The sequence below is a fragment of the Natrinema sp. 1APR25-10V2 genome (assembly GCF_031626495.1).
Classification (GTDB): Archaea; Halobacteriota; Halobacteria; order Halobacteriales; family Natrialbaceae; genus Natrinema.
Map to the genome: position 1 here is coordinate 221,213 of NZ_JAMQOJ010000005.1, position 56,284 is coordinate 277,496.

Annotated in this window: 56 protein-coding genes (2 of these 56 cut by a window edge); 29 read left to right on the top strand and 27 right to left on the bottom strand. The window is 64.9% G+C overall.

The features are described from left to right. Window positions 1-769: the 5' end (the start) of a response regulator gene (locus NDO75_RS16945; RefSeq protein ID WP_310907794.1), read on the bottom strand. It extends 773 nt beyond the left edge of the window; 769 of the gene's 1,542 nt are visible here — the first part of the coding sequence; it begins with the start codon at window positions 767-769; its stop codon lies off the left edge, out of view. A gap of 125 nt (window positions 770-894) precedes the next feature. On the opposite strand from NDO75_RS16945, the gene NDO75_RS16950 reads away from it, so the two are divergent. Next, a complete protein-coding gene (locus NDO75_RS16950) occupies window positions 895-1,890 on the top strand; it encodes a radical SAM protein (protein WP_310908077.1) in 996 nt (331 codons plus the stop codon). A 191-nt stretch (window positions 1,891-2,081) separates the two neighbouring features. After that, on the top strand, window positions 2,082-2,801 hold the full coding sequence (locus NDO75_RS16955; protein WP_310907795.1) for a hypothetical protein: 720 nt from the start codon (window positions 2,082-2,084) through the stop codon (window positions 2,799-2,801). A gap of 34 nt (window positions 2,802-2,835) precedes the next feature. On the opposite strand, the gene NDO75_RS16960 is transcribed toward NDO75_RS16955, so the two are convergent. Then, window positions 2,836-4,161: a hypothetical protein gene (locus tag NDO75_RS16960; protein ID WP_310907796.1), complete on the bottom strand. Its 1,326-nt coding sequence runs from the start codon at window positions 4,159-4,161 to the stop codon at window positions 2,836-2,838. Between the two features lie 400 nt (window positions 4,162-4,561). Here NDO75_RS16960 and NDO75_RS16965 point away from each other — a divergent pair, with 400 nt between their 5' ends. The 3 genes from NDO75_RS16965 (at window position 4,562) to NDO75_RS16975 (ending at window position 6,126) form a co-directional block, all read left to right on the top strand. Further along, window positions 4,562-4,984 (top strand): hypothetical protein, encoded by a 423-nt coding sequence (locus tag NDO75_RS16965; RefSeq protein ID WP_310907797.1) that lies wholly within the window; start codon window positions 4,562-4,564, stop codon window positions 4,982-4,984. 355 nt (window positions 4,985-5,339) lie between these two features. Further along, window positions 5,340-5,555: a hypothetical protein gene (locus tag NDO75_RS16970; protein WP_310907798.1), complete on the top strand. Its 216-nt coding sequence runs from the start codon at window positions 5,340-5,342 to the stop codon at window positions 5,553-5,555. A gap of 76 nt (window positions 5,556-5,631) precedes the next feature. Continuing rightward, window positions 5,632-6,126, top strand: a complete 495-nt coding sequence (locus tag NDO75_RS16975) for a type IV pilin N-terminal domain-containing protein (protein WP_310907799.1) — start codon at window positions 5,632-5,634, stop codon at window positions 6,124-6,126. Window positions 6,127-6,158: 32 nt separating this feature from the next. On the opposite strand, the gene NDO75_RS16980 is transcribed toward NDO75_RS16975, so the two are convergent. Beyond that, entirely contained in the window at window positions 6,159-6,782 is a 624-nt protein-coding gene (locus NDO75_RS16980; RefSeq protein ID WP_310907800.1) for a methyltransferase domain-containing protein, read from the bottom strand. A gap of 157 nt (window positions 6,783-6,939) precedes the next feature. Between NDO75_RS16980 and ahaH the strand changes: the two genes are divergently transcribed. From ahaH to NDO75_RS17025, 9 genes are all read left to right on the top strand, one after another. Then, a complete protein-coding gene (ahaH, locus tag NDO75_RS16985; protein WP_310907801.1) occupies window positions 6,940-7,272 on the top strand; it encodes an ATP synthase archaeal subunit H in 333 nt (110 codons plus the stop codon). Then, window positions 7,259-9,523, top strand: a complete 2,265-nt coding sequence (locus NDO75_RS16990) for a V-type ATP synthase subunit I (RefSeq protein ID WP_310907802.1) — start codon at window positions 7,259-7,261, stop codon at window positions 9,521-9,523. Before ahaH ends, NDO75_RS16990 begins: the two co-directional genes overlap by 14 nt. Window positions 9,524-9,727: 204 nt before the next feature. Beyond that, window positions 9,728-10,000, top strand: coding sequence for a hypothetical protein (locus NDO75_RS16995; protein WP_310907803.1), 273 nt, complete (start codon window positions 9,728-9,730; stop codon window positions 9,998-10,000). Window positions 10,001-10,024: 24 nt separating this feature from the next. Next, a complete protein-coding gene (locus tag NDO75_RS17000) occupies window positions 10,025-10,606 on the top strand; it encodes a V-type ATP synthase subunit E (RefSeq protein ID WP_310907804.1) in 582 nt (193 codons plus the stop codon). Then, window positions 10,603-11,655 carry a V-type ATP synthase subunit C gene (locus NDO75_RS17005; protein WP_310907805.1) on the top strand — a complete coding sequence of 351 codons (1,053 nt, stop codon included), beginning with the start codon at window positions 10,603-10,605 and terminating at the stop codon, window positions 11,653-11,655. The genes NDO75_RS17000 and NDO75_RS17005 overlap by 4 nt, the downstream gene beginning before the upstream one ends. Beyond that, complete coding sequence (locus NDO75_RS17010) at window positions 11,652-11,981, top strand: V-type ATP synthase subunit F (protein ID WP_310907806.1); 330 nt, start codon at window positions 11,652-11,654, stop codon at window positions 11,979-11,981. The genes NDO75_RS17005 and NDO75_RS17010 overlap by 4 nt, the downstream gene beginning before the upstream one ends. A 4-nt stretch (window positions 11,982-11,985) precedes the next feature. Next, complete coding sequence (locus NDO75_RS17015; protein ID WP_310907807.1) at window positions 11,986-13,749, top strand: ATP synthase subunit A; 1,764 nt, start codon at window positions 11,986-11,988, stop codon at window positions 13,747-13,749. A 2-nt stretch (window positions 13,750-13,751) separates the two neighbouring features. After that, complete coding sequence (locus NDO75_RS17020) at window positions 13,752-15,167, top strand: ATP synthase subunit B (protein ID WP_310907808.1); 1,416 nt, start codon at window positions 13,752-13,754, stop codon at window positions 15,165-15,167. 159 nt (window positions 15,168-15,326) lie between these two features. Beyond that, the gene (locus NDO75_RS17025) at window positions 15,327-16,940 is read left to right on the top strand and encodes a long-chain-fatty-acid--CoA ligase (RefSeq protein WP_310907809.1); all 1,614 of its coding nucleotides are present in this window, start codon (window positions 15,327-15,329) and stop codon (window positions 16,938-16,940) included. A 32-nt stretch (window positions 16,941-16,972) separates the two neighbouring features. On the opposite strand, the gene NDO75_RS17030 is transcribed toward NDO75_RS17025, so the two are convergent. Beyond that, window positions 16,973-17,182: a hypothetical protein gene (locus NDO75_RS17030; protein ID WP_310907810.1), complete on the bottom strand. Its 210-nt coding sequence runs from the start codon at window positions 17,180-17,182 to the stop codon at window positions 16,973-16,975. A 59-nt stretch (window positions 17,183-17,241) separates the two neighbouring features. On the opposite strand from NDO75_RS17030, the gene NDO75_RS17035 reads away from it, so the two are divergent. From NDO75_RS17035 to NDO75_RS17045, 3 genes are all read left to right on the top strand, one after another. Next, on the top strand, window positions 17,242-17,445 hold the full coding sequence (locus NDO75_RS17035) for a zinc ribbon domain-containing protein (protein WP_310907811.1): 204 nt from the start codon (window positions 17,242-17,244) through the stop codon (window positions 17,443-17,445). Between the two features lie 97 nt (window positions 17,446-17,542). Beyond that, window positions 17,543-18,259: a V-type ATP synthase subunit D gene (locus tag NDO75_RS17040; protein ID WP_310907812.1), complete on the top strand. Its 717-nt coding sequence runs from the start codon at window positions 17,543-17,545 to the stop codon at window positions 18,257-18,259. Between the two features lie 39 nt (window positions 18,260-18,298). Continuing rightward, on the top strand, window positions 18,299-18,703 hold the full coding sequence (locus NDO75_RS17045; protein ID WP_310907813.1) for a DUF6276 family protein: 405 nt from the start codon (window positions 18,299-18,301) through the stop codon (window positions 18,701-18,703). A 47-nt stretch (window positions 18,704-18,750) separates the two neighbouring features. Here NDO75_RS17045 and NDO75_RS17050 read toward each other — a convergent pair whose 3' ends face one another. The 4 genes from NDO75_RS17050 to pepF form a co-directional block, all read right to left on the bottom strand. Beyond that, on the bottom strand, window positions 18,751-19,149 hold the full coding sequence (locus NDO75_RS17050; protein WP_310907814.1) for a DUF5811 family protein: 399 nt from the start codon (window positions 19,147-19,149) through the stop codon (window positions 18,751-18,753). Window positions 19,150-19,209: 60 nt separating this feature from the next. Further along, the gene (locus NDO75_RS17055; protein WP_310907815.1) at window positions 19,210-19,689 is read right to left on the bottom strand and encodes a pyruvoyl-dependent arginine decarboxylase; all 480 of its coding nucleotides are present in this window, start codon (window positions 19,687-19,689) and stop codon (window positions 19,210-19,212) included. 340 nt (window positions 19,690-20,029) lie between these two features. Continuing rightward, the gene (locus tag NDO75_RS17060) at window positions 20,030-21,262 is read right to left on the bottom strand and encodes a proteasome-activating nucleotidase (RefSeq protein ID WP_310907816.1); all 1,233 of its coding nucleotides are present in this window, start codon (window positions 21,260-21,262) and stop codon (window positions 20,030-20,032) included. Between the two features lie 194 nt (window positions 21,263-21,456). After that, on the bottom strand, window positions 21,457-23,250 hold the full coding sequence (pepF, locus tag NDO75_RS17065) for an oligoendopeptidase F (RefSeq protein WP_310907817.1): 1,794 nt from the start codon (window positions 23,248-23,250) through the stop codon (window positions 21,457-21,459). Between the two features lie 155 nt (window positions 23,251-23,405). Between pepF and hpt the strand changes: the two genes are divergently transcribed. The 3 genes from hpt to NDO75_RS17080 all read left to right on the top strand — a co-directional run bounded on the left by hpt (window position 23,406) and on the right by NDO75_RS17080 (window position 26,976). Continuing rightward, the gene (hpt, locus tag NDO75_RS17070; protein WP_310907818.1) at window positions 23,406-23,960 is read left to right on the top strand and encodes a hypoxanthine/guanine phosphoribosyltransferase; all 555 of its coding nucleotides are present in this window, start codon (window positions 23,406-23,408) and stop codon (window positions 23,958-23,960) included. A 178-nt stretch (window positions 23,961-24,138) separates the two neighbouring features. Then, entirely contained in the window at window positions 24,139-25,524 is a 1,386-nt protein-coding gene (locus NDO75_RS17075) for a nucleobase:cation symporter-2 family protein (RefSeq protein ID WP_310907819.1), read from the top strand. Window positions 25,525-25,593: 69 nt separating this feature from the next. Further along, on the top strand, window positions 25,594-26,976 hold the full coding sequence (locus NDO75_RS17080) for a M28 family metallopeptidase (protein WP_310907820.1): 1,383 nt from the start codon (window positions 25,594-25,596) through the stop codon (window positions 26,974-26,976). A 73-nt stretch (window positions 26,977-27,049) separates the two neighbouring features. Here NDO75_RS17080 and NDO75_RS17085 read toward each other — a convergent pair whose 3' ends face one another. Beyond that, window positions 27,050-28,195 (bottom strand): NADH dehydrogenase subunit, encoded by a 1,146-nt coding sequence (locus NDO75_RS17085; protein ID WP_310907821.1) that lies wholly within the window; start codon window positions 28,193-28,195, stop codon window positions 27,050-27,052. 130 nt (window positions 28,196-28,325) lie between these two features. After that, window positions 28,326-29,162: a tRNA pseudouridine(38-40) synthase TruA gene (truA, locus tag NDO75_RS17090; RefSeq protein ID WP_310907822.1), complete on the bottom strand. Its 837-nt coding sequence runs from the start codon at window positions 29,160-29,162 to the stop codon at window positions 28,326-28,328. Between the two features lie 220 nt (window positions 29,163-29,382). Between truA and NDO75_RS17095 the strand changes: the two genes are divergently transcribed. Further along, the gene (locus tag NDO75_RS17095; protein ID WP_310907823.1) at window positions 29,383-30,495 is read left to right on the top strand and encodes a family 43 glycosylhydrolase; all 1,113 of its coding nucleotides are present in this window, start codon (window positions 29,383-29,385) and stop codon (window positions 30,493-30,495) included. A 147-nt stretch (window positions 30,496-30,642) separates the two neighbouring features. On the opposite strand, the gene NDO75_RS17100 is transcribed toward NDO75_RS17095, so the two are convergent. The 4 genes from NDO75_RS17100 to NDO75_RS17115 all read right to left on the bottom strand — a co-directional run bounded on the left by NDO75_RS17100 (window position 30,643) and on the right by NDO75_RS17115 (window position 33,884). Then, entirely contained in the window at window positions 30,643-31,164 is a 522-nt protein-coding gene (locus NDO75_RS17100) for a hypothetical protein (RefSeq protein WP_310907824.1), read from the bottom strand. A gap of 102 nt (window positions 31,165-31,266) precedes the next feature. Next, a complete protein-coding gene (locus tag NDO75_RS17105) occupies window positions 31,267-32,010 on the bottom strand; it encodes an SDR family oxidoreductase (RefSeq protein ID WP_310907825.1) in 744 nt (247 codons plus the stop codon). Window positions 32,011-32,101: 91 nt separating this feature from the next. Beyond that, window positions 32,102-33,631 carry a carboxypeptidase M32 gene (locus tag NDO75_RS17110; protein WP_310907826.1) on the bottom strand — a complete coding sequence of 510 codons (1,530 nt, stop codon included), beginning with the start codon at window positions 33,629-33,631 and terminating at the stop codon, window positions 32,102-32,104. Between the two features lie 109 nt (window positions 33,632-33,740). Further along, a complete protein-coding gene (locus NDO75_RS17115) occupies window positions 33,741-33,884 on the bottom strand; it encodes a hypothetical protein (RefSeq protein WP_310907827.1) in 144 nt (47 codons plus the stop codon). A gap of 63 nt (window positions 33,885-33,947) precedes the next feature. Here NDO75_RS17115 and NDO75_RS17120 point away from each other — a divergent pair, with 63 nt between their 5' ends. Beyond that, window positions 33,948-34,316 (top strand): hypothetical protein, encoded by a 369-nt coding sequence (locus NDO75_RS17120; protein WP_310907828.1) that lies wholly within the window; start codon window positions 33,948-33,950, stop codon window positions 34,314-34,316. A gap of 39 nt (window positions 34,317-34,355) precedes the next feature. Here NDO75_RS17120 and NDO75_RS17125 read toward each other — a convergent pair whose 3' ends face one another. Together NDO75_RS17125 and NDO75_RS17130 are read right to left on the bottom strand one after the other, a co-directional pair. Beyond that, window positions 34,356-35,498 (bottom strand): M20/M25/M40 family metallo-hydrolase, encoded by a 1,143-nt coding sequence (locus tag NDO75_RS17125; protein WP_310907829.1) that lies wholly within the window; start codon window positions 35,496-35,498, stop codon window positions 34,356-34,358. A 96-nt stretch (window positions 35,499-35,594) separates the two neighbouring features. Beyond that, window positions 35,595-37,238 (bottom strand): globin-coupled sensor protein, encoded by a 1,644-nt coding sequence (locus tag NDO75_RS17130; RefSeq protein ID WP_310907830.1) that lies wholly within the window; start codon window positions 37,236-37,238, stop codon window positions 35,595-35,597. A gap of 155 nt (window positions 37,239-37,393) precedes the next feature. Here NDO75_RS17130 and NDO75_RS17135 point away from each other — a divergent pair, with 155 nt between their 5' ends. Further along, a complete protein-coding gene (locus NDO75_RS17135) occupies window positions 37,394-39,265 on the top strand; it encodes a PINc/VapC family ATPase (protein WP_310907831.1) in 1,872 nt (623 codons plus the stop codon). Window positions 39,266-39,575: 310 nt separating this feature from the next. Here NDO75_RS17135 and NDO75_RS17140 read toward each other — a convergent pair whose 3' ends face one another. The 4 genes from NDO75_RS17140 to NDO75_RS17155 all read right to left on the bottom strand — a co-directional run bounded on the left by NDO75_RS17140 (window position 39,576) and on the right by NDO75_RS17155 (window position 43,438). Further along, window positions 39,576-40,637 carry a Brp/Blh family beta-carotene 15,15'-dioxygenase gene (locus NDO75_RS17140; RefSeq protein WP_310907832.1) on the bottom strand — a complete coding sequence of 354 codons (1,062 nt, stop codon included), beginning with the start codon at window positions 40,635-40,637 and terminating at the stop codon, window positions 39,576-39,578. Continuing rightward, on the bottom strand, window positions 40,627-41,415 hold the full coding sequence (locus NDO75_RS17145; protein WP_310908078.1) for a lycopene cyclase domain-containing protein: 789 nt from the start codon (window positions 41,413-41,415) through the stop codon (window positions 40,627-40,629). Before NDO75_RS17145 ends, NDO75_RS17140 begins: the two co-directional genes overlap by 11 nt. 203 nt (window positions 41,416-41,618) lie before the next feature. After that, the gene (locus NDO75_RS17150; RefSeq protein ID WP_310907833.1) at window positions 41,619-42,494 is read right to left on the bottom strand and encodes a bacteriorhodopsin; all 876 of its coding nucleotides are present in this window, start codon (window positions 42,492-42,494) and stop codon (window positions 41,619-41,621) included. 218 nt (window positions 42,495-42,712) lie between these two features. After that, a complete protein-coding gene (locus tag NDO75_RS17155) occupies window positions 42,713-43,438 on the bottom strand; it encodes a bacteriorhodopsin (protein WP_310907834.1) in 726 nt (241 codons plus the stop codon). A gap of 166 nt (window positions 43,439-43,604) precedes the next feature. Between NDO75_RS17155 and NDO75_RS17160 the strand changes: the two genes are divergently transcribed. Both NDO75_RS17160 and NDO75_RS17165 read left to right on the top strand, forming a co-directional pair. Continuing rightward, window positions 43,605-44,207 (top strand): hypothetical protein, encoded by a 603-nt coding sequence (locus NDO75_RS17160; RefSeq protein WP_310907835.1) that lies wholly within the window; start codon window positions 43,605-43,607, stop codon window positions 44,205-44,207. 334 nt (window positions 44,208-44,541) lie between these two features. Then, window positions 44,542-45,459, top strand: coding sequence for an NAD+ synthase (locus NDO75_RS17165; protein WP_310907836.1), 918 nt, complete (start codon window positions 44,542-44,544; stop codon window positions 45,457-45,459). A gap of 40 nt (window positions 45,460-45,499) precedes the next feature. Here NDO75_RS17165 and NDO75_RS17170 read toward each other — a convergent pair whose 3' ends face one another. The 7 genes from NDO75_RS17170 to NDO75_RS17200 all read right to left on the bottom strand — a co-directional run bounded on the left by NDO75_RS17170 (window position 45,500) and on the right by NDO75_RS17200 (window position 52,681). Continuing rightward, window positions 45,500-45,913, bottom strand: a complete 414-nt coding sequence (locus tag NDO75_RS17170) for a hypothetical protein (protein ID WP_310907837.1) — start codon at window positions 45,911-45,913, stop codon at window positions 45,500-45,502. A 44-nt stretch (window positions 45,914-45,957) separates the two neighbouring features. After that, on the bottom strand, window positions 45,958-46,251 hold the full coding sequence (locus tag NDO75_RS17175) for a helix-turn-helix domain-containing protein (RefSeq protein WP_006180348.1): 294 nt from the start codon (window positions 46,249-46,251) through the stop codon (window positions 45,958-45,960). Window positions 46,252-46,476: 225 nt separating this feature from the next. Continuing rightward, a complete protein-coding gene (locus tag NDO75_RS17180; RefSeq protein WP_310907838.1) occupies window positions 46,477-48,087 on the bottom strand; it encodes a long-chain-fatty-acid--CoA ligase in 1,611 nt (536 codons plus the stop codon). Window positions 48,088-48,295: 208 nt separating this feature from the next. Next, window positions 48,296-49,474: a DUF5305 domain-containing protein gene (locus NDO75_RS17185; RefSeq protein WP_310907839.1), complete on the bottom strand. Its 1,179-nt coding sequence runs from the start codon at window positions 49,472-49,474 to the stop codon at window positions 48,296-48,298. A 160-nt stretch (window positions 49,475-49,634) separates the two neighbouring features. Continuing rightward, window positions 49,635-50,810 carry a signal peptidase I gene (locus tag NDO75_RS17190; RefSeq protein ID WP_310907840.1) on the bottom strand — a complete coding sequence of 392 codons (1,176 nt, stop codon included), beginning with the start codon at window positions 50,808-50,810 and terminating at the stop codon, window positions 49,635-49,637. A 170-nt stretch (window positions 50,811-50,980) separates the two neighbouring features. After that, window positions 50,981-52,129, bottom strand: a complete 1,149-nt coding sequence (locus NDO75_RS17195; protein ID WP_310907841.1) for a CARDB domain-containing protein — start codon at window positions 52,127-52,129, stop codon at window positions 50,981-50,983. A 39-nt stretch (window positions 52,130-52,168) separates the two neighbouring features. Continuing rightward, window positions 52,169-52,681 carry a DUF1102 domain-containing protein gene (locus tag NDO75_RS17200; protein ID WP_310907842.1) on the bottom strand — a complete coding sequence of 171 codons (513 nt, stop codon included), beginning with the start codon at window positions 52,679-52,681 and terminating at the stop codon, window positions 52,169-52,171. 426 nt (window positions 52,682-53,107) lie between these two features. On the opposite strand from NDO75_RS17200, the gene NDO75_RS17205 reads away from it, so the two are divergent. From NDO75_RS17205 to NDO75_RS17220, 4 genes are all read left to right on the top strand, one after another. Then, the gene (locus NDO75_RS17205) at window positions 53,108-53,677 is read left to right on the top strand and encodes a hypothetical protein (protein ID WP_310907843.1); all 570 of its coding nucleotides are present in this window, start codon (window positions 53,108-53,110) and stop codon (window positions 53,675-53,677) included. After that, on the top strand, window positions 53,674-54,573 hold the full coding sequence (locus NDO75_RS17210) for a hypothetical protein (protein ID WP_310907844.1): 900 nt from the start codon (window positions 53,674-53,676) through the stop codon (window positions 54,571-54,573). Before NDO75_RS17205 ends, NDO75_RS17210 begins: the two co-directional genes overlap by 4 nt. Before the next feature lie 96 nt (window positions 54,574-54,669). After that, window positions 54,670-54,987, top strand: coding sequence for a hypothetical protein (locus tag NDO75_RS17215; protein WP_310907845.1), 318 nt, complete (start codon window positions 54,670-54,672; stop codon window positions 54,985-54,987). Window position 54,988: 1 nt separating this feature from the next. Beyond that, window positions 54,989-56,284, top strand: partial view of a ribosome biogenesis/translation initiation ATPase RLI gene (locus NDO75_RS17220; RefSeq protein WP_310907846.1) — the 5' portion only. It continues 519 nt past the right edge of the window; 1,296 of the gene's 1,815 nt are visible here — the first part of the coding sequence; it begins with the start codon at window positions 54,989-54,991; the stop codon falls past the right edge of the window.

Consider the following 56,284-nt stretch of genomic DNA (forward strand, 5'->3'; position numbering starts at 1 on the left):
CGTGTATCGTGCCGGTGAACGCACCGTCGTCGAGCGGGAGGAGTTCCGTGTGAACGTCGTGAGTTAACACCCCGCCGTCGGGCGAGCGGAACTGAACCTGGTACTTCGCGCGGTCACGGTCGGTGTGCGAGGAGAGCAGCCCTCGGACCTCGTCGGCGTATCTGGTGGTCACGCGTTCGTCGTAGTAGCCCCGTTCGACGAGTTCGGGGAACGCCATTCCGACCAGTTCCGCACGCTCCTCGGTGAACGCGTCGGCGAACTCGGCGTTACACCAGACGATCGTCGCGTCGGCGTCGAGAATGAACAGCGCGGTCGGCGCGAGGTCTACGATCTGCTCGAGCCGCGCGAGCTCACGCTCGGATTCGCGCAGTTCCCGTTCCGCGTTGCGCTGTTCGACGGCGCGTTCGATTCGGTGGGCGATCAGTTCGTACTGGGCGGTCCCCCCTTTCCGACAGTAGTCGGTGACGCCGGCCGCGAGCGCCTCGCTCGCGATCGCTGCGGGGTCTTTCCCGGTAACCAGGAGAAAGGGAATCTCGGGATCCCGCGCACGAGCCGCGTCGAGGAACTCGAGACCGTTCATTTCGGGTATATCGTAATCGCTGACGATGCAGTCGACCGTCGCGTCGTCGTCGAGCACTGCAAGCCCCTCGGCCGCGCTATTTGCGGTCGTCGCGTCGATATCGTCGCTGGTCCGCTCGAGAACGGTCGCCAGCAGTTCGCGGGCGTCCGGGTCGTCATCGACGCAGAGAACGTGGATCCCGGGGGGCATTCGATGGGCGACCGTAAGGTACCACAATATAATAAGAATGTGGCTGCGACACGTCATCGTTCCGCTCGCTACGGTCCGACCCGTTTCGCACGGCTTTTGAGGCTCGGCCGGGTATGCTCTCTCGAATGATCTCGAAGGGCTGTGAGCAGTGCGCGAAAGGCGGCAAGATGGTCCTCTTTGTCTACGGTTACTGCGACCAGCGCGACTGCTTTTACTGCCCGCTCGGCGAGAACCGCAAGAACGTCACCGACATCTACGCGAACGAACGGCTCGTCGAAAGCGACGAGGACGTCCTCACCGAGGCCAAGCGGATGGACGCGCTGGGCACCTCGATCACCGGCGGCGAGCCCCAGGAGGCGCTCGATCGGACCTGCCACTACCTCGAGCTCCTGAAAGACGAATTCGGCGAGGACCACCACACCCACCTTTACACCGGCATCACCGGCGGTCGCGAGAACATGCGCCGCCTTTCGGAAGCCGGCCTCGACGAGATTCGATTCCATCCGCCCTACGAGCAGTGGGGCGATCTCCACGGCACCGAATGGGAGGATATCCTCTATATCGCCCGCGAAGAGGGACTGACCCCCGCGTTCGAGATTCCCGGCATCCGCGCCGAAGCGGAGTTCCTCGAGTTTCTGGACGAGGGCGCGGCGGAGTTCTGTAACGTCAACGAGTTCGAGATGTCCCAGGGCAACTACCGGCGGATGCAGGAGCAGGGCTTCGAGCTCAAGGAAGACCACATGAGCGCCGTCGAGGGCTCGCGCGAGGATATCCTCGACGTGATGGGCGACCACGAGCGGGTCTACTTCTGTACGTCCGTCTTCAAGGACGCGGCCCAGCACCGCCGTCGTCTCAAGCGCATGGCCCGCAACGTGCGCCGGGAGTTCGACGACGTCACCGACGACGGCACGCTCGTCTACGGCAAAACGTACGCCGACCCCGACCGCTTCGAGGCGCTCGGCGTCCCAGAGGAGTTCTACACCGTCAAAACGGAGCACGTCGAAGTCGCCTGGTGGCTCTTAGAGGAGATGATCGAAGAAGGCGACCTCGAGGAGGGGGAAATCGTCGAGCAGTACCCGACCTACGACGGCCAGGTCGTCGAGCGGACGCCGTTGGCGTAGCCGCCGCGAGCGACCGCAGGGCGGAACGGGTTCGTCTTCGTCGCTTTAGCATCCCTTAGTAATCGTCCCGCAGCGTGAAACAAGAGGAAACGACCGCAGTAGTGCCATTTGTACCCCATGTGTCGCCGAACGTCGACGGGCCGCTTATCGAGGCTGTAATAATGGCGACCGTCTCGGAAGGAGGGGCTACGATGCAATTCAGAAACGCCGCTATCGTCGCGGTCGCACTGCTCGTGATCCTCTCGGGGTGCAGCGCCTTCGGGGGATCACAGGCGGACACGTCGCCGAACGAAACTGACAGCGAAAAAACCGAACCCCTCGGTGACGGTGACTCGAACGAGACGTCAGGCGAAACCGACCCAGCGGACGGGACGGCGTCGAACGCAAGCGACGGTGATGGAGGGGGCGCAGACGACGGTGACGACACTGCGAACGCGACCTGGTCCCCACCCGAGGAACCGAATCGCCCCCTCGAGCACAAGCATCAGGATCGGATCGAGAGCGTCCGGTTCGTCGACAAAACACCCGAAAACGGTACTGACGGCTATTCGAAGTTCAACCTCGAGGTCGTCGCCAATACGAGCATGGAGAACGTCGATCCGCCGGAACACGGCGACGTGGTGGGCGAGCCGTACTTCTTCGTCAAGATCAACGAGGACGAACAGAAGATCGTCGAGCGCACAGGCGAGGTTCGAATGACAGACAACGGCACGTTCCACATCGACGTCCGACCGGCCGGGATCGAGGAGTTCGGCTCGGGCCCGCTGACCGTCGAGGTCTTCCTGATGGACGAGGACAAGGACTGGGACGATATCTACGACGCCGTGGGAACGGAGATCCAGTACGATCCAAACGCCGGTTCCGACGGCGCGACTGCCGACGGTGACGGGACCACGGCCACGGAAAACTGAGCTGTCCGGCCGCCCACACGCGAGGCCGCCGAGATCAGTCGACCGCGGTCGGGTCGACTCCCGGCAGCGTGATGAGATTCTCCCGCCCGATCCGGAGCTTTTCGATCTCGTCGTCGTCGTCCATCTTCGAGAGGAGCTGTGAGACCTTGGCGTTCGACCAGCCGGTCTCGGAGACGATCGACGCCTGCTTCATCCGGCCGCCGTTTTGCTTGAGGAGACGGAGGACGCGTTCCTCGTCGCTCAACAGCTCCGGATCGATCCCGTCGTCGGCAGCTTCCTCGAACTCGAGCTGAGTTCCGGTCTCGGACCGCTCCGGAGGGGGCGACTCGATCGTCGTGCTCGGAACCGTCTCTGTTCCGCCGTCGCCCTCGGCCGTAGTACGGCGGCGATCTTCGCCGGCGTCCGCGCGGTCACCGAACCGTTCCGCGAGGCCGATCGCCTCGAGGAATCCGAACGATGGAATCCGATCGGACGGAAGGGACCGATCGATTGTGACCCCCCGCCGCGCGAGGAAATAGCTCCCAGCACCGACGAGAACGGTCAGCGCAATGAACCCCCCGATCAGCAAGCTCCAGCCCGAAAACGGGGCCGGACCAGCACCACGAAGGATCGTGATCTCGAGTCCGTCAGCGCCGAAGCGATGTGGTCCGTCCCAGACGAGCGCCCCGTTTTCCGTGCCAGTCGGGGCGTCGACGAAGCCGTAGTTGTCCGGCGGTGCGATGACGAGACGCTGACCGTCGCTCAGCGTCCGGATCAGCGGCCCATCTGGCGTCGTGAGAGCGTCGCCGGCGTGAATCCGCTCACCGTCGACGGTCGCGAAATTCGTCCACGTAAACGAGTAGGAGATGATCCCGACTCGGACCTCGTCGTCGCCTGCCGATCCGTCGGCCTCGGTTTCGAGTCGTTCGATCCGAGACTCGTCCCAGCCGGCGTTCTCGATCGACATATCGCGACCGGTCGATTCGGACGCGAGAGCCACGTACTGTGCGAATAGCTGTCGATCATAGGGAGCCTCGCGTTGGCCGGACGTGACCGCCGCAGCGTACTCGTTGAACGTCTCTTCGTCGGTATCATTGGCGATCAAAAAACGGCTTTCGACCGTCCACTTCGCGTTTCCGTCTTCGGCGACCTGGATCTCGATCACCTGCCACGTAGCGGGCCGCTCGAGCGGCGGTGGCGTAGTCGACGCGGGCGAGACGGCGTGAGATCGCTCGAGAGCTGGGGAGAGGTGAGACGACGCTGACGGGGACCGCTCGACCGTCGGCGACGGGGAAGCCGACGGCGTGGCGGCCACTGCCCCCAGCGTGGTCGTAGCGAGGAGGACCGCGAGGGCAAGTGTGGCGGCAGTGGTAATCCGCATGCGTACCAACGGGTGGTTTCCCGGGGGAAAAAACCCTTTCCATCGAAAAATAAAACGTTACCGGCGGCTCTGAACGGTCTCAGAAGCTCTGAATCCTCCTAAAACGACGAGTTTTGCGCTCCCATCGATAGACGACCAGTTTTTGTATCAGAGTACGTACGGTGGTCCGATGAACAACGCGACCCCTGCCCTCCTCGCGTTTCTTCTCGTCCTCTCGATGCCAGCGGCAACCGTCGCCGCCGGGAAGCCGACTAGCGGGATGAGCGACGAAACTAACACGATCGTTCAGCAAGATATTTCCCCGCGATTGGTACAAGATGAGGTTACCAACTCGACGAATCGACTTCAGCTTACGGGCAGTCCGCGAAGCGAATATATCGAATCTCGTCCCTGACTCGGGATGGCACTTGCCAGTGCCGATGATAGCCTCCGAATCGACCATGAGCAATATGCTATCGTCGGTGACGAGTTTGATAGCGCCACCGACGAGGAGAGAGCAGCGATACTTCGAACGGCATACGAACAGCTCATGCAACGTGCTAACGAACTCGAACAGCGTGAGCGAAAGGCGGTGAGGGCGCATGCAGCAGGAGATATGCCAACAGCAGAACTGGTACAAACGCTATTACGAAACCACAACGAAGCGGCGGTGCTTTCGGAACAGCTTGAGGACTTAGATCAAAGGGCAGATCGAGTATCGAGCTACTCGATGTCACCAATGCAAAAACGTGTGGATAAGAATTTATTAGATTCACATCAGACACCCCATTCGGAAAAGTCTGAATCGTCTGTCAGAAGTGACAACAAATTACGCACACTATGATCTTGTTGTCTCAACGTCCCAGACGGGATACCAACTCTCGATGATGAAAGGAAACGATTATGTTGTTGAGACAACACGGTTTGATAACCGAGACAAAACGGCAACTGACCAGTTCGAAGATTTAGAGGCCTTTCAACGTACGATGGAACTCTATCCTTGGGCGGATGAACACGGCTCACCCCCCTTCCAAGACAACAGTCCTAACCACTACTGGACTGAAATTAGCCATAGTCAGGGCCGTCTATAAATATATCTTGACGCCGGGACTGGAAACGTCTATCAAGAGGTACAGGAGATTTCCTCCCCATCGCTCCCCAAGGAATCTCTTGGACCCCGGACAGGGAAAGGGCTCAACATGACAATGAACCGAACACCCAAGACCGGGCCAGTTGAAATCACTGTAACAGACCAAGAAACCAACAAGCCCGTCGACGCGACCGTCACGTTCGACGGCGTCGAAGTCGGTCGAACTGGCGACGACGGAACGCTATGGGTCATCCCGCTTCTCGGCTCGCACGAACTCGAGGCGAAAACGGAAAGCGGGACCGTCACCGCGACAGTGACGCGGTAAGACGGGGCCAGGGGAGGCCGGCCCACGATCTGAAGGATGCAGTGGTTTATACGAAAAGGGGCGGCCAAAGCGGTACGTGACCGCAGGGAGTGACCGCGACCGGTCGGGTACTACACGTGCCGTTAGTCCGATCATCGGTGTCCTCGTCTTACTCGCGCTCACCGTCTGCCTGGCAGCTGTCGTCGCTCTCGGCGTCAGTGGGCTGGCGCTCGAGTCCCCCGAACCGACTGCGAGCTTCGAACTTGCGGTCGACGGGGATCGGTCATCGATCACGATCGATCACGTCGCGGGCGACGCGATCGACGTCGAGGACCTGTCGGTGACGATCGCAGTGAACGGGACGGAGCTCTCACAGCAGCCACCGGTCCCCTTCGTGGGCGCAAGCGGATTCGACGGGACACCGGACGGGCCGTTCAACGCGAGAGCCGATCCGGAGTGGACGTCAGGAGAACGCGCCGGGTTGTCCGTCGCCGGAGCGAACAGCCCCGGCATTTCTGCCGGCGATTCGGTCACCGTCTCGCTCGCGGTCGACGGAAAACTGGAGGCCACACTCGAGACGACGGCGACCTGAGCGCTCGAGCGAAGGCAAACAGCGTCGGAGCGTTACTCGGGTGCGCGACCGATCGTCGTAATCGCGACGTCCGGATCGTACGGTGGGCCCATGAACGCGTGTTGCACGTCCTCGAAGCCGGCGGTCTTGAACATCCGATCGGCCTCGTACTCGTCGTAGAAGAGCATGATCGCGTCGGCGAGGCGCTGCGTAATCGGGTTGTCGGGGTAGTTCGGACCGACGACCAGCACCTGACCGCCGGGTTTGAGGACGCGACGGAACTCCCGGAGCGCGAGGATCGGCGTCGGCCAGTATTCGATCGACCCCGAGGACCAGACGACGTCGAACGTGTCCGTCGCGAACGGCAACCGCTCGGCGTCGCCGCGGTGGAAGTGGACTGGTGGGGCACGTTTACCGAACTTCTCGTAGGCCTGTTCGAGCTGGTGTTCGCTCTGGTCGATCGCGTAGACCTCGTCGACGTGCTCGAGCAGCCCTTCGGTCGCGAAGCCGGTGCCGCTGCCGACGTCGAGGACGGTCATGTCGTCCTCGAACTCGAGCAGTGAGAGCGCGTCGGCGCGCATCGCCTCGGTCCAGACGAAGGGGTTCACCCGGTCGTAGACCCGCGAGAGGTACTTGTAAAACAGTCGAGCGCGGGCCTTGTTCTCGAGAACACCCATTGTCGAAGAGTTTCGGTCGGATCGGCATATGTCTGCTGTTCCGGACGCTGGCTGCCGGGAGTAAGTCTGTCTTACCGGCCATCCTAGACGAGCCCGCGCTGAGGGACTTTCGCAACTACCATATACGCGCTCTGGCAAACGTTCGACTGCTTAGAGTATGCCGAGGCCAGAGGTTCTCGAACGAATTAAGTCGGCGGAGGACGAGGCCGACGAGATCGTCGCACAGGCAACGAACGACCGCGACGAGCGAATAGCCGAGGCCCGGAAACGTGCCGAGGAGATTCGCACGGAAGCGGAACAGGAGGCGCAGGAGTTGAAGGAGCGCCGTCTGGAGGAGGCTCGCGAGGAGATCGATGCGGAATGCGAGCAGGTCCTCGAAGAGGGCGAACGCGAGCGAGAGGCGCTCGCCGAGCGCGCCCGGGATCGGATCGACGAAGTGACCGACCACGTCGTCGAACTGTTCCAGGAGGACGTCCATGCTCAGACCTGAACGGATGAGCAAGGTCTCGGTGGCCGGCTCCAGGGGCGTGATGCCCACGGTCATCGAGACGATTCACGAGCTGAGTCTGGTCCACCTCTCGGACTACGACGGCTCCTGGGAGGCGTTCGACAACGGTAACCCGATCAAAGGGGCCGAGGAGGCCTCCGAGAAGCTGGTGACCGTCCGCGCCCTCGAGAGCACGCTCGGTCTGTCGGCCGACGAGGCCGACCCGGGAGCGCTCACGAGCGGGTGGGAAGAGCGGCTCGAGGAGATCCGCACGCGGATCAACGAACTCGACGACCGCCAGACCGAGATCAACGACGAACTGCGCACCGTCAACGAGAAGATAGACCGCGTCGAGCCCTTCGCGGAACTGGGTATCGACCTCGACCTGCTGTCGGGGTACGAGACGGTCGACGTGCTCGTCGGCGAGGGATCCCACGAGGACGTCGAGGCGGCCGTCGCCGACTCCGACGAGATCCGGGCGTTCGAAACGTTCACCGGCGGCGACGTCGTCGCCGTCGTGGCTGCGCCCACCGAGGACGCCGGCGACAGCCCGATCGACGACGCGCTGGTCGGCCTCGAGTTCACCCGTTACGAGGTCCCCGAGACCGACAAGAGTCCGGACGACTACGTCTCCGAACTCGAGAGCCGAAAGCGCGACCTCGAGTCCCAGCTCGACGAGATCGACGCGGAGCTCGAGGAGGTCAAACGCGATGAAGCCGGGTTCCTCCTGCGGGTCGAAGAGGAACTGACGATCGAGGTGCAGCAGGCGGAAGCGCCGCTGCAGTTCGCGACGACCGAGCACGCGTTCGTCGCGGAAGGGTGGCTTCCCACCGACGAGTACGATCAGCTCGTCGCGGCGTTGAACGACGCCGTCGGCGACAGCGTCGAGATCGAAGAACTCGTCCGCGCGGACTACAACGACGAGGGCTACCCGACGAGCACGGAGGAGCTCGACCACGGTGGTCCCGGCGGTGAAGACGAGACGACCGACGAGGAAGAACGGGAGGTCGCGACGCAGGAAGTGGCCGCCGACGGCGGAACGACGACCGCAAGCAGCGGCGTCGTGACGATGGTCGACGAACCGCCGGTCGTGCAGGACAACGTCGGCCCCGCGAAGCCGTTCGAGTTCCTGCTGCGGCTGATCGACCGGCCGAAGTACAGCGAACTCGATCCGACGATCGTCCTGCTGCTGACGTTCCCGGCGTTCTACGGCTTCATGCTGGGCGACCTCGGCTACGGGATTCTGTACACTACTGTGGGTTACCTGCTGTACAGTCGCTTCGACGAAGACATCGTCCGCAGCCTCGGTGCGATCGGTATCTGGGCCGGCGGATTCACGATGCTGTTCGGGATCCTGTACGGCGAGTTCTTCGGCATGCACTTCCTCGGAGACATCGTCTTCGGCGGCAGCCCGCCGCTGCACAAGGGCCTCCAGCCCGTGTACGCGAAGTACGGTCAGACGTGGCTGATGCTGAGCGTCATCATCGGACTCGTCCACCTGACGCTCGGATACATCTTCGGCTTCATCAACGATCTCGACCACGGCGTCGGCGACGCGTTCCTCGAGAACGGCTCGTGGGCGCTACTGATGATCGGCGTCTGGGTCTGGATCTTCAGTCGCCACGCCGAAGGCGTCAAGCCGGAGTTCCTGTTCACCTCGTTCGGAACCGGTTCCAAGGCGGCGTACGAGCTCGGCTTCACCGGCTTCTCCGCGGAGACGGGGCTCTTCGTCGGGCTCTCGCTCGCCGTGGTCGGGCTCGCGACGATGGTCTACGGCGAAGTCAAACACTACGGCGCCCTCGGCATCATCATCGGCGGCCTCGAGAGCTTCAACGTCCTCGGTGACGTCCTCTCGTACCTGCGGATCGCGGCGGTGATCCTGGCGAAGGCGGGCATGGCGTTCGTCGTCAACATGCTCTTCTTCGGGGTGTACGTCGTCGAGACCGAGTCCGGCGCCGAGTGGCACTTCGGCACCAGCCACGCGCCACAGCACATGCTCGAGAAAGGCACCTACCACGGCCACGAAGTGACCGAAGTGATGTTCGGCGGCCTGCTCCACGGCGGCATCGCGCTGGCCATCATCGGCGTGTTCATCCTCGTCCTCGGCCACATCGTCGTCCTCCTGCTCGGGGTCACGAGCGCCGGCCTGCAGGGGATCCGTCTCGAGTACGTCGAGTTCTTCAACAAGTTCTACGAAGGCGGCGGTCGAGTGTTCGAGCCCTTCGGCGGCATTCGGTCCGACGACGACGGCTAACGTCGACCGTCGGCCGAATCTTGTTACCGATTCGGTTGGTAACCGCTCGCGTATTTTGCTCCTCGTATCGAAAGGATAATACCTCTGGACGGCGCGTACCAACGGTTAGGACGCCAAAATCGGCAGTTTAGTTTGGGAAGTTTTAAGAAGACGCTGGGGAGTAGTACCACCTGTCCGGTTGCAAAACCACGAGGAAACTCAAACATGACAGTCGAAATCCTACTCCAAGTCGGACTCCTGCTGAACAGTTTCGCTGACATCGCCCCCGCCGTACCGCTCGTGATCCTCGAGCAGGGACCGGCCGCGGCGATCGGTATCGGTCTGGCGGCCATCGGTGCAGGCTACGCGGAGCGAGGGATCGGGGCGTCGGTCATCGGCGCGCTCGCCGAGGACTCCATCTCGCCGGGTATCGGGATTCTGATGACGGTCCTGCCCGAGACGCTCGTGATCTTCGCACTGGTCGCGCTCTTCGTCTAAAGCGTCCCATCGAACTTTCTTACAATGAGTCTGGATACAGTCGTTGAGGACATTCGAGAAGAGGCTCACGCGCGTGCGGAGAACATCCGCTCAGAGGGCGAAGCGCGCGCCGAAGAAATCGAGTCGGCCGCCCGTGAGGACGCAGACGAAATCGTCGCCAACGCCGAGGCGGAGGTCGAACGCGAGATCGAGCAGCTGCGCGAACAGCGACTCTCCAGCTCGAAGCTGGAGGCGAAACAGAAACGCCTGGAGGCCCGCCGCGACGTCCTCGGCGACGTTCGGGACGCGGTCGAAGAGGAACTCGCCGCCCTCGAGGGCGACGCCCGCGAGGAGCTCACTCGCGACCTGCTCGAGGCGGCCACCGACGAGTTCGACGAGGGCGACGACGTCAACGTCTACGGCCGGGGCAGCGACGAGGCGCTGATCGAATCGATCCTCGCCGACTACGACGGGTACCAGTACGCCGGCGAGTACGACTGCCTCGGCGGCATCGTCGCCGAGAGCGAGCAGTCCCGCGTCCGCATCAACAACACGTTCGATACGGTGCTCGAGGACGTGTGGGAAGACAACCTCCGGGAGATTAGCAACCGACTCTTCGAGCAATGAGTACGGGAGCCTCGAATCCGGAATACGTGAACGCTCGCGTTCGCTCGCGTCAAGCGGCGCTGCTGTCCGACGAGGACTACCGCAAGCTGATCCGGATGGGGCCGAGCGAAATCGCGCGGTTCATGGAGGAAACGGAGTACGAACGCGAGATCAACCAACTCGGTACGCGATTTTCGGGCGTCGACCTGATCGAGTACGCGCTGAACCGCAACCTCGCGAAGCACTTCGACGATCTGCTGGAGTGGGCGAACGGTCGTCTCTACGACCTCATCGCACGCTACCTCCGGAAGTTCGACGTCTGGAACCTCAAGACGATCATCCGTGGGATCTACACGGATTCGGACCCCGACGCGATCCGGACGGACCTCATCCCCGCCGGAGAACTCGACGACCGAACGATCGACCGACTGGTCGAGGCCGGCTCGATCGAAGACGTCATCGAACTCCTCGGCGGGACGATCTTCGCCGATCCGCTCGAGAACGCCTACGAGGAGTTCGAAGCGGGCGGGACGCTCGTTCCGCTGGAGAACGCGCTCGACCGGGCGTTCTACGAGAGCTTGCTCGAGGACCTCGGCCGGCCACAGGAAGGGCCGGAAGCCAAGTACGTCGAGTTCCTGCAGACCGAGATCGACTTCCGGAACGCGCGCAACGCGTTGCGACTCGCGCGAAGCGGTGCCGATCTCGACCCCGCCGCCTACTACATCGACGGCGGCGTCCTGTTCGACGAGTCGGAGCTCAGTCGACTGATCGGCCAGTACGACGAGCTCGTCGACCACATCGCCGACAACAAGCGCTACGGCGACCGCCTCTCGGGGGCGCTCGATCGCCTGCGAGATGCTGATAGCCTTATACAGTTCGAGCACGCACTAGACGCTGCGCTGCTCGAGTACGCGGATACGCTCTCGAGCGTGTATCCGACCTCGATCTCGCCCGTTCTCTCGTATATCCTCGCCAAGGAGCGCGAGGTGGAGAACATCCGTGCGATCGCGCGGGGACGCGAGGTCGGCCTCGACGAGAGCGAGATCGAAGAGGAGCTGGTGATCCTATGAGCCAGGAAATCGCAGTCGTCGGCAGTCCGGAGTTTACGACCGGCTTCCGCCTCGCGGGAGTGAGACGGTTCGAGAACGTGCCGGACGACGACAAAGACGAAGCGCTCGACGACGCCGTCACGACGGTTATCGAAGACGAGGGCGTCGGCATCGTCGTCATGCACGACGACGACCTCGAGCACCTGTCGCGCAACGTTCGCCAGGAGGTCGAGACGAGCGTCGAGCCGGTCGTCGTCACCATCGGCAGCGGCACGGGTGGCGGCGGACTGCGCGACCAGATCAAGCGAGCGATCGGTATCGACCTGATGGACGAAGACAGCGAGTAACACTATGAGCCAGGCAGAAGACATCGAATCCGTCGACGAAGACGGTGTAATCGAAAGCGTGAGCGGTCCCGTCGTGACCGCCACGGACCTCGACGCCCGGATGAACGACGTCGTCTACGTCGGCGACGAAGGACTGATGGGCGAGGTCATCGAGATCGAAGGGAACCTGACCACGATTCAGGTGTACGAGGAAACATCCGGCGTCGGCCCGGGCGAACCCGTTCAGAACACGGGCGAGCCCCTGAGCGTCGACCTCGGACCCGGTATGCTGGACTCCATCTACGACGGCGTCCAGCGGCCCCTCGACGTCCTCGAGGAGAAGATGGGGACGGCGTTTCTCGACCGCGGGGTCGACGCACCGGGCATCGACCTCGAGAAGCTCTGGGAGTTCACTCCCGAGGTCGAGGAAGGCGACGAAGTCGAGCCCGGCGACATCGTCGGGACGGTCGAGGAGACCGTCACCATCGACCACAAGGTCATGGTGCCGCCGGACTACGAGGGCGGCGAAGTCACGTCGATCGAGGCCGGCGAGTTCACGGTCGAGGAGACCGTCGTCGAACTCGACAACGGCGAGGAGATCCAGATGCACCAGGAGTGGCCGGTCCGCGAGGCCCGCCCCGCCGGTGACAAGGAGACGCCGACCGAGCCGCTGGTGACGGGCCAGCGCGTCCAGGACGGCCTCTTCCCGCTCGCGAAGGGCGGGACGGCGGCGATTCCCGGTCCGTTCGGCTCCGGGAAGACCGTCACTCAGCAGCAACTCGCCAAGTGGTCCGACGCGGACATCGTCGTCTACATCGGCTGTGGCGAGCGCGGCAACGAGATGACCGAGGTCATCGAGGACTTCCCGGAACTGCCCGACCCGCAGACCGGGAACCCGCTGATGGCCCGGACCTGCCTCATCGCCAATACGTCGAACATGCCCGTCGCGGCCCGCGAATCCTGCATTTATACGGGTATCACGATCGCGGAGTACTACCGCGACATGGGGTACGACGTCGCGCTGATGGCCGACTCCACCTCGCGGTGGGCAGAAGCCATGCGTGAGATCTCGAGCCGACTCGAGGAGATGCCCGGCGAAGAGGGCTACCCCGCGTATCTGGCGGCCGCGCTCTCGGAGTTCTACGAGCGCGCCGGCAAGTTCCAGCTGATCAACGGCGGCGAGGGGTCGATTTCGGTCGTCGGCGCAGTGTCGCCGCCGGGCGGCGACTTCTCCGAGCCGGTCACCCAGAACACGCTGCGTATCGTCAAGACGTTCTGGGCGCTGGACGCCGACCTCGCGGAACGTCGACACTTCCCATCGATCAACTGGAACGAGTCCTACTCGCTGTACAAGGACCAGCTCGACCCGTGGTGGGAGAGCAACGTCGCCGGCGACTGGGCGGAGACCCGCCAGTGGGCCGTCGACGTGTTAGACGAGGAGGACGAACTGCAGGAGATCGTCCAGCTCGTCGGGAAGGACGCGCTGCCGGAAGACCAGCAGCTCACGCTCGAGGTCGCGCGCTACCTGCGTGAGGCCTGGCTCCAGCAGAACGCGCTCCACGACGTCGACACCTACTGCGAACCCGAGAAGACCTACCGGATGCTCGAGGCCATCAAGACGTTCAACGACGAGGCCTTCGAGGCACTCGACGCCGGCGTGCCGCCGGAGGAGATTACGGACGTCGACGCCGCCCCGCGGCTCAACCGGATGGGCACCGCCGAGGAGTGGGACGAGTTCATCGACGAGATCGAAAGCGACCTCGAAACGCAACTGCGCGCACTGTACTAACAATGAAAGAGTACCAGACTATCACGGAAATCAGCGGTCCGCTGGTGTTCGCCGAGGTCGACGAACCGGTCGGCTACGACGAGATCGTCGAGATCGAGACCGAAGACGGGCGAACGCTGCGCGGCCAGGTGCTGGAATCGAGCGAAGGGATCGTCTCGATCCAGGTGTTCGAAGGGACGGGCGGAATCGACCGCAACGCCTCCGTTCGCTTCCTGGGCGAGACGATGAAGATGCCCGTCACCGAGGACCTCCTCGGGCGGGTGCTGGACGGATCCGGGAACCCGATCGACGGCGGCCCGGAGATCGTCCCCGACGAGCGCCGCGACATCGTCGGCGAAGCGATCAACCCCTACTCCCGGGAGTATCCCGAGGAGTTCATCCAGACCGGCGTCTCCGCCATCGACGGTATGAACACGCTGGTCCGGGGCCAGAAGCTCCCGATCTTCTCCGGCTCGGGGCTGCCCCACAACGAACTCGCGCTGCAGATCGCCCGACAGGCGACCGTCCCAGAAGAGGAGGAAGCAGGCGAAGAGGGCTCCGAGTTCGCCGTCATCTTCGGCGCGATGGGAATCACCGCCGAAGAGGCAAACGAGTTCATGGACGACTTCGAGCGCACGGGCGCACTCGAGCGTTCGGTCGTCTTCATGAACCTCGCGGACGACCCTGCAGTCGAGCGACAGGTCACGCCGCGACTCGCGCTCACCACGGCCGAATACCTGGCCTTCGAGCAGGACTACCACGTGCTGGTCATCCTGACGGACATGACCAACTACTGTGAGGCGCTGCGAGAGATCGGTGCCGCACGTGAAGAGGTTCCGGGTCGCCGTGGCTACCCCGGATACATGTACACCGACCTGGCACAGCTCTACGAGCGTGCGGGTCGAATCGAGGGCAAGGAAGGATCGGTCACGCAGATTCCGATCCTGACGATGCCCGGCGACGACGACACCCACCCGATCCCCGACCTGACCGGCTACATTACCGAGGGCCAGATCATGATGGATCGAGACCTGAACAGTCAGGGGATCGAACCGCCGGTCAACGTCCTGCCCAGCCTCTCCCGGCTGATGGACGACGGGATCGGCGAGGGGCTGACCCGCGAGGACCACGGCGACGTCTCCGACCAGATGTACGCCGCCTACGCAGAGGGTGAGGACCTGCGCGACCTCGTGAACATCGTCGGTCGCGAAGCGCTCTCCGAGCGTGACAACAAGTTCCTCGACTTCGCCGACCGCTTCGAGGAGGAGTTCGTCCAGCAGGGGTACGACACCAACCGCTCGATCGACGAAACGCTCGACATCGGCTGGGACCTCCTCTCGAACCTGCCGAAAACGGAGCTCAACCGTATCGACGAGGAGCTCATCGAAGAGCACTACCGCGAAGAGAAGTCGGAAGCCGTCGAAGTCGAAGCCGAATAACGTCGCCTCGAGCTTTTTCTCGTTACGGTTCAGCGCTCCCGTTCGCCGTCCGTCTGCCGATCAGGGTGCACAGCCGCCCACAGCCGTTCGGGGACCGAACTGTCAGTTTCTGCAACTGATGGAAACTATCGTATGCGCCGTCGGTAAAGCGTGACATGTATGCACAAACCACTGCTCGTGCCGGAGTTTCTCGACCGGGCGCGGACGCACTACGGTGACGACGAGGCGGTCGTCGCCACCACGGGGGAGCGATTCACGTACGACGAACTCGGCGAGCGCGTCGATCGGTTCGCCGCGGCGCTCGAGCAACGGGGCATCGAGAAGGGCGACCGGGTAGCCGTCCTCGATCCGAACACCCACTACCACCTCGAGGCGGCCTACGGGATCATGCAACTGGGCGCGGTCCACACGCCGCTGAACTACCGGCTCACGCCCGACGACTTCGAGTACATCCTGTCGGACGCGGGCGTCGACGCGATTTACGCCGACTACGACTTCGCCGACAGGATCGAGGCGATCCGCGACGAGGTGCCGACGGAGACGTTCGTGACGAACGACGCCGATGCGGTCGACGGAGAGTGGGAAGACTTCGACGCCGTGCTCGAGGAGGCGGGCACCGACTACGACCGGCCCGAGATGAGCGAGGACGAGATCATCACGATCAACTACACCTCGGGGACGACGGGCGACCCGAAGGGTGTTTGCCGCACCCATCGCTGCGAGACGATCCACGCCTACCTGACGGTGGCTCACCAGGAGTTGACCGACGACGACACCTACCTGTGGACGCTCCCGATGTTCCACGCGAACGGCTGGGGCCACATCTTCGCGGTGACCGGGATCGGTGCGAAACACGTCTGCACGCGCGGCGTGGATGCAGGCGAGATTTTCGAGGCCGTCCGGGAGGAGGACGTCTCCTACATGTGCGGTGCGCCGACCGTGCTCAACATGTTGGTCGACTACTACGAGGAGAACGAACCGGAGACGACCGGCGAGCGAGAGGTCCGGCTCGCGACCGCAGGCAGCGCGCCGCCGGAGGCCACGATCAGAACCGTCGAGGACGAGTTCGGCTGGTACCTGAAACACGTCTACGGCGCGACCGAGACGGGCCCGCTGATCACCACCTCCGACGCGCGCCGTCACTTCGACGACGAGAGCGTCGACCGGTTCCGGATCAAGAAACGCCAGGGGCTCGCGTATCTGGGCACCGAAATTCGCGTCGTCGACGAGGATGGCGAGGACGTCCCCCGCGACGACGAGACCATCGGCGAAGTGGTCGTCCGCGGCAACCAGATCATGGAGAAGTACTGGGAGAAGCCCGAGGCGACCGAGGAAGCGTTCACCGACCGCGTCGAAGGCTACTACCACACGGGCGACCTCGCGACGATCGACGAAAACGGCATGATCGCCATCCAGGATCGCAAGAAGGACATCATCATCTCTGGGGGCGAGAACATCTCGAGCATCGAACTCGAGGACGCCCTCTTCGACCATCCCGAGGTGTCGGACGTGGCGGTGATTCCCGCGCCGAGCGATGAGTGGGGCGAGACGCCGAAGGCGTTCGTCGTCCCGGCCAGCGGCGATCCCGACGACCCGGGCGTGACGGAGGGAGACCTCGAGGCCTTCACGCGCGACCAACTCGCGAGCTACAAGGCCGTCCACCGGGTCGAGTTCGTCGACGAACTGCCGACGACTGCGACGGGGAAGGTCCAGAAGTACGAACTCCGACAGGACGAGTGGGAGGACGAAGAGCGCATGGTCGGGGAGGGATAGCCGGGCGTCTCGGTTCGACGCCGAAAGAGCCGTTATCGAACGTCGCGGCGATCCCCGTGCTCGTCGTCATCGTCGCGCGTTGCTCCGGCCGACGGCCGTCGGCCGCCGCGTTCCTTGGCGATTCGTTCGGCTTCCGCGCGGTCGACGACGGTCGGATCCGACGTTTCCCGGCTGATCGCCAGCCAGAGGACCAGCGTGAACGCGACCGCGATCAGCAGCATGAACACGAAAACGCTACCCATCGGTCGATGTGCGACGTGACGACCACAAAAATTTGTGTATTGACACGATTCGGGTACGTATGAGAGACGACGACCGCGGCTGTCCGAAGTGTGGCAACACGGAGACGGAGATCGACGAGATCTCGACGACGGGAAGCGGCCTGCCGAAGATGCTCGACATCCAGAACCGGCGATTCCACGTCGTGAGTTGCACGAGCTGCGGCTACTCGGAGCTCTACAAGGGGCAGTCGTCGGGCGACATGATCGACCCGTTTCTCGGTTAGCGGCGTGCGGTCGCGACCGATTTCCGCTCGTGCGGGCGCACGCGTCGCGCGGAAACTGTAAACAGTTATCCGACTGGGGGCGCTAGCCCCCCACAAGATGGCCAACGACGTCAAGCCCACCCGCAAGAACTTGATGGCGATCGAGGATCGCATCGAGCTCTCCGAGCGGGGACACGGGACGCTCGAGAAGAAACGCGACGGGCTGATCATGGAATTCATGGACATTCTGGACAAGGCCCAGGACGTCCGCGGGGACCTCGCACAGGACTACGAGGACGCCCAGCAGAAGATCAACATGGCCCGCGCGATGGAAGGCGACGTCGCCGTCCGCGGTGCCGCGGCGGCGCTGCAGGAACACCCCGAGATCACCACCGAGTCGAAGAACATCATGGGCGTCGTCGTCCCGCAGATCGAATCCTCGCGAGTCTCGAAGAGCCTCGATCAGCGCGGCTACGGGATCATGGGCACCTCCGCCCGCATCGACGAAGCCGCCGAAGCCTACGAGGACCTCCTCGAGAGCATCATCCTCGCCGCCGAGGTCGAGACGGCGATGAAGAAGATGCTTCGCGAGATCGAGACCACCAAGCGCCGCGTCAACGCCCTCGAGTTCAAGCTCCTGCCGGAACTCTACGAGAACCAGGAGTACATCGAGCAGAAACTCGAGGAACAGGAACGTGAGGAGACGTTCCGCCTGAAGAAGATCAAAGAGAAGAAGGAAGCCGAAGAGAAGGAAGAACGCGAGACCGCAGCGGAGACCGAACCCGAGTCCGAAGACGAGACCGAACTCGAGCAGGCGACCGCCGACGACGACTGATCGAACCGATTCCCACGGCGCCCGCGGTTGAACGCGAATATGGCCTGTTCCGAATGCGGTGCGTCGACGATTTCGTTTTCCATCCCCGACGAGTACCGCGAGTACTCGCCGTCCGCGGCCGCGTCCGCGACCGTCTGTCCGCACTGTCTGACCCTCGAGCCGACACCCGAACGGGACGAACACGCGATCGAAACGCCCGACTTCGCACGTATCAGCGACGCGTTTCCGACACAATCCGAGCGAGCGGTCCCGCTCGCGCTCGCGATCGGCCTCTGTTCGTCGCTCGCGACGAACCGTACCGAAATCGAGCTGCTGCTCAGAGAGGTCGAACGCGTCGGTACCGATCCGCTGCTCGTCCTCGATCGGCTCGTCGCCGATCCGTCGGTCGAGCCGGCGATCGACCTCGAGCGCAGACGGCATCAGCTCGAGCAACTGCTGTACTGACGGGGTCGATCGCGCTCCCGAGCGATCTCGAGACGAAAAGAGGTCCGTTACTTGCCGGTCGGCCGCACGCCGTCGCTGACGGCCTGTTTCACCTGCAGGGCAGCGCTCGCGGCCAGCCCCCGGGCGACCTCGTTGCGTTCGTCGGCGGTGATAACCTCCTCGGGAGTGGCCCCTTCGTCCATCTCCGGCGTGAAACCGGCGCTGACGGCGTGGCCGATGGGCGGGCGGACGGCGACGGTGACCTGCGGACCGGTCAGGCCGCTCGAGACGTCGGCGTCGACGACGTACTCGCTGGGGAGGAACTCACGTGTGCGGGCGGCGATCCGCGAGACATCGCGGTGGAGCAGCCGCTTTTGCGCACTCGAGAGGTCGGGAACGTCCGCCGCGGCGCGCTGCCCAGCCCCAGTCTCGCCCGGTAGCCCTGCGTACGGCGTATTTCCGTTCATGAGAAGTGTGTGCCCGTAGCAATGGGACGACAGGTAAAAAGGGTTCGCCTTCGGGGGATCCTAGATGATCGGCTCGCTGTCACCGTAGACGGCGAGGACGACGGCGGTCGTGTACCGACCCGAGTCCGCCTGGCAGCTCTCGACGGCGACCCGTGGATCGGCGAACTCCCAGTCCCGAAGGTCCTGACCGGCGGCCAGCCCCTCGCGGACCCGGCGTTCGACGTCTTCGCGATCCATTTCGCCCGACGTTTCGTAGAACAATCCCGGGCCGTCGTCGGCGGACTGCGACCACGCGAGCGCGGCACTCACGCGGCCGGGGCCGGCGGTGGTAGCCCGCGCCTCGACGACGGTCAGGCGCTCGCCGGCGGGGCCGAGATTCGGCGCGGTGCCGACGGCCTCGACGTCGACGCCCGCGGGAATCACGGACGACACCGAGACGAGGTTGTAGTTCTCGACGCCTGCCTCGGCGAGCGCGGCATCGTACGAAGACATCGCCGTGGGAGCCGATGCGGTCCCCCAGACAACTCGAATCAGACTCATACACGCATTCGGGGACGAGCGGCGTAAGGACTTGCGATCCGAATCGCTCTACTGCCGTCGGACGATCGTACAGCGGCCGCGAGCAGCGCTCGAAGAACTGAGGGCTCCGCGAGTCGGGGGAAGGCAGGCCGTCACCCAGTCACCGACCGCGAGCGACCGAATGCGCGGCGCTACGCGCCGCGGTAAGACGAGCGGCCGACGGCCGCGAGTCAGGGAGCGAGCGGGCCGACGACCGATGTGGAGGTCCCGAAGGGACCGGAACGGAGTGAGGAGTGCTTTTCATCGACGTTTCGCCGAGTGGGGTCGCTTTGCGACCCCACGCAGAGCAAAAGGTCGGTCGTTATTGGTAGAAGTAGCCAGCCGACGAGATCACGTCGCTCGAGTCGTCGTTTTCGATCTTCTCTAGGGCCTCGGCGAAGTCCGAGTGGGTGACTTCGTCGCGGTCGTTGCGGATGGCGAACATACCGGCTTCGGTGGCGAGGCTCTCGATGTCGGCCCCGGAGTAGCCGTCGGTGTCGGCGGCCAGCGCGGCGAAGTCGACGCCGTCGGCGATGTTCATGTCGCGAGTGTGAATCTCGAGGATCTGCTCGCGGCCGGATTCGTCGGGTTCGGGTACTTGGATGAGGCGGTCGAAGCGGCCGGGCCGGAGGATGGCGCGGTCGAGCATGTCGAAGCGGTTGGTGGCGGCGATGATGCGGATTTCGCCGCGGGCCTCGAAGCCGTCCATCTCGGAGAGCAGTTGCATCATCGTCCGCTGGACCTCGGCGTCGCCGGAGGTCTTGGACTCAGTGCGACGGGTAGCGATGGCGTCGATCTCGTCGATGAAGATGATGGCGGGTTCGCGCTCGCGAGCCATCTCGAAGAGGTCGCGGACGAGCCGCGAGCCTTCACCGATGAACTTGCGGACGAGCTCGGAGCCGGCCATCTTGATGAAGGTAGCGTCGGTCTCGTTGGCGACGGCCTTGGCGAGCATCGTTTTCCCCGTTCCGGGCGGTCCGTAGAGCAGGACGCCGCTGGGCGGGTCGATTCCGACCTCGTCGAACAGTTCGGGCTCCGCGAGGGGCTGTTCGACGGCCTCGCGAACCTCCCGGACCTGCTCGTCGATGCCGCCGATGTCGGCGTAGGTGACTTCCGGCTTCTCGGTGATCTCCATCGACTGGGCGCGCGCGTCGGTCTCGGCGTTCAGAATCGTCTGGATCGCGAAGGAGTCGTTGACTGCGACGCGGTCGCCGGGTTCGACGCGATCGACCATCCGCGTCGAAACCTCGGTGAGCACCTCCTGGTTGTTCCCGTGCTGTTTGACGATGACCTCCTCGTCCCCGAGGACGTCCTCGACGGTGGCGATGTACAGTGAAGAACTCTTCAACGTCTCGTTTTCGCGTTCGACGCGGTCGACCTTCTCCTGGAGGCGCGCTCGACGGTCCTCGGCGTCGTCGAGCTGGCCCGAGAGCTGCTCGTTGACGTCGACGAGGTCTTCGTAGTGCCCGCGGAGCGCCTCGAGCCGCTCGTCGTCTGGGAGGTCGGGGTCGATATCGCGGTGAGGTCGGTCGGGAATAGACGGGCTTCGAGACATCCTGATACACGCCGTTAAGATAGCGACAGTAAATGTGCCTTTGGGTCGCGGAGGGTTTTCTGTCGGATGGTATCAATGCACGCCCGGCAAGGACAGGGCGAACGCTGTGAGGAGATTCAGTCTCGGATAGCTCGACGAAACGATGGGCACGAACGCGATGTGGAGCGGCGAAACGGGTGACGAGGGGCACCTGCTCAGTCGAGCAGCGACTCGAACTCTTCGAGGCGTTCGCCGTAGGTCTCGAGCGCGCGCTCGATCGGCTCCGAACTGCTCATGTCGACACCGGCGATCCGCAGGAGTTCGAGGGGGTACTCGCGGGAACCCCGGCGAAGAAACTCGAGGTAGTCGTCGGCGGCGGGCTGGCCGCGCTCGAGGACGTCGTCGACGATGGCCAATGCGGCGGAGATACCGGTGGCGTACTGATAGACGTAGAACGCCCGGTAGAAGTGCGGAATGCGCATCCACTCGCGGGCGATCCGATCGTCGATAACGGCGGGTTCGTAGTAGTCCGCTTTGAGTCCGCGGTAGACCTCGTCCAGTCGGTCGGCGGTTAGCGGCTCGCCTTCTTCCTCGAGTCGGTGCGTTTCGTGTTCGAATTCGGCGAAGAGGGTCTGACGGTACAGCGTCGAGCGCACGCGCTCGAGGAATTCGTTCAGGACGTGCTTGCGGAACTCGGGGTCCTCGACGGTCTCGAGGAGGTGGTTGGTGAGCAGGGCCTCGTTGACCGTGCTGGCGACCTCGGCGACGAAGATCTCGTAGCTCGAGTAGATGAACGGCTGTTCCTCCTTCGTGAGTTCAGAGTGCATCGAGTGGCCGAGTTCGTGGGCCAGCGTGTACATCGAGGAGATGTCCTGCTGGTAGTTCAGCAGGATGAACGGCTGGGTGTCGTAGGTGCCGCCGGAGTAGGCACCGGACTGTTTGCCCTCGTTCTCGTAGACGTCGACCCACTGGGAGTCCAGTCCCTCCGCGACGCGGGACTGGTACGCCTCGCCCAGCGGCGCGAGCGCGTCGACGACGTACTCGGTCGCCTGGTCGTACTCCAGATCTGGGCCTTCGTCGCCGGTCAGCGGCATGTAGAGGTCCCACATCTGCAGGTCGTCGACGCCGAGTGCGCGCTGCTTGAGTTCGGCGTGGCGGTGGAGTTTGTCGACGTTGTCGTGGACAGTATCGACGAGCGTGTCGTAGACCTCGACGGGAACGTTCGGGCCGTCGAGGGCAGCCTCACGCGCAGTATCGTAATTTCGCGCTCGAGCGGTCTTGACGTCGGCCTTGACGCTGTTCTTGTAGCTGGCTGCGACCGTGTTCCGAACCGACTCCCACTCGTCGAAGTAGCCCTCGTACACCCGTTTTCGGAAGTCGCGGTCGGGCCGCTTGAGTAGGTTCGTGAAGTTACTCTGGGTGATCTCGACGGCCTCGCCCTCGGGGTCCTCGACAGTGGGGAACTCCATGTCGGCGTTCGAGAGCATGTTGTAGACTTCGCCCGTCGCGCCGGTCACCTCGCTCAGATCGGCCAGCAGCGCCTCGACCTCGGCCGAGCGGGTGTGGGGTTTCATCCGGAGGACGTCGTCGACGTAGTGGTCGTAGGTCTCGAGGGCGGGTTCGGTTTCGACCATCTCGTCGAACTCCTCGCGGGTCAGCTCCTGAATCTCGGGATCGATGAAGGAGGCGGCGGACTGGGCGTCGGCCGCCAGCGACTGCGACCGGGCCGTCAGCGCCTGGTACTGCTGGTTCGTCGTGTCCTCGTCGCGACGCATGCGGGCGTAGGCCGCGACCGTCGACACCTCGCGCATGATCTCGTCGCGCAACTCGAGCACCGAACGGAGGGTCTCGGCGTCCTCGGTGACCTGCCCCTCGTAGGTCTCGAGGTCCTCGACGCGCTCGGCGACGGCCTCGTAGGCGGCCTCCCAGTCGTCGTCGGTGGCGTAGATGCTCTCGAGGTCCCAGGTGTACTCCTCGTCGACCTCGGAGCGGTCGGGTACGGAACTCATATCGACGGATTCGGAGCGGCGGCGGTAAAGCGTGTCGGACCCCTTCACGCGCGGTGGATGGCAGCGTCGCCGACGGGCGCAGCCGCGGGCGACCGGGATCGAGGCTGGAACCGGAGAACGAACCGCTTTTCACGTAGATTTCCCGATTCGCCACCATGGACCGGCTCCTCGAGTCGTTAGACGACGCACCGATCATCGACAAGGACGGGTACGAGTATCTCGTCCACCCGATCAGCAACGGCGTTCCGCGACTCGATCCCGCCCTGTTGCGGGAAGTCGTCATCGAGGTGATGCGGGTCGCGGATCTGGACGTCGACAAGATCGTCGCGCCCGAGGCGATGGGTATTCACCTCGCGACCGCGCTCTCCCTGCAGACCGACGTTCCGCTCGTCGTCATCCGGAAGCGGCCATACGGGCTCGAGGGCGAGGTGTCGCTCCATCAGGAGACCGGCTACTCGGAGTCGGAGATGTACATCAACGACATCGAAGCGGGAGACCGCGTCGTAATCGTCGACGACATGCTCTCGACCGGGGGCACGCTAGCGGCGATCTGTGACGCGCTCGACGGCATCGGTGCGGAGATCGTCGACATCGTCGTCGTGCTGCGGAAAGTCGGCGACTCGGCGCTCGACGAGACGGACTACGAGGCGACGAGTCTCGCCGACATCACCGTCGAGGACGGCGAGGTGACGGTCCACTCGACCCGGTGACCGTCGCGACGACGTGCCGGGGTCTCGAGCGCCCGTTGACCGCCGACTCGATAGCGGCTGTCGGCGACGCGGACCCACGAGGTATGCACAAAGATGATCATTCGAGGCGTGATTACCGCCGGATTGAGCGCATGTACGAAACTTTTTGTGCATCCATTTGCAACGTGGCGGGCAGACAATGTCGACCGACTCGGACGGGAGCATCCAACTCACGTACGGCCTCGACGATCGGCCACCGTGGCCGAAGTCGATCCTGCTCGCCCTCCAACACATCGCAGTGATGATCGTTCCCTCGACCTCGGTGGCGTTCATCGTCGCCGGCGGGGTCGGGCTCGGCGCCGCCGACACGGCCTACATCGTCCAGATGGTCCTGCTGTTTTCCGGGCTGGCGACGATCGTGCAGGCGTACACACTGGGACCGATCGGCGCGCGCCTCCCGATCGTCATGGGCTCGAGTTTTACCTTCGTCGGCGCTGCGACGACGATCGGGGTCGACTTCGGGATGGCCGCGGTGTTCGGTGCGATCCTCGTCACGGGGTTCGTCGTGGAGGGGCTCATCGGGTGGCAGTTCAAGCGAATCCAGCCGTTCTTCCCGCCGCTGGTCACCGGCCTGGTTGTCGTCATCATCGGCCTCTATCTGATTCCGGTCGGAATGGACTACGCCGCCGGCGGCGTCGGTGCTTCGGACTACGGAGCGCTCCACAATATCGGGCTGGCGGCCCTCGTGCTGGCCGTCGCCGTCGGCCTCAATCTGTTCACGCAGGGCGTCACGCGCCTGCTGAGTATCCTCGCCGGCCTCGGCGTCGGATACGTCGCCGCTCTCGCACTCGGCGTCGTCGATTTCTCGGCCGTCGGTGACGCGGCCTGGGTCGCGCTGCCGTCCCCGACCCGCTTTGGCTTCGAGTTCGAGCCGATCGCGATCGTCACCTTCGCCTTTCTCTTTCTCGTCTCCGCGATGGAGACCGTCGGCGACATGTCCGGCGTCACCGCCGCCGAGGGGCGCAATCCCACGGAATCGGAGTTCCGCGGCGGTCTGTTCAACGACGGCCTGCTGAGTTCGCTCGGCGCGGTCTTCGCCGCATTCCCCGTCACCTCGTTCTCGCAGAACGTTGGCATCGTCAGCTTCACCGGCGTCATGAGCCGCCACGTCGTCGGGATCGGCGGCGTCATCCTCGCGATCCTCGGGTTCAGCCCGAAGGTGGGCGCCGTCGTCACGACGATCCCTCACGCGGTCTTCGGCGGTGCCGTCCTGCTGATGGTCGGCATGGTCGCCGCCAGCGGGGTCCGACTGATCTTCCTGAACACCGAGTTCAACCGCCGGAACATGACCATCGTCGCGGTCGCGCTCGGACTGGGACTGGGCGTCGCGACTCGCCCCGAGGCGCTTTCGGGGCTGCCGACCGCCGCCGAGACGTTCTTCGGCCAGCCCGTCATCATGACGGCGCTCTCGGCGCTAGTCCTCAACACGCTCGTTCCCGGCGCGGAGAGCCCGCTGTTCGACGCCCCGTCTGTCGAGTCGGAATCCGCTGCCGAATCCGCCCCTCTGGAACCCAGCGACGACTGATCCAGTTCGGCGCGTACGGCCGGGCACTCCCTGGCCCGCTCTTTTGCCGATCGACGGAGAACTGGCGGTATGGACGACGGCGATCGAGAGACCGATTCCACGGCTGCAGAACGGCCGACAGCGCTCGAGCGAGCGATCGGCCACGCCTGGGCCGACGACCGACCCTGGGAACTGCTGACCCGGTTGACCGAACTCTCCCACCGGCTGGGTGGGTCGGGCGGCGAGCGACGGGCGGCCGAAATCGTCCGCGAATCGCTGGAGGACGCGGGGCTCGCGAACGTTGAGTTCGACGAATTCCCGATGCAGTACTGGGAACGGGGTTCGACCGAGTTCGCGGTACTCGAGAGCGGGGGGACGAGCGGGCGCTCGTTCGAGGCCATCGCGCTGCCGTACTCGCCGGCCGGCGACGTCGAGGGGCCGCTGGTCGACGTCGGCTACGGGACTCCCGAGGAGATCGACGAGGCGGACCTGCAGGGCGCGATCGCCGTCGCGAGCACGACGACGCCACCGGGACAGCGGTTCGTCCACCGGATGGAGAAATTCGGCCACGCGGTCGCGGCGGGCGCGGCGGCGTTCGTCTTCGGCAACCACGTTCCCGGCCAGTTGCCCCCGACGGGTGCGCTCCAGTTCGACGCCGAGGCCGCCGCGCCGGGCGTCGGCGTCAGCGCCGAAACGCACGACTGGCTCGCGGAGTACGCCGACCGCGGGTCGCGGGCACGGCTCCGCGTCGACGCGACGACGCGTGACGGCTCGAGCCGGAACGTCTGCGGTGTGCTGGGACCGGAGACGGACGAGGAGGTGCTCGTCCTCGCCCACTACGATGCCCACGACGTCGGCGAAGGGGCACTCGACAACGGCTGTGGCATCGCCACCGTGGTCGGCGCGACGCCGATCCTCGCGGCGATCGAGGCCGACCTCGAGCGGCGAGTCCGAATCGCCGGCGTCGGCTGCGAGGAGGTCGGCTTACTCGGTGCCGAGGCGCTGGCCGACGAACTCGACCTCGAGTCGGTCCACGCGATCGTCAACGTCGACGGTGCGGGCCGCCACCGGGATCTGCGGGCGTTCTCGCACGGCTCCGCGGCGCTCGAAGCCCTCGCGAACGACGTGACCGACGCGTTCGGCCAACCGGTCGTCCCCGAGCCCGATCCGCATCCGTTCAGCGACCACTGGCCGTTTCTCCGGGCGGGGGTACCGGCGCTGCAACTCCACAGCCAACCGCCAGAGGGCGGCGAGCGCGGTCGGGGGTGGGGCCACACGGCCGCGGACACCCGCGACAAGGTCGATCCGCGAACCCTCCGAGAACACGCGATACTGACGGCGCTGCTCGTCCGCGAACTCGCGACGCGGGACGTCCCCCGCGTCGACGAGGACGAGCTCCGCGAGCAGTTGCGAGAGCAGGAGTACGAACCGGGTATGCGGGCGGCGGCCATCTGGCCGGACGAGTGGCGGTAGGTAACGGACACTGATCAGCGATCGGTTCGGCGCTCGCCGTCGCCCGGAGACGGGGAGTATTCGCTCGAGCGGGCTACCCGGTGCGGTTCGCTCCGGGAGCGCCCTCGGCGGTGATCTCGATGCTCGTCTCGGTGACGGCGGTCACTTTGCCGTCGATGGAAGCGTGGTGCGGCACGCCGATCCCGTTCGACGGGGGAGTCGCGACGACCGCTCCGGTTTCGACGCCGTCTCCGGGTTCCACGGCGGGAACACCGGGACTGACCGTCCCTTCGAAGTCCGGGTTCGTGACCAGCGGGATGCGAACGACATCCGGTTCGATCGTCGCCGTCGGTTCAGTCTCCGTCGGTCCGGCCGTCCAGTCGCGCGACTCGAGCACGTCGATCCGGCCGTCGCCGAGCGTGTTGTCCGCGACGGTCGATTCGGAAAGCACCAGGAGCCCGTTCGTCGACTTGTCGACCGCGAACTCGTCCGCCGACGTCTCGATCTCGAAACACCAGCCGGGACCGCCGGACGCGAGCACCGCGTCCGACGGAAGCTCGTCCGGCGGGCGGCCCGCGGCCGACAGGAGCTCGCTCGCGGGCGTCCCGATCGGAACCTCGAGGAACCGGTGTCTCGGGACGGCCCCGTCCACGTGGACGTACGTGTGCGTGACTGGCGTTCCGTCGGTCAACGCCCGGTAGACGTTGGCCATCGTTTCGGTGTTCTGGACGAGCCAGCCGCGATCGGTCGGCAGGTCGCTACCGACCACGGTGTCGGCGACGACGTCGAGGAGGACGCTCTCCATTCCGTACTGGTATCGAGCGTCCGTGTAGGCGAAGACGACGCCGGACTGGTCTTCGGCGTCGAGCGGAAGCTCGTCCGGTGGCACCACCGTCCCGCCGGTCTCGGCTTCCAGTTCGGTCATGTGTTCGTCCCGATCCGTCCACTTGGCGCTGACCACCACGGCTTCGAACGCGTCCTCGAGCAGGGCGTCGAAGAGCGACGCGAACTCGGCCGCTCGGGACCGCCCGAGCCACTTGTCGACGAAGAAGTTTGGTTCGCTCTCCTGATGGTTCACCAGCAGATAGTCCGTCGAGGCCACCCGCTCCCACTTCGCGTAGGACGGGAACCCGGCGCCACCCGCACCCGCGATACCGGCGTTTCGAACGCGTTCGACGCCGCCGTCCCGCACCGCCGGTAGAGCCGATAGCCGATCGGGCCGAAGTACCTCTCGTGGCATGACGACTACACCTACGCGTCGACCGCGAGTACGAATTCTGCCGCGTGCGTGAGGCTTCTTTTATACCCCGGTTGGGATAGTATCACAGTGTCGCGGATAAAGACGACGAACTCCGTATTCCGGGGTCGCCTCATCGAATTCCGTCGGCCACCTGCCCGGCCACCCGCGCGTCCGTTCGTCGGTCGATTCGGCGGCGTTCGAAGACGGCTCGAGCGCTGGCGGCTGCCTCCTCGTCGGTCTCGAAGGTAAGGTCCGGGTACTGCACGTCGGTCAGCACCAGCGGCTCCGGCGGAGCGGGCGCGATCCCCTCGTGACCGGGGAGCGGTTCGGACGCGAGGGCGCGGTCGATCTTCGCGAGCGGTTCGTCGCCGGTTCCCACGTCGCGAGCCAGCGACACCAGCCGGCGGACGAGTTCGCGGGCGAACCCGCCGGCGCTGACGGTGCAGACGAGATAGTCGCCCTCGCGGCGAACATCGAGCGACGGCGAACGCTCGGTGTTGCGGTCGTCCGGCGTCAGGTTGTGGAAATCGTGGGTCCCAGAAAGCGCCTCGCAGGCGGCGCGGAACCGATCGTCGTCGATAGAACGGGCCGCGCGATCGCTTTCGTCGGCGGGCGCGTACAGGTGATACGTGTAGACGCGGCGGTTGGCGTGGTGGGTCGCGTGGAACCCCGCTGGCGCGTCGGCCACCGCCCACGCCCGAACGTCGGCCGGTAGTTCGGCGTTCAGCGCCCGCGGTGCGAGCCAGTCGGGTGCCTCGAGCGCGATCGTCTGGGCGAGCGCGGAGACGCCCGCGTCGGTGCGACCCGCGGCGGCGTAACCGTCGGGTTTGTCGGCATCGGGAGCGAGAACGTCGAGCGCGCGGCAGGCATCGAAGATCGCCTCCTCGACGGTGGGGACGTCGGGCTGGCGCTGAAAGCCGTGGTAACTCGTCCCGTCGTAGGCGATCCGGAACGCGCGGTGTACCATTGGGTCTCGAGTCGACCCAGCGCGGCCAGCGAGTTATACCGATCGCTGTGGTGACGGCGGCCCGGCGCTCGAAACAGCAGCCGGTGACCAGGTGCGTAGAACGGGGCGATGGGGAGAGACGACGTGATCGGGACGAGAGTGCCCGAATCCGACACCACTTATTTGGGTTCAGATGAGCGGAACGAGGCTATTGGTCGCGGGAAGCGTGTGCTGTGCTAGCGTGCTCGATACTCACGACCGCACGGACACGGAGCGACGGAGCGTCCTGAAAACGATCGGAGCCGGCGCGCTCACGACTGCGGGTACGGTCGCGACGAGCGGGTCCGCGACCGCCGACGCCAGTTGGACCCACTATCACAACCCCGTTGGCCCGGTCGGGTTCGGTGACGTGACCGCCATTCAGGCCGATGACGGCACTTACTACGCGTACGGGACCGAAACGCCGAACGACATCGTTCCGATAGCGACCTCGGACGACCTCGTGGACTGGACGTACATCGATTCGGCACTCGACAGTTACCCCGACTGGCGCGACAACCCCGACGCCGGCGTATGGGCGCCCGATATCAACTACTACAACGGACAGTACTACCTCTACTACTCCTACTCGACGTGGGGAAGCGCCAACAACCCCGGAATCGGCCTTGCGACTGCCGACTCGCCGGACGGTCCGTTCGAGGATCAGGGGCCGGTGTTCAGGGCCGAGGACCTCGAAATGACCAACTGCATCGATTCGGAGTTTCGCGTCGTCGACGGGGTGCCGTATCTCGTATGGGGAAGCCGGTACGGGATTCACGGCGTCGAACTCACGAGCGACGGCACGGATTACGTCCCGGGAACGACGTTCCACCTCGCCGGCGACAAACGCGAGGGCGGGATGATCGTCCGCGAGAACGGCTACTACTACCTGTTCTACTCGACCGGCCACTGCTGTGAGGGCTCCGACAGCACCTATGAGATCGAGGTCGGCCGATCCGAGTCATTCTTCGGCTCCTACTACAACCAGACCGGGACCGACCTGCGCGACCTGAACGAACACTGCAGCGGCGTGGCGATCCTCGAGGGAACGAACGAGTTCATCGGTCCGGGCCACAACACCGCGATTCAGGACGAGAACGGCGACTGGTGGATGCTCTACCACGTCGAGGCCACGGCAGACCGGGAAGACCGCACGATGATGATCGATCGAATCCGGGGGGAAAACGGCTGGCCGGTCGTCGCTTGCGATGGAACGCCGAGTACGCAGAGCCCGATGCCTGGCACCGGCAGCTACGACTGCGACAGCGCTACCGACGGTTCCGAAATCGGCGAGAGGCTGTTCGATCTGCTGTAACGGGACGAGAGCGACTCGCTAACGGCGGAGCACGGTACCGGCGTCCAGCGTTCGCTGGTCTGTGCCCTCACCCCCGATCCACGGGTTCGCCCCGCTCGAGGTGCTCGGTGTCGCAGGCGGGTCGATTCGAGAGACACTGCGGACGACTTACGGTTCGGCGTCGTGATCGAACCGGTCGTGATCGGGCTCGTGAACGTCGAACTCGTCGGTTCCCGATTCGCCGATATCGTCGTTATCGATATCGAACGCGTCGGTCTCGAGCGACGAGCCATCGGCGCTGATGGCGCCCTCCTGAACCTCGATGGTGACGCCGTCCTCGTCCGACGACATGCCGAGTAACTGGCCGGTCGCCGACTCCACTTCCTGGTTGACTGACCAGACGAACCGCAGGACTGACTCGAGTTCGGTGCCGGCCTCGTGGACGCCCCGCTTGGGCGAGAGTTCGCCCATACTCCGTGCGCCCTCGGGGTGGAGGTACTGAATCGGGTGGTCGTTGGGGACCTCGCGGAGGTCGACGTCGAACGACCAGAGGTACGGGAGGGCCTGAAGGGCGTAGCCCTGCGGTTTCGGTGCTCTTCGCCCGACGGCGCTCAGAGCGATGGTCTTTGCCGTCGATTCGCCGTCGGTGTCGAAGTAGACGCCGGGGACGCGCGGGATGGATACTCGCATACCCGTGAGAGGAACCGGGAACGGGTGAGTCCGCACCCGGCACTCCCAGCCTCGTTTTATAGGGGGCTGCCGGGTCCGATCGTCCGCTCCCCGCCACCGCTATCAGTGGAAGGTGTCCGCGAACTTATCCCGGCGGTTGATATCGAGTTCGCTGATGCTCGAGCCCCCGCGGCTCGCGGCGAAGCGGATCGCCTGGGCGACCTCCTCGGGTTCGGTGACCTCTCCCTCGTCGAACCGCTCGGAGAAGCTCTCGCCGTAGGCCGCTCCGAACTCGGAGCGAACCTCCGCCGGGTTGACGATCGTGATGCCGATATCGTCGTCGCCGACCTGCGCCGCGAGGCTCTTGGCGAAGCCCCGGACCCACCACTTCGTGGCGGCGTAAACCGGGTTGGACGGCCGCGGGTGTCGGCCGGCGAAGCTGGCGACGAAGATCAGGTGGCCGTCACGCTCGCGAACGTGGGGGATCGCCGCCCGCGTCGCGTAGAAGACGCCGTCGACGTTGGTCTCCTGCATCGTCTCGTAGTCGTCGGTCGACAGCGACTCGACCTCGCCCCCGCGGGCCAGTCCCGCGTTGTTCACCAGCACGTCGATCCCGCCGTACCGCTCGACGGTCGCCTCGAGGAGCGCGTCGACGTCTCCCTCCTCGCGGACGTCCGTCGGCACGACCAGCGTCTCGACGCCGTGGCTCGTCTCGAGATCGTCCGCGATCTCGTTCAATCGGTCCTCGCTGCGCGCCGCGAGGACGACGTTCGCGCCCGCGGCCGCGAGTTCGCGGCAAGTCGCCGCGCCGATGCCGGTGCTCGCGCCCGTGACGATCGCCGTTTTCTGCTCGAGTGAGTTCGTCATCGGTCGACGGCTAGACGGGCAGCGACCTAAAATCGAGGGTCGCGGATCGTGAGGTCGGCGAACCGCCCGAAACGGAGACGGAATCGGCGCCTCAGTAGTCCTCGAGGTCGTACAGTTCGCCGTACTTCTCGGTGACGTACTCGAGGAAGGGATCGGCGGTCAGCTCCTCGCCGGTGGCGCGTTCGATCAGGTCGGGCGTGACGTAGCGCTTGCCGTGCTGATGAACGTTCTCGCGGAGCCAGCCGTTGAGTTCGTCGAACTCGCCCTCGTGGATCTGGTCGTCGAACTCGCCGCGGTCGGCTTCGGCGGCGGCGTACAACTGCGCGGCGAGCACCGAGCCCAGCGAGTACGTCGAGAAGTAGCCGAAGTCGCCGTGAGACCAGTGGATGTCCTGCAGGCAGCCCTCCGCGTCGGTCTCGGGGCGCACGCCGAGGTACTCCTCGTACTTGTCGTTCCAGACCTCGGGCACCTCCGAGACCTCGAGGTCGCCCCGAATCAGATCGCGCTCGATCTCGAAGCGGATCACGATGTGGAGGTGGTAGGTGAGTTCGTCCGCCTCGACCCGGATGAGATTGTCGTCGTACACCTGATTGGCGGCCTCGTAGGCCTCCTCGGGCGACACGTCCTCGAGTTCGGCGAACCGCTCGCGGGCGATCGGGAGGAAGTGCTCCCAGAAGGGACGGGAGCGGCCGACGTGGTTCTCCCAGAGCCGCGATTGCGATTCGTGGACCGAGAGATCACGGGCTTCCCCCAGCGGCGTCCCGTACCCGTCGTCCGGGAGTCCGAGGGTGTAGTTGGCGTGACCGAACTCGTGGATCGTGGAAGTGATCGATCCCAGCAGGTCGTCCTCCTCGAACCGGGTCGTCACGCGCGCGTCGAACTGTGTCCCCGAGGAGAACGGGTGCGGCGCGGTGTCGAGTCGGCCGCGTTCCCAGTCGTAACCGAGCGAATCCAGTACGTCGCGCGCGAGAGCCTCCTGATCGTCGTCGTCGAACTCGCCCGTGAAGGCGTCCGTGGCGAGCTCCGCGTCGCTCTCTTGAACGGCCTCGATCAGCGGGACGAGCTCCTCGCGTAGCCGCTCGAGCACGCGCTCGGCGGTCTCGAGGTCGATGTACGGCTCGTAGTCCGCAAAGAGCACGGCGTAGGGATCGGCGTCGGGGTCGATGTGCTCCGCGTACTCGCGTTTGAGGGCGACCAGCTTCTCGAGGGTCGGCGCGAACTCCTCGAAGTCGTCCTCCTCGCGGGCCTGCTTCCACGTGGGATGGGCGTTCGAGGCCGTCGCGGAGATTTCCTCGACGAGTTCCTGGGGAACGCTCGTCTCGCGGTCGTACTTCCGGCGGACCTCGCGGACGACCGCGGCCCGCTCGTCGGTCAGGTCCTCGCCTTCTAACTGCTCGAGCAACTCGCCGGTCTCGTCGTCGGTTAGCAGTTCGTGACTGAGCGAGGACAGCGTCGAGAGCTGCTGTGCGCGGGCGGGGGTTCCCTCGTCGGGCATCACGACCTCCTGATCCCACTGGAGGATGCCGGCGGCGTTGCCGACGTTCGAGATGCGCTTGACTCGCCGTTCGAACTGCTCGTAGGTGTCGGCCTCGGCGTCACCGGGGGCCTGATCGGTCGCCATGTTCGTCTCGTTCGACCGGACGCTGTATCAACGTCTGGGTTCCGGACACCGCGAGCGTCGGACTCCCCCTCGAACCACGGACGCCGGGGAGAGACGATTCGGTCCCGTGTCAGTCCCGAACTGCCGGTCGCGCGTCGATGGTCAGCGGCGCGGGGAGCGACGCGGGGCAGGCGAACGTCTCGAGCGTCGAGAGGGTCGAACCGTCGTCGGGACGGCCTCGGAAACCGTTGCGTCGGAGGAACGCAGAATCCATGATAGCCGTATAGAACGTGCAAGCAGCGGGCTGTTCCGCCGGGTCGACGTACGACGGGGTGTCATGGTCGCTACTTCACTCCTCGCGTCGCTCGTCGTGTTCCTCGTGAGCCTGCTGATCGGTGCGCTCGGCATCTACGCCGGCGCGCGAATTATCGTCGGTCGGACGAGCTACGATCACGCCATCGTCACCGCGTTGATCGGCGCGATCGTCTGGGCCATCGTCGGCTTCCTCGTCGGCTGGATCCCCCTCCTCGGGCCGTTGCTCGCCCTGCTGGCGTACGTCGCGGTGATCAACTGGCGGTATCCCGGTGACTGGACCGCCGCGGCGATGATCGGGCTCGTCGCCTGGGTCACCGTCCTGATCGTCCTCTACGTCCTCGCCGCGCTCGGCGTCGCGAGCTTCGGCGCAGTCGGCGTCCCGGGCGTCTGATCGGCGGACCGACGCCGCCGCCGGCGTCCAGAAACGGCGTCATCGTGAAGTCGGCCACGTCTCCGCGATTCGCCGGTAGGTCTCTCGGCAGCGCTCGAGGACGGCGATCGAGACGCTCTCGTCGTCGGTGTGGGCCTCGCCGGGTTCGGAGGGGCCGTAGATCACACACTCGGTGCCGGCCGCCGAGAGCCAGCCCGCGTCGGTCGCGTGGGGTTTCGTCACGAGTTCCGGTGTGCCGTCTTGCGAATCGTCGGCAGCCGCGAGCACGGCCTCGGCGAAGGACTCGTCCGTACACTCCATCGGGGGCCAGTCCTGGTCGACCGTCCACTCGACCCCCTCGAGTGCGTCGACGCGCTCGAGGGGAGCGCGCTCGCCCGGCACCGTCCGTTCGTCGATCGTGAACTCACAGCGCGCCGGAACGACGTTCCACGCGGAGCCGCCCTCGATCTCGGTGACGGTGAGCCGCCCGTCGAGCGTCTCGCCGGCCACGTCGACCGACGGGAGCTCGAGCTCGCGCACGCGGTCGACGGCAGCCGTGGCCCGATAGATGGCGTTTTCGCCGGCGTCGGCCTCGCTGGCGTGGGCCGCGGTCCCGCGGGCGGTGATCGTGCTCCCGCGCCGGCCCTTGTGGGCGACGGCGACGTCGGTGACGTCCGGCCCGGAGTAGTTCGTCGATCCCTCGCCGACGATCGCGTAGTCGGGCGCGAATCCGTGGTCGATCGCGTGCTGCGAACCGACGCCGCCGGTCTCCTCGCCGACGAAGCTCGCGAAGACGAGTTCACCCGCGGGATCGGCATCGCCGGACTGCGTCCGGCTGCTCGAGGTACTTCGTACCTCGCTATCGCGGAAGGCCAGCAGGGCGGCCGCGACCGCACCCTTCATGTCCGCCGTCCCGCGGCCGTAGAGGCGGCCGTCGCGTTCCTCGACGGCGTATTCGGTCGCGCCGTCCCCGTCCGCGTCGGCGACCTGCGACTCGGCCGGTTCCACGACGTCGTGGTGGCCGACCAGCGCGAGCGACTCCTCGCCCGCTCCCTTTCGGGCGATCACGTTGCCGGCGTCGTCCCGCTGTACGTCGGCGTCGGTCTCGCGGCGCAGCCACTCCTCGAGGAAGTCGCCCGCGGCGGTCTCGTCCTCGTGGCTCGGAATCGAAACGAGGTCGCGCGTCAGATCGACGAGAGTCATAGCTGGCGTCTCGACGGCCGCGATGTTCAGTCCACCGGAAGGGGCGACCGCCGTCCAGCGGTTGTGGCCGGGATCACCGCGCGTCGGCGCTCCGGCTCAGTCGACCCGCTCGTAGACCGGCGGCTCCGCGTCGGACTCGTCGTCGGTGAGCCGCGCGACCGAGTCGCGTACCTCACGGAGGCTGGCCGTCTGCTGCTCGCTGGCCGCCGCCACCGACTCCGCCGCACTGGCGACCTGATCGGCCGAGTTCGAGAGATCCTCGAGCGTCTCCGCTGCCACTTCGACGCCGCGGGCCTGCTGGTCGGCCGCGGCCGCAACGTCCTCCATGCCGGCCGCGGTCTTCTCGGCCGACCCGTGGATCGCCTCGAGCGAGTCGACCGTCTCCCGGACGCGGTCGGTGCCGGCGTCGACCCGAGTGACCGTCTCCTCGGTCGTCTCGACCGTCGCCGCGGCCTCTTCGCGGACGGCCTCGACGGCGGACTCGATCTCCGAGAGGTCCGCCTTCGTCTGTTCGGCGAACGAGCGCACCTCGCTCGCGATGACGCCCATCGTCTCGCCGCCGCCGCCGTCGCCGCGGGAAGACTCGATCTTCGCGTTCGCGGCGAGCACCGTCGTCCGCTCGGCGAGGTCGTCGAGTCGGTCGACCACCTCGTCGATCTCGTCGGTCCGCTCGGCGAGCGCGTCGACGGCGTCGGCGACGCGGTCGGTCGCGTCCTCGATCGCCTCGAGTTCGTCCAAGGCGTCGTCGGCCGCGTCGACGCCCTCGGCGGCCAGTCGCTCGGTCCGGTCGCTCTCCGCGCGGACTTCGTCGGCGACGCTCGCGACCTCCTCGACGGCCGCGCTCACTTCGTTGAGTTCGCTCGCGGCCCGCGTCACGCCGGCCGCCTGCGACTCCGTGTGGTCGCTGATCGCCTCGGCGCGTCGCGCGACCACCTGGCTCGAGTCGTAGAGGTCCGTGATCGGCTGTTGCACGTCGCGTTCGACCTCCCGTGCGAGTCGCTCCCGGCGCTCGATCGACTCCTCGAGCCGTCGGGCGTAGGAGTCGACGTACGTGTCCGTCGCGACCTGCAGGTCGAGATTGATGATCCGCAGCAGCGAGAGGACGTCCATCATCCCGTCGTCGATGGCCGCCCTGACCGCCTCCTCGAAGGACTCCTCGAGGCCGTCCGCCTCGTCGTCCTCGTCGCCGAGCCCCAGCGCGCCGACGAACCGCTCGAGTCCGCCCCCGTCCCGCTCGGCCTCGCGCTCCTCGGCCCACTCCTCGATGGCGTCGACGACGCGGTCCTGGACCCGCTCGTTCAGCCGCGAGAGGATGAGGTCGTAGTAGACGCCGTACTGGCCCACGTAGTGTTTTAGCGGCATGTCAAGCAGCTCGTGGAGCTTGCCGATCCGGGCGCGGTTCTGGAAATAGGACCGGTCGTAGTCGCCGGTCGCCAGCGAGACGAGGTACGCCTGCTGGGTCTGCTTGAGGGCGTCGACGCCCTTCGGCGAGCGATCGATGACCTCGCGGGTCCCCTCGTACCGCAGTACGTTTTCGTAGAAGTCGTCGGCGATCTCCTCGCGGTTGTCGCGCAACAGCGGCTCGAGCTCCGATAACCGCTGCTCGTCGGCCTCGTCGAACCCGATGAACTGCTTTCGCCAGGCGATTTCGGTCTCGTCGAGTCCGATGCGGTCGACGAGTTCGTCGACGTCGAGAAAGCCGTTGAGTCCCCCGTGACCAAACGTCTGTTCCGGTTGCATACGAGAACGTGTTCGGGCAGTCGTTTACTTTTCTGTGAATGTTCCCAGCGGGTAGGAACACGAATCGGAGGCCGGCGGCGGTGTTTGGGCCGTGAGAACGCGACCCGTGGATTTGCTGTGGACACCCTTATGGGCGTACGACGACCAGTTTACGTATGAACGTCGTGCCGGACACGAGCGTGGTCATCGACGGCCGCGTCTCGGCGACTATCGAAGACGGGCAGTTCGAGGGAGCGACGATTTGCGTCCCCGAGGCGGTCGTCGCGGAACTCGAGGCGCAGGCCAACGACGGGATCGACAGCGGCTGGGACGGCTTAGCGGAGCTCCAGCGGCTGGCCGAGCTGGCCGACGACGGCGTCGTCGACCTCGAGTACGTCGGCGAGCGCCCCGACGCCATCGAGCGGGGCCACGCCTCCGAGGGCGAGATCGACGCCCTCATTCGGGACCTCGCGGAGGACCTCGAGGCGACCTTCGTCACCAGCGACGTCGTCCAGTCCGAGGTCGCGAAGGCGAAGGGGCTCGACGTCGAGTACGTCTCCCCCGAGGTCCGCGAGGTCGGCACGCTCGCCATCGAGGAGTTCTTCGACGAGCAGACGATGAGCGTCCACCTCAAGACCGACGCCGTGCCGAAGGCCAAGCGCGGCGAACTCGGCGCGATGCGCTACGAGGCGATCGCCGACGAACCGCTCGACGAGGCGACGATGGACGAGTACGCCCGCGAGGTCGTCGACGCCGCGAAGGAGGCCCCCGGGGGCTTCATCGAACTGTCGGAGCCCGGGATGAAGATCGTCCAGTTCCGGGACTACCGGATCGCGATCGGTCGGCCACCGTTCTCGGACGGCATCGAGATCACCGCCGTCCGCCCGATCGCCCAGACCGACATCGAGGACTACGAGCACGCCGACGAGTTGAAAGAGCGGCTGCTCGAGCGCCAGCGCGGCGTCCTCATCTCGGGTGCGCCCGGCGCGGGGAAGTCGACGTTCGCGCAGGCGGTCGCCCGCTACATCGCCGATCACGACTACTCCGTCAAGACGATGGAGAAACCGCGGGACCTGCAGGTCGGCCCCGACATCACCCAGTACACGGAATTGGGCGGCCAGATGGAGAAGACGGCCGACGCACTGCTGATGGTCCGGCCGGACTACACCATCTACGACGAGGTCCGCAAGACCAACGACTTCGAGGTGTTCTCGGACATGCGGCTGGCGGGCGTGGGCATGATCGGCGTCGTCCACGCGACCCGGCCGATCGACGCCCTCCAGCGGCTCGTCGGCCGCGTCGAACTCGGGATGATCCCCCAGGTCGTCGACACCGTCGTCTACATCGAGGCCGGCGAGGTCGAGACCGTCTACGACGTGAGAACGGAGGTCAAGGTGCCCGCCGGACTCACCGAGGAGGACCTCGCTCGACCCGTCATCCAGGTGACGAACTTCCAGACGGGCGAGCCCGAGTACGAGATCTACACCTTCAACCGGCAGGTCGTCACCGTCCCGCTCAAAGACGAGGAGGGCGGCCCCGGCAGCGAGTCCGGCGTCGACCGGATCGCCAAACAGGAGATCGAACGCGAGATCCGCTCGATCGCCCGCGGCTACGTCGACGTCGAACTCAAGAGTCAGGACAAAGCCGTGGTCTACGTCGAAGACGACGATATCTCGAGCGTCATCGGCAAGGGCGGCGGGCGCATCACCGACGTCGAGAACCGCCTGGGGATCGACATCGACGTGCGGACCCACGACGAGAACCCCAATTACGGCGCGGGCGGCGCTGCCGGCAGCGCGAACGCGGACGGCGGCAGCGCGTCGCAGGCCGGCCAGATGGTCCAGCCCGAAATCACCTCGAGACACATCGTCATCCCCGTCGACGGCAACCACGGCGAGACCGTCGAGGTGCAGGCGGCCGGCGACTACCTCTTCACCGCGACGGTGAGCCGCGGCGGCGAGATCCAGGTGTCGAGAGGGAGCGCGATCGCGGAGGAACTCGAGCGAGCGATCGATCGGAAGGATCCGGTTACGATCGTTCCCTCGTAAGCGGCCCGTGAACGAACGGAGTGAGTGAGCGGATTTTTGGTGCAGATTTTTCGAGGAGCGGTGAGTGAGCGACGCGAACGAACCCGACGAGAAAAAGGTGCGTGTGTGAGATCCAGGTGTCGAGAGGGAGCGCGATCGCGGAGGAACTCGAGCGAGCGATCGATCGGAAGGATCCGATCACGGTCGTTCCCTCGTAAGCGGTTCGGAGCGAACGAAGTGAGCGAGAACCGCGAGAACGCTAACGGGCGTCAGCCCGTGAGCGAAGCGAGTGAGTGAGCGGATTTTTTGCGCGAGTGACCGACACCGCGATTCAGTGCGACCAGATCCCCGCTTCTCGATCGAGCAGCGTGACCACGACGACGTGCGGGAGCGTCAGCACGGCGATCGCGACCAGATACACCGCGATGACGTCGGGGACCGTCGCAGGCGTCCGCGGGACGGCGATCCAGACGCCGACGAGGACGGCCAGCGCGGCGACGGTCAACGGTGCCGCGTCGCGGGCGAAGCGGCGAAACGCGGTCAGAATCGCCCCGCGCTCGAGGGCCGCGCTGGCGACGGTATCCACGAGTATCGTTCTGAGAATGTGCCGGAGCGAGTGCCAGAGACAGAAGTAGAGCCCGATGGCGAGAATCGGGGGTACGGTGGCGAAGTAGCCGACGAGGCCGATCGTCTCCGCGGCGTCGACGAGCCACGGCCACCGCTCGCCGGGGTCCGTGCGACGGAACCCGAGCAGGAGCGAGAGCGCGATCAGGGACCCGAACCCGATCGTCACGGCAATCCGGAACGACGGTGCAAAGATCGGTTCGAGCACGGTCGCCGCGCCGGGATCGAACGCCCCGACGAGCGACTCGGCGACGAACGCGTACTGCGACGGGAAAGCGATCAGCGGGACGAGCATCGGGAGGCCGCCCCTGACGACGAGGGTGAGCAGACGACTGGCCCTCGTCTCGAGGTGGTCGGCGTCGACGAACTCGAGGAGCGCGTAGACGTCGCCCTGTCCCCAGTGGACGAGCGTGACGAGGATGAACAGAACGAACGCGGCGACGGGCGCGAGAAACCAGACGATGGCGTAGGCGCCCCCGAGGAGCAGGTAGAGGACGCCGACGAACGCGAGCGATCGCGGGGTCACCGGCTCGTCTCGGATCCGCGGTAACACGAGATGGTCGACGGCGCCGTGGGGGAGTCCGAGAACGAGGACGCTGAGCGCCAGCGGCACGTACTGGTAGACGAGCGGCGGCGAACCGAACGCGATCGTCGCCACGGCGGCGACGGCGAGCAGCGAGCCGAAGCCGAGGCTCAGCCGAGCGGCCCGCGATCGGCTCTCGGATCTGGCTCGTGCGTCGGCGCGCCGATCGATCGCGTCACCACTCATCGGAACTCGTCGGAAGCCGCTGGGACCCGCTCGTTCGCTCCGGAAGCCCCTCGAGTCGCTCGAGCACCCAGACGTACATGACGAGCCCCTGGACGACGAAGAGATTGGTCACGAGGAAGAACAGCGCCTCTTCGATCGGGAGTCCGAGGAGCGCGTACCCCGTAGTGTGGGCGTCGGAGATGACCCAGACGCCGAGTTCGATCGCGATCCGGTCGACGAGCCAGAGGTACAGCGTCGGGACGGCGACCGCGACCAGCAGCGACCGACGGATCTCCCACAGGTACGTCGATCCGAACCCCCACTGAACGGCGAGGACCGGCCCGGCCCAGAGGAACAGCCAGCCCAGATAGGACGTCGAGCTATCGCCGAGCAGCAACAGCAGCAGGCCGACGACGGTGATCGCCAGTCCGCCGGCGACGCCGAGGAGTCGGTGTTCCCAGGGAAGCGCCAGCGACCGATCGGCGGTCGGTCGCACCTGGAACAGCCAGAGCGCGGTCAGTATCGGCTGGAGGACGAAGAAGAGGTACTCCTCGATCGGCGTGTGCCAGACGGTCGCGAGCACTGCCCCGTCTCCGTACCACCAGACGCCGACCGGGATGAGATGGTTCGTAAACGGCGTCGTGTAGGCGATGGCGAGGACGATCATGACACCGAGGCCCGAGAGGGGGCGAACACCCCACCAGACGTGATCGCGCCGAGCCGCGAACCACCACAGAATCAGGATTGGCGGCAGCAGGAAGGCGACGTGGATTCCGAGGTAGGTGATCGGGACGGTCATGAGCAGTTCGGCGTTCGCCGTCGATGCCCCGGTGGGAACCGGAGCCTCCGTGAAGAGAAAGACGACGGGGAACGGAATAGAGCCGCGTCCATACTGGTTAGGGGTGCCAGGGCGCTCGAGCGGGACCGGACGAAGACGGTCGCGGAGATGCGGTTCGGGCGGGAACGCTCTCGTCAATCCGGATCGGCCGTGGACCGGTTCGATTAGTCGTCGCCCGGAACGGGTCCGGACATGCTGGCGCCGTAGTCCGCCCCGCCGGTGATCGCGTTGGGCTCGTCGGCGATGTAGCGCATGGCGACGAACGTCACGACGTACTTCGTGATGATATCGAGGACGCTGTACCCCCAGGAGGTGACGGTGACGTCCAGGATGGCGAATCCCTCGACGCCGAGCGCCCAGAGAATCGGGTAGCCGAACCAGCCGACGACGGTGAGCAGCTTCAGCGTCCCGAACAGGTCGGCCGTGCCGGTGACCCGCGCTTCTGCGGTCCAGTCGACGAGGATGAGGTAGACGATCACGAGGAAGAAGATCGTGCTCAGCACGAACCACCACCACCGCAGCGCCAGCGAGGACGTGGTCAACGCGGCGGCCAGGCCAGTGACGCACATCGCGATCGTGAACGCACAGGCCGTGAGTATCTTCGTCCAGTTCGACCCGGCGATCATCCCGAGCGCGATCAGGATGAACGGGGTCGAGAACGTCCACGTGAGGTATCGACCCCACATCGCCAGGACGCCGTCCTGGCCAGCCGTCGTCGCGCCCGCGGCCGGATGGCCCGGCGGCATCTCCACGACGCTCAGAGTGAGGCCCGACGCGAGGCCGGTGTAACTCGAGATCGAGACGATCGAAATCAACATCAGCGCCATCGCGATCGCCTTTGTCCGGGGGTCGGCCAGGTTCCGCCCGAGATATGCGATACCGAGGATTGTGAGGCCGGCCAGGGCGATGTTGAGGACGAACGATAGCGCGAGGAGCGTGTTGTCACCGCCGAAGACGTACTCGAACAGTTCCTGATCCGCCGCCCCGTTCTGCAGGACGGCGTTCTGGACGCGAAAACCGAGGGCGGGGGCTGACTGCATGAACGGAGATCACTTCACTACCGCGACACATAAACGAGTGTTCGTCCCGATCCAGATACTCACGGGCGGTGACCGAAACGGCGCTCGAGAGTCGCTATCGCGTCGATCGCGGTGGCTGCCCGTCGGTAGCTCGCGTTCGAACCGCCGACGGAATCGATCGCGGGTCGTCCGCTATCGGAGCGGCGCCAGGCCGATCGTCGAGAGTCGGTGCCGCGTCCTCAGGCCGGCGCAGCCGTCGGCGAAACGGCCCGCTCGAGGACGGAGCGGCTGCGGAGCAGGACCAGCCCGAAGCCCACCTTCGCCGAGAGGTCGAGCACCATGAACGCCGCGGTTTCCCAGTACAGCGGGAGGATACCGAAGGTACCCTCCGTGCCGAGGATCCAGACAACCGGGTAGAGGAGCCACAGCACGATGACCAGGTTGCGCAGCCGTCCGAACAGCGACGCCACCTCGGGAGACCGACCGCGCGCGTTCTCGGAGAGCGTCCCGACGAGGACGTACAGCAGCGCGAGCAGGGCGCCGGTGCTGATCGCCCACCAGGCGATCCGGGTACCGGGGGTGGCCGCGAACGCCGCGATCGCGCCGGTCCCGATCATGAAGACGTCGAGGCCGATCAGCGTCGCGATGGTGTTTCGGTTCGCCCCCGCCAGCAGCGCGAGGTCGAGCAGCAGCAACGGCGTCGTGAACAGCCAGTCGGCGTAGCGCGCCCAGTAGATCGTGAGCGCCTCGTCACCGACCATGACCTCGGTGACGCCGAAGCCGGTCGCCATCGCGAAGTACATCGCAGCGGCGATAGTCGTAATGAAGGTCGTGATGATGTAGAACTCCTGCATCTTCTGGTCGCGAACGCCGCGTCCGCGGCCGATGAAGTACAGGGTTCCGAGCGTCATCCCGATCGTACCGATCCAGAGCCAAACGGATTCTGAGCCAACTGTGGCAACCATGAGAGATGGTATGGAGGGCAAATATATACTGGTTGAGCCTAACGAAAATAACCTCTAGACTGGCGTGAATGACCGGGAATATGACGTTGGCGGTAAAATCGCAGCGTATTTCGGGACGCTCTGTGTCCGATCGGATAGCCCGAACGCAAAGCACCCTCCAGAATCGATGACTACGACTGATCCGAACGATCCGATCGCAGACGCACTGCTCGGTGAATCGACGTACGAGCGACTCAGAGTGGAGCGATACGCGCTGATCAAGCGCCGAATTCCGCAAAAGCTCGTCTACCAGAGCGGCCTGCTGTTCGCGCTCGCGCTCGTCGTGCCGATCGTCGCGACCTATCCGTCGTCGGTGCAGACGGCGTTTCCAGGCGGCAATCCGCTGTGGTCGTCTCCGCTCGTCCTCTGGGTCGGTGTCGCCGCCGGTGGCATCCAACTGGGGACCGCGACCTGCCTCGTCGCGGTGTCGATCACGCGCCGACGGTACGAACCCCACCTCTCGGAGTCGCAGGTACACGCGCTACTGAACGTCGAGGACGTCGCCTCGATGTTCGGACTGGCGACCGGCGGCTTCGCGATCCTGATCACGATCGGGTTCTTCCTGCTCGGTCACGCCGGCGTCGACACGTTCACCGCAGTCGTCGAATCCGCGCCGCGAGACCCTTACAGACAGACCGGCGTCTCGGTATCCGTAGTGACCGTCGGTGCCGCGGCGGCGATCAGTTCCTTCGGCGTCTACGTCGTCGGCCGATACCTCTCCTCCGAATAAACCGTCGACACCGGAAACGGTCGCACGCATCTGTGTCGCGTCGGGGGCGCTTTGCCGTGGAACACAGTCCGGCCAGAGGAACGTCTCTCCGTAACGAGGGAGGGATAGCAATACAGTAGCGAACGTCACTGTACACCCGATCGCACGATGGCTGCGCGATCGATGTGTGAACCGTTGCAGCCGTTACTATAGAGTGGACGGACGGCCACCGAACCGATCGTGAGCCGCCCATGCAGGTGTGAACCACACACTGAACTACTAGCTGTTTAAGGATTAGCTTCTTATGTGAGACAATCGTCCGATAGAGTAGAATGGAAACGAGTGATCCCCACGTATGAGCGTAGATAAGAAGACGTTCGTCTATTCGGACACCGGTCACACGAACGGACCGTTTTACACCGATCGCCGGTCGCTAGAGACGGTACGCGAACGGATCGTCGCCGACATCGAGACGACCGTCGCCGACGCCGATGCCGAAGGGGTCGTCGTCGCGATGAGCGGCGGCATCGACTCGACGCTGACGACGGCGCTGGCGGTCGAAGCCGTCGGAGCGGCAAACGTCCGCGGGCTGGGTCTGCCCTGCAACATGACCGATACGGCCCACGTCAGCGACGCCCGCACGATCGCGGACGGAATGGGGATCGATTTTCAGGAGATCCAGTTGCGACCGCTGCTCGAGGCCTTCGAGGAGACCGTCGCGAGCGAGCTCGAGCCGCCGGCGGCCGACGCGGACCGGCCGAACGAGCGCAACCACGAGATCGGCAACGCGACCGCGCGGCTCCGGATGGTCGCGGCCTACTACGCGGCGAACCGCGGGTCGCACGTCGTCCTCGGCACCGCGAACCGCTCGGAGGTGTTGCTCGGCTACTTCACCAAGCACGGCGACGGTGCGGCCGACGCCTACCCGATCGGCGACCTCTACAAGACGGAGGTCCGCGCGATGGCCAAACACATCGGCCTCCCCCGCCGAATCGTCAGCAAGGAGCCGACGGCGGGCTTCTGGGCCACCCAGACCGACGCCGGCGAACTCGGCGCGCGCTACGACGACATCGACCCGCTGCTCTACCGGCTGGTCGAGGAGGGACGAACGGTCGACGAAGCCGCCGACGAACTCCGGATCGACCGCGAGACCGCCGACGAAATCGCGTCCCGACACGCCGGAACCGCCCACAAACGATCGATGCCGCCGACGCCGGGGATCGCCGGCCGCGGCGATACCGGGACCGTAGACGGCGCGGACGGACTCGAGTGAAGCGGCTCCCGCGTTTCCGCTCGGCGGATCCGGGCGCGATTCAGCGCTCGCGGTCGTCCGCGTACATCCCCGGGTTTCGCCACCAGAACAGCCCCCACGCCAGCAGGAAGCCGACGGCCATCGCGATGATGTCGAGCAGGACGGTCGGCAGCCCCAGATCAGCCACGGCGACGAGCGCCATCGCCGCCCCGATCGCAGCCCCCGTCACGACGAACAGCACGTCACCGACGATTTTCGTCCGTGAGGCCTCCCAGTACGCCTGTCGGTCCTCGTCGTACCAGATGCCGACGTAGATCACCACCGGCGACATGGTCGCGATGACCGTGATCGTCCGGTACGTCTCCGGGAAGACGGCCGGCACGAGGACGAGCAGATTGAGCAGGTTCGCGACTAACACGGCCAGAAACAACCCGATCATCAGCCAGCCCCAGCGCGGCAACCGCTCTTTGTCCATACCGGAGACGATCACCGCTGGAAAATAATGCTACCGCTCGACCGCTACTCCGCGCAGCAGGCGTCCTTCTTCGGGGACTCCTCGACGCCGTTGCCGTCGGCCGCGACCGGCTCCTCGAGCCGGTAGAGACTCTGGCGAGCGTCCGCAAAGTAGATGTCCTCGTCGACGATTCCGATCTCCTCGAGTCGCTCGAGCGCGTACCGAACTGTTCGGGCCGAGAGCATCGATTCCTCGACGATCTGTTTCTGGGTCAGCGGCCCGTCGTACTCGAGAACCTTGAAGACGAGTTTCGCACTCGGTGGCAAGTCTTCGATCTCCTCCCCGTCGGTCTCTGCCATACTACGAATCGAAAGGCCCCAGCAGTATAAAAGTTGAGCCTTACCCGAACGGAAATCGGTATATATTACTACGTCTTTTCGCGGGTACGATTTGGTCTGAGCCCTCGAGCGGCGAGATGTCAAAATTGCGTCCGACGGGACGACACATATATGTCGTAGAGACTGTGCCGATATCGGACGCGTTCGATCGGGAGGGAACGACCCATCGGCGACCGGCCGAGGTAATCACCCCTCGCCGATCATCCGGTCTTCGTCCTCCCACTCCTGCCGGCGCAGTTCGTACTTCTGGGTCTTGCCGGTCGCCGTCTTGGGGAGCTCTTTGACGTATTCGATTCGGCGAACGGTCTTGTAACTCGCCAACCGGTCGCGGGTGAACTGGGTTAGCTCGTCGGCCGACACCGGCGGGTCGTTCGGATCGTCGTTCGACGGCACGACGAACGCCTTCGGCGTCTCGCCCCACTCATCGCTCGGCGCGGGAATCACCGCCGCGTCCGCCACTGCGTCGTGGTCGAACAGGGTGTCCTCGAGTTCGATGCTCGAGATGTTCTCGCCCCCAGAGATGATGATGTCCTTCTTGCGATCCCGGATGGCGATCAGCCCGTTCTCGTCGACCGTCGCGAGGTCTCCCGTGTGGTAGTAACCTTCCACGCGGTCGTTGAACGCCTCGTCGGTCTCCTCGGGCTTGTTCCAGTAGCGGTCCATCACCTGATTGCCGCGGACGACGATCTCGCCGAGCGTCGCGTCGTCGCGGGGGACGTCCTCGCCGTCCTCGTCGACGACCCGGACCTCGGTGCCGAGGACGCCCATCCCCTGTCGCTTCTTGATCTCGAAGCGGTTCTCGTCGTTCATCAGCCGCTTGGCGTCGGAGATGGTGATCAGCGGTCCCGTCTCGGTCGCGCCGTAGAGATGCTTCAGGTACCAGCCGAAGCGATCCTCGACGGCCCGGATGGTGGCCTCCGGCGGCGCGCTGCCCGCGGTCGTCACCCGGACCTGCTTGTCGCCCATCATCTCGGGCTCGCCCTCGCTCTCGTAGTAGTCGATCAGCTGATTGAGCACCGCTGGCGCGGCACAGAGGAAGGAGACGTCCTCCTCGCGGATCGAATCGACGACCTCGTCGGCGTTGACCCCGCGCGTACAGACGTGGGTCGCTCCCATACCCGTCACCGCGTAGATGTGGCCCCAGCCGTTGACGTGGAACATCGGCAGCGTCCACAGGTAGGTGTCGTCGTCGGTGATCTCGTGGTAGATCGACATCAAGTACGCGTGGACGGTCTCCGTCCGGTGGGTGCGACAGACCCCTTTCGGATCGCCCGTCGTCCCCGAGGTGTAGTTGATCGTGATGATCTCGTCCTCGCTCATCTCGGGTTGTTCGAACTCGGTGCCAGCCTCCTCGAGCGCCGCGTCGAAGCCCTCCCAGTTACCCTCCACGGCGTCGACGTCGTTCGTCACGAACGTCTCCGTCGGCACGTCGTCGCGGATCGCCTCGATCTTCTCGGCGTACTCGTAATCGGCGTAGATCGCGTCGACCCCCGCGTCCGAGAGGATGTACTCGTAGTCGTTCGGTTCGAGTCGGTAGTTCAGCGGCGTGTGGACCGCGCCGAGCTGCATCGCACCGAAGGCCGCCTCGAGGTGGTAGTGGGTGTTCGGATCCAGCACCGCCACACGGTCGCCCTTCTCGATGCCCCGCTCCTGGAGCGCCGCCGCGAAGCGGTCGGCGCGCTCGCCGAACTCCGCGTAGGTGTACCGGTCGCCGTCTACCCCGACGATCGCCTCCTCGTCCCCGTAGTAGGTGCGAGCCTGCTCGAGGAAATCCGTGACAATGAGTGGCGTTTCCATACGCAGCAATTTTTGCGGAACCAGCTGATACGTATTTCGTTTATTATCTATCGTTCGGAACTGCCAGTGAAAACAACAGTCAGGGTTGCGGAGACGGCGGGCCGAATCGATGCGGGAAGCGACGCTGCTTTCGGAGGGAGGCGCGATAGACGCCAGCTACGCGAGAACGGGAACCGAGAGACGGCCTCGAGAGCGGCGACGGAACCGGTCAGAGCCGTTCCCAGACTTCCTCGTCGTCATCGAAGTCCGGCTCGTCGGACGAGGTGAACGCCTCACCGCCCTCGAGTTCCGAGAGATCCTCGGCGGAGAGATCTCCGTCATCGACTCCGACGGGCGACTGTTCCTCGAGGTCCATCTCCGGCCAGGCGGTTTCCTCCCAGAGGCCGCGGTCGCTGTAGTAGTAGACGACGCCGTCGTTGACGACCGCGAAGAGCCCGCGCTGCTTGTCGTGGACGACGCGCTCGTTGGTGTCGATGGCGACGTCGACCACGTCCTCCAGCGTGTCGAGCGAGACGTGGTAGTCGCCGATCCACATCGGGATCGACCCCCGGGAGATCCACTCGGCGTAGCGCTGTTCGTGAACCGCGCGCCGAGCGGCGTCGATGTCCGTCGGCGAGCGTCGGGCGACGACAACGGCGCCGGCGAGCGAGAGCGTCCCGAGCACCGACAGCCCGCCGATCAGCGCCGGGCTACGGGATTCGGTCGTCCGCTCGACGCCGCTTTGATAACTGTGGGTCGCCGAGTCGGACAGCGAGCCGCCCACCCAGTACGCGTTCCCGGTAATCTGCAGCGGTGCGGTCGACGTCAGCGTCCCCGCCTGGCGACCGGTCTCGTAGGTGACGCGAAGCTCCATCGTGAGCGAGACCGAGCCGATGCCGCTGACCTCGCGCTGGAGTCGCTGCTGTCGCTGGCGGTAGTCTTCGATATCGATGGTCGCCTCCGACGTGGCGACGCCGTCCTCGACCGCCGGTGACTCGCGCAGCACCCGGTGGGTCTCGTTCCAGAACGTCGATCCGTCCCGGGTCGCCTCGTATCGAAGGACGAGTTCGTGCGTGATGTTCGCGTCCTCGAGCGAGCCGCCGGTCGTCTCTCGCAGTCGCGTTTCCGGCGTGACCGTCAGCTCCGGCGAGGCGTTCAGTACGTAGACGGAACTGTCCGTGAGCCGCTCGCCCTCGTTCCAGAGCGTTCCGTTCTCGGTAACGACCGCGCTCGTCCCCACGTCGGTCGTGACGCGTTCCTCGCCGAACTGCGGCGCGGTCGTGGTCTCCGGATTCGCGACGGCCCAGCCGCTCGCGCCGATGGCGAGCACGCCGACGACGGCCAGCACGATCACGATCGACCGACCGCTTCGTGCGAGCAACAGGTCGAGCCGCGGGTTATCGATCACTCGTGGGACACCTGCCGAGTCGCGATTGGTCCTGCCGTCCGCTCGCCCGGTTCGGCTCGCGGGACGCCAGTCCGCGGGCACGGTCGAGTACCGGGATAATCACGGATGAATGATGGAAATCTACCATTATAAGCATAGTGGCTTTTCCACCCGCCGTCGATCACTCTCGGAGCCACTTGCGAAGCTTGCGCTGAAGACGGGTCGAGAGTGGGACGTGATCGCCCGGCGTCCGAAACCGGACGTCGCCGCTGCCGAAGATCACGAGGATGAGCGCGACGGAAAGACCGACGATGACGCCGTTGGCTGCAGCGATCGCGGCGAGCGGGTGGACGCCGTGGAGCCAGACTAACACCTGTGGCGGCAACACGGCGAGATAGCGGTACTCGCCGAGGTGGCGCGTGTATTCCCCGGTTTGCTCCGGTGCGGAGAGCCGCACCGTGGTTTCGCCGCTCCCCCGAACGCCGACCGTCTGCCACTCCGGCGTGGCCTCGATCCCGCCGCTCTCAGCGTCGTGGACGACCACCACGGGCAGGTAGCCGGCGTTGTCGACGGTGCGCGTGAGTTCGGCCGTCGCACCAGGCGCGACGATCTGCGGATCGTCACCGGGCGACTCGGTACTGACGAGTCCGTACTCGTAGGTGCCCGACGGGACGACCATCGCCGCGGTCGCGAACGTAACGAAGACGAGCAAGACGAGTCCGAGCGCCGTCCAGAACGCGATCACGTTCTCGCGGGAGCGACGTCTGGTCGTCTCGCGGTGTTGCGGCCCGAGGCGCTCGAGGACGGTGCCGAAGCCGAGCAGGGCGACGCCGACCGCGACCAGCATCGATCCGAGGCTGTTGGAGGTAGCCGTCGCGGTCACGCCGACGATCGGTGCGACCGTCCCGTAGGCCCGCTCCGCGATTCCCTGAATGGCCGTGACGGCGGCTCCGAGGTGGGGGATCGTTACGACCGTTCCGCGGATCTGGAGGGCTTCGGCGACGATCTGTCCGTCCTGGACGGGCGGTTCGCCGCCGTCCTGATCGGTAAACGGGTTCGCATCCCCTTTCGTGATGTACCCGTCGTCGGTCTCCCTGACGACGCGGTGGGTCGTCAACCCGCCGTCGTGGAGCTCTCTGGCCTGATAGACGACGACGTCGCCCTCCTCTACGTCGCCGGCGACGACGCTTGGGATCGCGACGAAGCCGTCGCCAGCGTCCATCGTCGGCTCCATGCTGCCGGTCGCGACGTAGCCGAGGAGAATCGGTTGCCCGAGGAGTTGGCCGACCAGCAAGAGGACGACGACCAGCGCGACGACGAAGCCCAGTCCCCGCTTGAGGAGGTCGGCGGCAGTCATAGGCGAGGTGCGAGGACGGTCATGGTTGGCTGACGGTTCGGCTTTACTATGAGTCTGCTCCAGTATAAAGCCCGCGAGAGTTCCGACGATGACGGCTCGAGTTCGAGAGCCACGAGTGAGTCACCGTACCCGAACCGTTGCCGGCGATCCGTCGACGATCGCGGGGACGGTTATCGAAGGATCGCCCAGCGACGGTTCGCCGTCACCGCGAGGAACAGCAGCCCCGCCGTCGCCGGCGGCGCGAGCGCTGCCGTCGTCGACGCCGACAGCTCCCGGTTTCGAATCGCAAACGGTCCGGGTTCCTCGACCGTCACCTCCCCCGCAGCCACCCCACTGACTGCGATATCGTGCGTCCCCGGCTCGGCGAAGGCCCGCTCGAAGGTCACCGTCCGCTCGCCGTCGGCCGGGATCGAGACGGCCCGACTCTCGACGACGATCCCGTCGACCGCCAGCTCGAGCGTGCGATCGACCGGCGCGTCGGTCGGATTCCTGACTGTCGCCCGGATCATCGCCGACTCCCCAGCGGTGACCGTCGCATCGTCGACGGAGGCGTTGACCACCTCGATCGGCGGCCCCTCGACGGTCACCCGCCTGCTCCCGACCCCCTCGACCCCGACCTCGTACGCGCCCGGCCAGTACATCGTCCGCTCGAACGCGACCGATTTCGTCTCGCCGGGTCGGAGCTCGAGCGTCCGCTGATCGACGACGGTGCCGTCGACCGTTAGCGCTGCCGTGGTCGTCCCCGTCTCGTCGCCGTAGTTGTGGTACGTGGCATTGGCCGTCAGCGTGTCGCCGGTCTCGAGCGCCGTCGGCGAGACCGTGAGGTTCGTCCCCGCGATGGCCGGTTCGGAACCGGATTCGGGCGCGGTTTCGTCGTACTCCGCGACGACCGAGAACGTCTCCGTCCCGCTCTGGGCGGTATGAGTGTCGATTGCGACGCCGATGTGGGCAGTCTCGTCGGTCGATAGCTCGAGCGGGTCGGATTTACTGATCGTGTCGGTCGGATCGCCACCCCTGTAGAACGCGAGTCCCGCAACGTCGTTCTCGATCCAGACTCGCTCGACATCGTCGTCAGTGACGGTGATCGTGAAGACGTTGCCCGCGCGCGTGACGGCGTCGTCGTTTAAATTCTCGAGATCGAGCCTGAGTTCGCCGTCAGAGACGGTCGCATAGTCTCCGTTGGGTCCGGTGGACGGAGTCAATTGAAGACCGTCCGCCGCGTCGGTCTCACTTCCGGCGTCTGTGATGACCGCCGCACCGGTCGGGACGGTGACTGCGAAGGCAGCAAAAACGACCAATACGGCGAATCGGGAGACCATTAGTCTATTAGCGGTTCAGAGGTCGAGCGGTGATTATGGTCACTGAGTGCGTTCGGCCTCGATAGTGATCGTTGGCTCCCCAGAATCCAAGGAGGTGTCACTTGTGTTGAGAGCGATTCCGAGTGTTTTCGTATCAGTTTTAGACAAAGTCTCAAGATCCGCAAGGTTATCGGAACCGAATGTGCTGGGGCGCCCGTCTGTCGCGTTATAGACTTCGACGGCACTGTGATTGCTGTATGCCGTTACGGTGATCTGTTCGTTATCGTTGTTGGACACGTTCAGAACGTCGTCGTAGTATATCTTCGCGTTGTCATTGGCGTTGTCGAAGTGGAGTTTCACTACGCCATTACCTCCGTTGGCATCGGTTACGTTGTAGTGATTAGCATTATCATTGATGGCGAGCCCGAGCGCGGCGTTTGCATCGCCGGTAGTATTCACGGCCACAGTTCTGTCCGCCTCAACCTGACTGAACGCACCCGAAGCGATGAGCATCCCGCCGAGGAGGATCGTCGTTCCAAGCACGAACAGCACATTGCGTCGATTCAGTCTCATGATTATTATCTGATTTCTCACCACTCTGATGAACGTACGCGACGGTTTACCAGCGTGGTTCTTACCCGATCCAATGAACGTCACCTACTTTGTATTGAGTGGCCGGAACTGTCGAAAGACCGGCCATACCGCCGTTCAAGCCGACCCTGAACACCTGTCGAGGCGGCCGGTCGGTGAGCGGTTCTGAAACATCGCCGGTGAGACTCGCGTAGCATCGATCGAAGGTCAACGAGTTGCGCTCGTGGTTCGAGAACGGGTCGAGATTCGCGACCGAAAGCGCCACGCCGTTCTACCGCCACCGAAAGACGGTTTCGACCGCCGGTATCGGAAACCCGACTTGAAATCGCGTACTCGATTATCATCACCTAGCTCGTCGGCAACAAGCGTTATGTATCAGTAGAACTGTTATTCGTACTGATTAGGGGGATGGCGACCAGCGAGAGCCAACCGACGACAACCGGGACTGCGGGGCAGAACGAGCAGTCGCGAGAAGGCGAAATTTTCGATCTATTGAGCAATCAGCGTCGCCGGTACGCCATCCACTACTGCAAACGTGAGGACGAACCCGTCACGCTGGGTGATCTCGCCGAGCACGTCGCTGCCTGGGAACTCGATAAAGAGATCGAGGAAATCACTTCAGCGGAGCGAAAACGCGTCTACACCTCGCTGCAGCAGACGCATCTGCCGACGCTCGAGCGCGCGGACGTGATCGAGTTCGATGACCGAACGATCGAACTCACCGACGAGGCGGCTCGGCTAGACGTCTACCTCGACATCGTGCCTGGCGATTCCGTCCCATGGGGGGTCTACTATCTGGGCTTGACGGCAGTTGGATCGGTCGTGATGGGTGGGTTGTGGCTCGAGCTGATCCCGACTGAGACGATATCGGAGCTCGGCTGGGCGACGCTGGTGTTCGCGCTGTTCGCCGTTTCGGCCGTCGTCCACGTGGGTCAGAACCGGCGAATGCGACTCGGAGAGATGGAGCGACCGCCGTGACGATGAACGCGATCAGCAAACTCGCTTTCGTCTTCCTCGTCGTGGGTGCAGTGATACTGTGGGGACCAGTATTTGGATTCAGTACGTTCGCCGCCGATCGGGGAATGAATGTCGAAACCGCGGCGAGCCAGAATGCGTTACTGGGGATCAATGCGACCGATCAAACGGTCCAAGTCGCCGGAAACGATGATAATCCACAGAAGATCGGAACGGTTTCCAACAACTTGAACCAAGTCGCGACGGTCTCGATCGAAGTCGTTCATATCCCGAACGGAAGCGATGGAATACTCCAGGCACACCCAGCCGCGACGAACGTCGACCCTGGCGCTTCGACAGATGCTACCGTTGAATGTGCAGAAGGGACGACTCTCGGCGTAGAAGACGTCCGTTTTCGGGCCGAAGCAGAGGGATCGTCGGTACAGATCACAAACGCCACGTTTACCGTCACTATCGATATCCAGTGCGGTAAGGGAAGCGGGCAGATCTCACCGACGAGCTCGGGGCTCAGCGGGGTTTTCGCGTCTAACCTCACTAATGGAAACTCGAGTCAGCCGCAGACGATCGAGTTCGATCTCACAACGGATCTACCGTCTAACGAGACGGTGACGATTACGCTACGAGACGTTCAGAAGAATAACCGGCTTGATTACACCGGCACGACCATCGAGACCACCTCATCGGATTCGGTATCGGGACGAACCGCCGGAAATAACGGACACGATTACGAAATCGTATTCGATCCAAACGAAACGATAGCGGGGGGAGAAACAGTTACGATAACCATCAATCAAGTCGACGCATCGGGTTCCCAAGCTGCGAATTCAGCCCCGTACGATGCTGTGTTCCAGCGCAGCGACAAGTCTGACTCCGAATCCGATACCTTCGACGTCAATTGATCGGTGCGACCGTTTCGGTTTCTCACGCTACTGGCAGCTGTGCGATCCGTCGATCAATGCGAACGCCTTTTTAGCGCCGGCCCCCCACTTCGATGCATGTCGACCGAATCGATCAGCGACCGACGCGAACACATTCGCTCGGTCAGCGTGACCGCCCTGTCCGCGCTGCTGGGCGTCGCCGCGGCGCTGGCCTCCGCGACCTGGGTCGGGTTGTCTGAAGCGGCGGCCCAGAACACGCAGGCGCTCGCGTTCGTCCTGGGCGCGATCCTCGTCCAGTATCTGCTCATCAACGCCTCGGGGATCTACGGCGAGGACGAGTTCGGAACGAAACACTACCTGTTCGTCGCGTTCATGACGTTCTCGCTGTGGTTCGTCACGTGGGGTATCCTCCTCACCGCGGAGGCGACGGGCTAACATGGCCGACGACAGCATCGCCGTCGTAGATCTAGACCGGTGTCAGCCCGACCGGTGTAGCTACGAGTGTAAGAACTACTGCCCGCCCAATCGCACGGGCAAGGAGTGTATCACACTCCGCGGCGAGGAGGCCGACGAGGGCCAGCCCGAACAGATCCACATCTCCGAGGAGATCTGTCTGGGAGAGACCTGCGGGATCTGCGTCGAGAAGTGTCCGTTCGACGCCATCGAGATCATCAACCTCCCGCAGGAACTCCAGGACGAACCCGCCCACCGCTACGGCGAGAACGCCTTCTCGCTGTACGGACTGCCCGCACCGCAGGAGGGGCAGGTGACCGGCATCCTCGGCCCCAACGGGATCGGGAAGACGACCGCAGTCCGCATCCTCGCGGGCGAACTCGAGCCCAACCTCGGCCGCTACGACGAATCCCCGGGCTGGGACGAGGTCCTGGAAGCGTACCGCGGGACGGAACTCCAGGATTACATCGCGGACGTACGCGACGGCGACGTCACGATCGCGCGCAAGCCCCAGTACGTCGACCAGATTCCGAACAGCTTCGACGGCAATACTCGAGAGCTGCTCGAGCGGACGAACGAGCGTGGAGCATTGGACGAACTGGTCGAGCGGCTCTCGATCGGCCCCGTGATGGAGCAGTCGATCGACGACCTCTCGGGCGGCGAGCTCCAGCGGGTGGCCATCGCGGCCACGCTGGCCCGCGACACGGACTTCTACTTCCTAGACGAGATCACGCCGTATCTGGACATCGGCCAGCGCGTGACGGCGGCGCGGCTGATCCGCGAACTCGCCGAAGAGGAGAACAAGTCGATGCTCGTCATCGAACACGACCTCGCGATCCTGGACCTGCTCGCCGACACGCTCCACGTCGCCTACGGTGAGCCGGGCGCGTACGGCGTCATCACGTCGCCGAAATCGGTCCGCAACGGAATCAACGAGTACCTCTCGGGGTATCTCGACAACGAGAACATGCGGATCCGGCCGAACCCGATCGAGTTCGAGGAACACGCGCCCCGGAGCGTGACCCGCGCCGATACCCTCGTCGAGTACCCCGACCTCACCAAGAGCTACGGCGACGGCGAGTTCTCCCTCGAGGTCGAGGGCGGCGAGATCCGCGAGAACGAGGTGCTCGGGGTCGTCGGCCCCAACGGGATCGGGAAGTCGACGTTCGCCAAACTGTTGACCGGTAACCTCGAGCCCACCGAGGGCGATGCCGATCTCGATCTAGACATCTCCTACAAGCCCCAGTACGTCACCATCGACCAGCACATGCGGGTCGAC

Coding starts and splice junctions, on each gene's coding strand:
- NDO75_RS17075 (WP_310907819.1), top strand. CDS start 24,139: ATGTCGACCGACTCGGACGGGAGCATCCAACTCACGTACGGCCTCGAC.
- NDO75_RS17040 (WP_310907812.1), top strand. CDS start 17,543: ATGGCCAACGACGTCAAGCCCACCCGCAAGAACTTGATGGCGATCGAG.
- NDO75_RS17135 (WP_310907831.1), top strand. CDS start 37,394: ATGAACGTCGTGCCGGACACGAGCGTGGTCATCGACGGCCGCGTCTCG.
- NDO75_RS17025 (WP_310907809.1), top strand. CDS start 15,327: ATGCACAAACCACTGCTCGTGCCGGAGTTTCTCGACCGGGCGCGGACG.
- NDO75_RS17000 (WP_310907804.1), top strand. CDS start 10,025: ATGAGTCTGGATACAGTCGTTGAGGACATTCGAGAAGAGGCTCACGCG.
- NDO75_RS17030 (WP_310907810.1), bottom strand. CDS start 17,182: ATGGGTAGCGTTTTCGTGTTCATGCTGCTGATCGCGGTCGCGTTCACG.
- NDO75_RS17205 (WP_310907843.1), top strand. CDS start 53,108: ATGGCGACCAGCGAGAGCCAACCGACGACAACCGGGACTGCGGGGCAG.
- NDO75_RS16970 (WP_310907798.1), top strand. CDS start 5,340: ATGACAATGAACCGAACACCCAAGACCGGGCCAGTTGAAATCACTGTA.
- NDO75_RS17180 (WP_310907838.1), bottom strand. CDS start 48,087: ATGGAAACGCCACTCATTGTCACGGATTTCCTCGAGCAGGCTCGCACC.
- hpt (WP_310907818.1), top strand. CDS start 23,406: ATGGACCGGCTCCTCGAGTCGTTAGACGACGCACCGATCATCGACAAG.
- NDO75_RS17175 (WP_006180348.1), bottom strand. CDS start 46,251: ATGGCAGAGACCGACGGGGAGGAGATCGAAGACTTGCCACCGAGTGCG.
- NDO75_RS17165 (WP_310907836.1), top strand. CDS start 44,542: ATGAGCGTAGATAAGAAGACGTTCGTCTATTCGGACACCGGTCACACG.
- NDO75_RS17125 (WP_310907829.1), bottom strand. CDS start 35,498: ATGACTCTCGTCGATCTGACGCGCGACCTCGTTTCGATTCCGAGCCAC.
- NDO75_RS17100 (WP_310907824.1), bottom strand. CDS start 31,164: ATGCGAGTATCCATCCCGCGCGTCCCCGGCGTCTACTTCGACACCGAC.
- NDO75_RS16955 (WP_310907795.1), top strand. CDS start 2,082: ATGCAATTCAGAAACGCCGCTATCGTCGCGGTCGCACTGCTCGTGATC.
- NDO75_RS17055 (WP_310907815.1), bottom strand. CDS start 19,689: ATGAGTCTGATTCGAGTTGTCTGGGGGACCGCATCGGCTCCCACGGCG.
- NDO75_RS16965 (WP_310907797.1), top strand. CDS start 4,562: ATGGCACTTGCCAGTGCCGATGATAGCCTCCGAATCGACCATGAGCAA.
- NDO75_RS17020 (WP_310907808.1), top strand. CDS start 13,752: ATGAAAGAGTACCAGACTATCACGGAAATCAGCGGTCCGCTGGTGTTC.
- NDO75_RS17005 (WP_310907805.1), top strand. CDS start 10,603: ATGAGTACGGGAGCCTCGAATCCGGAATACGTGAACGCTCGCGTTCGC.
- NDO75_RS17110 (WP_310907826.1), bottom strand. CDS start 33,631: ATGGCGACCGATCAGGCCCCCGGTGACGCCGAGGCCGACACCTACGAG.
- NDO75_RS17140 (WP_310907832.1), bottom strand. CDS start 40,637: ATGAGTGGTGACGCGATCGATCGGCGCGCCGACGCACGAGCCAGATCC.
- NDO75_RS17045 (WP_310907813.1), top strand. CDS start 18,299: ATGGCCTGTTCCGAATGCGGTGCGTCGACGATTTCGTTTTCCATCCCC.
- truA (WP_310907822.1), bottom strand. CDS start 29,162: ATGGTACACCGCGCGTTCCGGATCGCCTACGACGGGACGAGTTACCAC.
- NDO75_RS16950 (WP_310908077.1), top strand. CDS start 895: ATGATCTCGAAGGGCTGTGAGCAGTGCGCGAAAGGCGGCAAGATGGTC.
- NDO75_RS17085 (WP_310907821.1), bottom strand. CDS start 28,195: ATGCCACGAGAGGTACTTCGGCCCGATCGGCTATCGGCTCTACCGGCG.
- NDO75_RS17130 (WP_310907830.1), bottom strand. CDS start 37,238: ATGCAACCGGAACAGACGTTTGGTCACGGGGGACTCAACGGCTTTCTC.
- NDO75_RS17035 (WP_310907811.1), top strand. CDS start 17,242: ATGAGAGACGACGACCGCGGCTGTCCGAAGTGTGGCAACACGGAGACG.
- NDO75_RS17015 (WP_310907807.1), top strand. CDS start 11,986: ATGAGCCAGGCAGAAGACATCGAATCCGTCGACGAAGACGGTGTAATC.
- NDO75_RS17215 (WP_310907845.1), top strand. CDS start 54,670: ATGTCGACCGAATCGATCAGCGACCGACGCGAACACATTCGCTCGGTC.
- NDO75_RS17170 (WP_310907837.1), bottom strand. CDS start 45,913: ATGGACAAAGAGCGGTTGCCGCGCTGGGGCTGGCTGATGATCGGGTTG.
- NDO75_RS17010 (WP_310907806.1), top strand. CDS start 11,652: ATGAGCCAGGAAATCGCAGTCGTCGGCAGTCCGGAGTTTACGACCGGC.
- pepF (WP_310907817.1), bottom strand. CDS start 23,250: ATGAGTTCCGTACCCGACCGCTCCGAGGTCGACGAGGAGTACACCTGG.
- NDO75_RS17190 (WP_310907840.1), bottom strand. CDS start 50,810: ATGACTGCCGCCGACCTCCTCAAGCGGGGACTGGGCTTCGTCGTCGCG.
- NDO75_RS17105 (WP_310907825.1), bottom strand. CDS start 32,010: ATGACGAACTCACTCGAGCAGAAAACGGCGATCGTCACGGGCGCGAGC.
- NDO75_RS16980 (WP_310907800.1), bottom strand. CDS start 6,782: ATGGGTGTTCTCGAGAACAAGGCCCGCGCTCGACTGTTTTACAAGTAC.
- NDO75_RS17115 (WP_310907827.1), bottom strand. CDS start 33,884: ATGGATTCTGCGTTCCTCCGACGCAACGGTTTCCGAGGCCGTCCCGAC.
- NDO75_RS17160 (WP_310907835.1), top strand. CDS start 43,605: ATGACTACGACTGATCCGAACGATCCGATCGCAGACGCACTGCTCGGT.
- NDO75_RS16960 (WP_310907796.1), bottom strand. CDS start 4,161: ATGCGGATTACCACTGCCGCCACACTTGCCCTCGCGGTCCTCCTCGCT.
- NDO75_RS17060 (WP_310907816.1), bottom strand. CDS start 21,262: ATGTCTCGAAGCCCGTCTATTCCCGACCGACCTCACCGCGATATCGAC.
- NDO75_RS17200 (WP_310907842.1), bottom strand. CDS start 52,681: ATGAGACTGAATCGACGCAATGTGCTGTTCGTGCTTGGAACGACGATC.
- NDO75_RS16995 (WP_310907803.1), top strand. CDS start 9,728: ATGACAGTCGAAATCCTACTCCAAGTCGGACTCCTGCTGAACAGTTTC.
- NDO75_RS16990 (WP_310907802.1), top strand. CDS start 7,259: ATGCTCAGACCTGAACGGATGAGCAAGGTCTCGGTGGCCGGCTCCAGG.
- NDO75_RS17155 (WP_310907834.1), bottom strand. CDS start 43,438: ATGGTTGCCACAGTTGGCTCAGAATCCGTTTGGCTCTGGATCGGTACG.
- NDO75_RS17150 (WP_310907833.1), bottom strand. CDS start 42,494: ATGCAGTCAGCCCCCGCCCTCGGTTTTCGCGTCCAGAACGCCGTCCTG.
- NDO75_RS17080 (WP_310907820.1), top strand. CDS start 25,594: ATGGACGACGGCGATCGAGAGACCGATTCCACGGCTGCAGAACGGCCG.
- NDO75_RS17145 (WP_310908078.1), bottom strand. CDS start 41,415: ATGACCGTCCCGATCACCTACCTCGGAATCCACGTCGCCTTCCTGCTG.
- ahaH (WP_310907801.1), top strand. CDS start 6,940: ATGCCGAGGCCAGAGGTTCTCGAACGAATTAAGTCGGCGGAGGACGAG.
- NDO75_RS17050 (WP_310907814.1), bottom strand. CDS start 19,149: ATGAACGGAAATACGCCGTACGCAGGGCTACCGGGCGAGACTGGGGCT.
- NDO75_RS17195 (WP_310907841.1), bottom strand. CDS start 52,129: ATGGTCTCCCGATTCGCCGTATTGGTCGTTTTTGCTGCCTTCGCAGTC.
- NDO75_RS17120 (WP_310907828.1), top strand. CDS start 33,948: ATGGTCGCTACTTCACTCCTCGCGTCGCTCGTCGTGTTCCTCGTGAGC.